General features: G+C 67.9%; 56 protein-coding genes and 1 tRNA gene (1 of these 57 running past the window's edge). 18 read left to right on the plus strand and 39 right to left on the minus strand.

Annotation, left to right across the window (positions count from 1 at the left end):
* Positions 1–351: the 5' portion of a GAF and ANTAR domain-containing protein gene (locus KEC57_RS04365; protein ID WP_229383294.1), read on the minus strand. It extends 399 nt beyond the left edge of the window; the window shows 351 of its 750 coding nt (coding positions 1–351); it begins with the start codon at positions 349–351; the stop codon falls past the left edge of the window.
* Complete coding sequence (locus KEC57_RS04370; protein WP_229383295.1) at positions 348–1,055, minus strand: GAF and ANTAR domain-containing protein; 708 nt, start codon at positions 1,053–1,055, stop codon at positions 348–350. The genes KEC57_RS04365 and KEC57_RS04370 overlap by 4 nt, the downstream gene beginning before the upstream one ends.
* A 337-nt stretch (positions 1,056–1,392) precedes the next feature.
* On the opposite strand from KEC57_RS04370, the gene KEC57_RS04375 reads away from it, so the two are divergent.
* Both KEC57_RS04375 and KEC57_RS04380 read left to right on the plus strand, forming a co-directional pair.
* Positions 1,393–1,728: a DUF7882 family protein gene (locus KEC57_RS04375; RefSeq protein ID WP_229383296.1), complete on the plus strand. Its 336-nt coding sequence runs from the start codon at positions 1,393–1,395 to the stop codon at positions 1,726–1,728.
* Positions 1,715–1,960: a hypothetical protein gene (locus tag KEC57_RS04380; protein WP_229383297.1), complete on the plus strand. Its 246-nt coding sequence runs from the start codon at positions 1,715–1,717 to the stop codon at positions 1,958–1,960. The genes KEC57_RS04375 and KEC57_RS04380 overlap by 14 nt, the downstream gene beginning before the upstream one ends.
* Here the strand turns inward: KEC57_RS04380 and KEC57_RS04385 are convergent.
* The 13 genes from KEC57_RS04385 to urtA form a co-directional block, all read right to left on the minus strand.
* Positions 1,930–2,292, minus strand: a complete 363-nt coding sequence (locus KEC57_RS04385; protein ID WP_229383298.1) for a DUF7882 family protein — start codon at positions 2,290–2,292, stop codon at positions 1,930–1,932. The two genes, KEC57_RS04380 and KEC57_RS04385, sit on opposite strands and share 31 nt — an antisense overlap.
* Before the next feature lie 40 nt (positions 2,293–2,332).
* Positions 2,333–2,617, minus strand: a complete 285-nt coding sequence (locus KEC57_RS04390; protein ID WP_229383299.1) for a hypothetical protein — start codon at positions 2,615–2,617, stop codon at positions 2,333–2,335.
* 148 nt (positions 2,618–2,765) lie between these two features.
* Positions 2,766–3,254 (minus strand): CinA family protein, encoded by a 489-nt coding sequence (locus KEC57_RS04395; RefSeq protein ID WP_229383300.1) that lies wholly within the window; start codon positions 3,252–3,254, stop codon positions 2,766–2,768.
* A gap of 53 nt (positions 3,255–3,307) precedes the next feature.
* Positions 3,308–5,695: a phosphoenolpyruvate synthase gene (gene ppsA / locus KEC57_RS04400; protein ID WP_229383301.1), complete on the minus strand. Its 2,388-nt coding sequence runs from the start codon at positions 5,693–5,695 to the stop codon at positions 3,308–3,310.
* A 64-nt stretch (positions 5,696–5,759) separates the two neighbouring features.
* A complete protein-coding gene (locus tag KEC57_RS04405; RefSeq protein WP_308187578.1) occupies positions 5,760–6,608 on the minus strand; it encodes a pyruvate, water dikinase regulatory protein in 849 nt (282 codons plus the stop codon).
* Between the two features lie 132 nt (positions 6,609–6,740).
* Positions 6,741–7,328 (minus strand): TetR/AcrR family transcriptional regulator, encoded by a 588-nt coding sequence (locus tag KEC57_RS04410; RefSeq protein ID WP_229383303.1) that lies wholly within the window; start codon positions 7,326–7,328, stop codon positions 6,741–6,743.
* Entirely contained in the window at positions 7,328–7,924 is a 597-nt protein-coding gene (locus KEC57_RS04415; RefSeq protein ID WP_229383304.1) for a TetR family transcriptional regulator, read from the minus strand. Before KEC57_RS04415 ends, KEC57_RS04410 begins: the two co-directional genes overlap by 1 nt.
* Positions 7,924–9,627 (minus strand): purine-cytosine permease family protein, encoded by a 1,704-nt coding sequence (locus KEC57_RS04420; RefSeq protein WP_229383305.1) that lies wholly within the window; start codon positions 9,625–9,627, stop codon positions 7,924–7,926. Before KEC57_RS04420 ends, KEC57_RS04415 begins: the two co-directional genes overlap by 1 nt.
* A 92-nt stretch (positions 9,628–9,719) precedes the next feature.
* Positions 9,720–10,406, minus strand: a complete 687-nt coding sequence (locus tag KEC57_RS04425; protein WP_229383306.1) for an ATP-binding cassette domain-containing protein — start codon at positions 10,404–10,406, stop codon at positions 9,720–9,722.
* A 1-nt stretch (position 10,407) separates the two neighbouring features.
* Positions 10,408–11,172, minus strand: coding sequence for an urea ABC transporter ATP-binding protein UrtD (gene urtD / locus KEC57_RS04430; RefSeq protein WP_229383307.1), 765 nt, complete (start codon positions 11,170–11,172; stop codon positions 10,408–10,410).
* Positions 11,169–12,272: an urea ABC transporter permease subunit UrtC gene (gene urtC / locus KEC57_RS04435; protein WP_229383308.1), complete on the minus strand. Its 1,104-nt coding sequence runs from the start codon at positions 12,270–12,272 to the stop codon at positions 11,169–11,171. Before urtC ends, urtD begins: the two co-directional genes overlap by 4 nt.
* Entirely contained in the window at positions 12,269–13,153 is an 885-nt protein-coding gene (gene urtB, locus KEC57_RS04440) for an urea ABC transporter permease subunit UrtB (RefSeq protein WP_229383309.1), read from the minus strand. Before urtB ends, urtC begins: the two co-directional genes overlap by 4 nt.
* A 97-nt stretch (positions 13,154–13,250) precedes the next feature.
* The gene (gene urtA / locus KEC57_RS04445; protein ID WP_229383310.1) at positions 13,251–14,558 is read right to left on the minus strand and encodes an urea ABC transporter substrate-binding protein; all 1,308 of its coding nucleotides are present in this window, start codon (positions 14,556–14,558) and stop codon (positions 13,251–13,253) included.
* A gap of 480 nt (positions 14,559–15,038) precedes the next feature.
* Between urtA and KEC57_RS04450 the strand changes: the two genes are divergently transcribed.
* From KEC57_RS04450 to KEC57_RS04480, 7 genes are read left to right on the plus strand one after another with little or no spacing between them, the layout of a single operon-like run.
* Positions 15,039–15,341, plus strand: a complete 303-nt coding sequence (locus KEC57_RS04450; RefSeq protein ID WP_229383311.1) for an urease subunit gamma — start codon at positions 15,039–15,041, stop codon at positions 15,339–15,341.
* 9 nt (positions 15,342–15,350) lie between these two features.
* Complete coding sequence (ureB, locus tag KEC57_RS04455) at positions 15,351–15,701, plus strand: urease subunit beta (protein ID WP_229383312.1); 351 nt, start codon at positions 15,351–15,353, stop codon at positions 15,699–15,701.
* Positions 15,688–17,385, plus strand: coding sequence for an urease subunit alpha (locus KEC57_RS04460; protein ID WP_229383313.1), 1,698 nt, complete (start codon positions 15,688–15,690; stop codon positions 17,383–17,385). Before ureB ends, KEC57_RS04460 begins: the two co-directional genes overlap by 14 nt.
* Positions 17,386–17,393: 8 nt before the next feature.
* The gene (locus tag KEC57_RS04465) at positions 17,394–18,068 is read left to right on the plus strand and encodes an urease accessory protein UreF (RefSeq protein ID WP_229383314.1); all 675 of its coding nucleotides are present in this window, start codon (positions 17,394–17,396) and stop codon (positions 18,066–18,068) included.
* On the plus strand, positions 18,061–18,867 hold the full coding sequence (gene ureG / locus KEC57_RS04470; RefSeq protein ID WP_229383315.1) for an urease accessory protein UreG: 807 nt from the start codon (positions 18,061–18,063) through the stop codon (positions 18,865–18,867). The genes KEC57_RS04465 and ureG overlap by 8 nt, the downstream gene beginning before the upstream one ends.
* Positions 18,864–19,616, plus strand: a complete 753-nt coding sequence (locus KEC57_RS04475) for an urease accessory protein UreD (protein WP_229383316.1) — start codon at positions 18,864–18,866, stop codon at positions 19,614–19,616. Before ureG ends, KEC57_RS04475 begins: the two co-directional genes overlap by 4 nt.
* A 22-nt stretch (positions 19,617–19,638) precedes the next feature.
* Complete coding sequence (locus KEC57_RS04480; protein ID WP_229383317.1) at positions 19,639–20,610, plus strand: HoxN/HupN/NixA family nickel/cobalt transporter; 972 nt, start codon at positions 19,639–19,641, stop codon at positions 20,608–20,610.
* 6 nt (positions 20,611–20,616) lie between these two features.
* On the opposite strand, the gene KEC57_RS18860 is transcribed toward KEC57_RS04480, so the two are convergent.
* A complete protein-coding gene (locus KEC57_RS18860; protein WP_267492042.1) occupies positions 20,617–20,745 on the minus strand; it encodes a hypothetical protein in 129 nt (42 codons plus the stop codon).
* 142 nt (positions 20,746–20,887) lie between these two features.
* On the opposite strand from KEC57_RS18860, the gene KEC57_RS04485 reads away from it, so the two are divergent.
* The 4 genes from KEC57_RS04485 (at position 20,888) to KEC57_RS04500 (ending at position 24,271) form a co-directional block, all read left to right on the plus strand.
* Entirely contained in the window at positions 20,888–21,682 is a 795-nt protein-coding gene (locus KEC57_RS04485; RefSeq protein WP_229383318.1) for a CPBP family intramembrane glutamic endopeptidase, read from the plus strand.
* A 17-nt stretch (positions 21,683–21,699) separates the two neighbouring features.
* Positions 21,700–22,176: a hypothetical protein gene (locus KEC57_RS04490; RefSeq protein WP_229383319.1), complete on the plus strand. Its 477-nt coding sequence runs from the start codon at positions 21,700–21,702 to the stop codon at positions 22,174–22,176.
* Between the two features lie 665 nt (positions 22,177–22,841).
* Positions 22,842–23,312 (plus strand): transglycosylase SLT domain-containing protein, encoded by a 471-nt coding sequence (locus tag KEC57_RS04495; protein WP_229383320.1) that lies wholly within the window; start codon positions 22,842–22,844, stop codon positions 23,310–23,312.
* On the plus strand, positions 23,309–24,271 hold the full coding sequence (locus KEC57_RS04500) for a cation diffusion facilitator family transporter (protein WP_229383321.1): 963 nt from the start codon (positions 23,309–23,311) through the stop codon (positions 24,269–24,271). The genes KEC57_RS04495 and KEC57_RS04500 overlap by 4 nt, the downstream gene beginning before the upstream one ends.
* A 26-nt stretch (positions 24,272–24,297) precedes the next feature.
* Here KEC57_RS04500 and KEC57_RS04505 read toward each other — a convergent pair whose 3' ends face one another.
* The 7 genes from KEC57_RS04505 to KEC57_RS04540 all read right to left on the minus strand — a co-directional run bounded on the left by KEC57_RS04505 (position 24,298) and on the right by KEC57_RS04540 (position 30,351).
* On the minus strand, positions 24,298–24,525 hold the full coding sequence (locus tag KEC57_RS04505) for an RNA-binding S4 domain-containing protein (RefSeq protein WP_229383322.1): 228 nt from the start codon (positions 24,523–24,525) through the stop codon (positions 24,298–24,300).
* A 216-nt stretch (positions 24,526–24,741) separates the two neighbouring features.
* Positions 24,742–25,110, minus strand: coding sequence for a hypothetical protein (locus tag KEC57_RS04510; protein ID WP_229383323.1), 369 nt, complete (start codon positions 25,108–25,110; stop codon positions 24,742–24,744).
* A 209-nt stretch (positions 25,111–25,319) separates the two neighbouring features.
* The gene (locus KEC57_RS04515) at positions 25,320–26,030 is read right to left on the minus strand and encodes a lysophospholipid acyltransferase family protein (RefSeq protein ID WP_229383324.1); all 711 of its coding nucleotides are present in this window, start codon (positions 26,028–26,030) and stop codon (positions 25,320–25,322) included.
* Positions 26,031–26,422: 392 nt separating this feature from the next.
* Positions 26,423–26,686 (minus strand): ribbon-helix-helix protein, CopG family, encoded by a 264-nt coding sequence (locus KEC57_RS04525; protein ID WP_229383325.1) that lies wholly within the window; start codon positions 26,684–26,686, stop codon positions 26,423–26,425.
* Positions 26,687–26,951: 265 nt separating this feature from the next.
* Positions 26,952–28,799 carry a hypothetical protein gene (locus KEC57_RS04530; protein ID WP_229383326.1) on the minus strand — a complete coding sequence of 616 codons (1,848 nt, stop codon included), beginning with the start codon at positions 28,797–28,799 and terminating at the stop codon, positions 26,952–26,954.
* A gap of 702 nt (positions 28,800–29,501) precedes the next feature.
* Positions 29,502–29,574: transfer RNA gene (locus KEC57_RS04535), tRNA-Arg, on the minus strand.
* Between the two features lie 132 nt (positions 29,575–29,706).
* A complete protein-coding gene (locus KEC57_RS04540) occupies positions 29,707–30,351 on the minus strand; it encodes an asparagine synthase (protein WP_229383327.1) in 645 nt (214 codons plus the stop codon).
* A gap of 105 nt (positions 30,352–30,456) precedes the next feature.
* On the opposite strand from KEC57_RS04540, the gene KEC57_RS04545 reads away from it, so the two are divergent.
* On the plus strand, positions 30,457–31,305 hold the full coding sequence (locus KEC57_RS04545) for an SDR family NAD(P)-dependent oxidoreductase (protein ID WP_229383328.1): 849 nt from the start codon (positions 30,457–30,459) through the stop codon (positions 31,303–31,305).
* 28 nt (positions 31,306–31,333) lie between these two features.
* On the opposite strand, the gene KEC57_RS04550 is transcribed toward KEC57_RS04545, so the two are convergent.
* Positions 31,334–31,717 carry a DUF5684 domain-containing protein gene (locus KEC57_RS04550; protein WP_229383329.1) on the minus strand — a complete coding sequence of 128 codons (384 nt, stop codon included), beginning with the start codon at positions 31,715–31,717 and terminating at the stop codon, positions 31,334–31,336.
* 132 nt (positions 31,718–31,849) lie between these two features.
* Here KEC57_RS04550 and KEC57_RS04555 point away from each other — a divergent pair, with 132 nt between their 5' ends.
* The 3 genes from KEC57_RS04555 to KEC57_RS04565 all read left to right on the plus strand — a co-directional run bounded on the left by KEC57_RS04555 (position 31,850) and on the right by KEC57_RS04565 (position 33,235).
* Positions 31,850–32,047, plus strand: a complete 198-nt coding sequence (locus KEC57_RS04555) for a hypothetical protein (protein ID WP_229383330.1) — start codon at positions 31,850–31,852, stop codon at positions 32,045–32,047.
* 175 nt (positions 32,048–32,222) lie between these two features.
* Complete coding sequence (locus KEC57_RS04560; RefSeq protein WP_229383331.1) at positions 32,223–32,642, plus strand: DUF4383 domain-containing protein; 420 nt, start codon at positions 32,223–32,225, stop codon at positions 32,640–32,642.
* A 65-nt stretch (positions 32,643–32,707) separates the two neighbouring features.
* Positions 32,708–33,235 (plus strand): hypothetical protein, encoded by a 528-nt coding sequence (locus KEC57_RS04565; protein ID WP_229383332.1) that lies wholly within the window; start codon positions 32,708–32,710, stop codon positions 33,233–33,235.
* A 22-nt stretch (positions 33,236–33,257) separates the two neighbouring features.
* Here the strand turns inward: KEC57_RS04565 and KEC57_RS04570 are convergent, their stop codons facing one another.
* From KEC57_RS04570 to KEC57_RS04640, 15 genes are all read right to left on the minus strand, one after another.
* Positions 33,258–34,202, minus strand: coding sequence for an aldose 1-epimerase family protein (locus KEC57_RS04570; RefSeq protein WP_229383333.1), 945 nt, complete (start codon positions 34,200–34,202; stop codon positions 33,258–33,260).
* 101 nt (positions 34,203–34,303) lie between these two features.
* A complete protein-coding gene (locus KEC57_RS04575) occupies positions 34,304–37,288 on the minus strand; it encodes an immunoglobulin-like domain-containing protein (protein ID WP_229383334.1) in 2,985 nt (994 codons plus the stop codon).
* A 35-nt stretch (positions 37,289–37,323) separates the two neighbouring features.
* Positions 37,324–38,835: an L-arabinose isomerase gene (gene araA, locus KEC57_RS04580; protein WP_229383335.1), complete on the minus strand. Its 1,512-nt coding sequence runs from the start codon at positions 38,833–38,835 to the stop codon at positions 37,324–37,326.
* 40 nt (positions 38,836–38,875) lie between these two features.
* Positions 38,876–40,483: a xylulokinase gene (locus tag KEC57_RS04585; RefSeq protein ID WP_229383336.1), complete on the minus strand. Its 1,608-nt coding sequence runs from the start codon at positions 40,481–40,483 to the stop codon at positions 38,876–38,878.
* On the minus strand, positions 40,480–41,190 hold the full coding sequence (locus tag KEC57_RS04590) for an L-ribulose-5-phosphate 4-epimerase (RefSeq protein ID WP_229383697.1): 711 nt from the start codon (positions 41,188–41,190) through the stop codon (positions 40,480–40,482). The genes KEC57_RS04585 and KEC57_RS04590 overlap by 4 nt, the downstream gene beginning before the upstream one ends.
* Positions 41,191–41,228: 38 nt before the next feature.
* The gene (locus tag KEC57_RS04595; RefSeq protein WP_229383337.1) at positions 41,229–42,275 is read right to left on the minus strand and encodes an ABC transporter permease; all 1,047 of its coding nucleotides are present in this window, start codon (positions 42,273–42,275) and stop codon (positions 41,229–41,231) included.
* Positions 42,272–43,312, minus strand: a complete 1,041-nt coding sequence (locus KEC57_RS04600) for an ABC transporter permease (RefSeq protein WP_229383338.1) — start codon at positions 43,310–43,312, stop codon at positions 42,272–42,274. Before KEC57_RS04600 ends, KEC57_RS04595 begins: the two co-directional genes overlap by 4 nt.
* The gene (locus tag KEC57_RS04605; protein ID WP_229383339.1) at positions 43,309–44,880 is read right to left on the minus strand and encodes a sugar ABC transporter ATP-binding protein; all 1,572 of its coding nucleotides are present in this window, start codon (positions 44,878–44,880) and stop codon (positions 43,309–43,311) included. The genes KEC57_RS04600 and KEC57_RS04605 overlap by 4 nt, the downstream gene beginning before the upstream one ends.
* 118 nt (positions 44,881–44,998) lie before the next feature.
* Positions 44,999–46,006 carry a substrate-binding domain-containing protein gene (locus KEC57_RS04610; RefSeq protein WP_229383340.1) on the minus strand — a complete coding sequence of 336 codons (1,008 nt, stop codon included), beginning with the start codon at positions 46,004–46,006 and terminating at the stop codon, positions 44,999–45,001.
* Between the two features lie 206 nt (positions 46,007–46,212).
* The gene (locus KEC57_RS04615; protein WP_229383341.1) at positions 46,213–47,232 is read right to left on the minus strand and encodes a LacI family DNA-binding transcriptional regulator; all 1,020 of its coding nucleotides are present in this window, start codon (positions 47,230–47,232) and stop codon (positions 46,213–46,215) included.
* A 6-nt stretch (positions 47,233–47,238) separates the two neighbouring features.
* A complete protein-coding gene (locus KEC57_RS04620) occupies positions 47,239–47,652 on the minus strand; it encodes an LPXTG cell wall anchor domain-containing protein (protein WP_229383342.1) in 414 nt (137 codons plus the stop codon).
* Entirely contained in the window at positions 47,649–48,731 is a 1,083-nt protein-coding gene (locus KEC57_RS04625; RefSeq protein ID WP_229383343.1) for a DUF916 domain-containing protein, read from the minus strand. The genes KEC57_RS04620 and KEC57_RS04625 overlap by 4 nt, the downstream gene beginning before the upstream one ends.
* 79 nt (positions 48,732–48,810) lie before the next feature.
* Entirely contained in the window at positions 48,811–49,458 is a 648-nt protein-coding gene (locus tag KEC57_RS04630) for a hypothetical protein (RefSeq protein ID WP_229383344.1), read from the minus strand.
* Positions 49,459–49,548: 90 nt separating this feature from the next.
* Positions 49,549–49,710, minus strand: coding sequence for a hypothetical protein (locus tag KEC57_RS04635; RefSeq protein ID WP_229383345.1), 162 nt, complete (start codon positions 49,708–49,710; stop codon positions 49,549–49,551).
* 150 nt (positions 49,711–49,860) lie between these two features.
* Positions 49,861–54,009, minus strand: a complete 4,149-nt coding sequence (locus KEC57_RS04640) for a beta-L-arabinofuranosidase domain-containing protein (protein ID WP_229383346.1) — start codon at positions 54,007–54,009, stop codon at positions 49,861–49,863.
* Positions 54,010–54,347: 338 nt separating this feature from the next.
* Here KEC57_RS04640 and KEC57_RS04645 point away from each other — a divergent pair, with 338 nt between their 5' ends.
* Positions 54,348–57,062: a LamG-like jellyroll fold domain-containing protein gene (locus KEC57_RS04645; RefSeq protein WP_229383347.1), complete on the plus strand. Its 2,715-nt coding sequence runs from the start codon at positions 54,348–54,350 to the stop codon at positions 57,060–57,062.
* The last annotated feature ends 131 nt before the right edge of the window (positions 57,063–57,193 follow it).

Here is a 57,193-nt window from a genome sequence, read left to right on the forward strand (position 1 = left end):
GCCGTTGGCGATCGCGCTGTCGCGGAATGCGGTCCACTCCCCCGAGACGGACGCGATCGAGGCCACCGATACCGCGGCTCCGGTGCGATAGCACTCGATGCAGGGACCGGCTTGCGCGCCGAGCTGCATGATCTCGACGAGGCGGCTGGCCTCGCTCGTGGACGCGACGACCTGCAGCTCTCCCTGATCGTCCGCGAGGAGGATGCCGGCGGCCGAGATATCGAGCACGTCGCGGCACGCGTCGACGAGCGATTGGAGCAGATCGACGACGTCGTAGTCATCGACCAGGGTGTCGGCCAGCATGGCGAAGGTCTGCAGGATCCGACTGTCGCGTGACGTCTTGCTCGTCATGATTCCACCTCGATCCTGTCGTCCTGCCGGGTGAACCGGAGACGGCCGGCGACGATGTCTTCGGCGACATCCGTCATCGCGCGTCCCATCGCGAAAGCCTGTCCCTGGATGACCAGACGCGCATCGTCGGCGGACATTTCGAGCTGCGCCAGGACGACCCCGGTGGCCTGGTGCACCACGCGTCGCGAGAGCGGCTGCTGAAGGGGCTCCTCTCGCGCGTGATCGTCGAGCGCCAGCCGCAGGACGTGCCGGCTGATCACGTAGGCCAGCGCCGCCGCTCGATGCTCGTGATCCGCGTTCAGCACCGTCGGTTCGCGGGAATAGAGGTCGACGGCGCCGAGTCGGAGCGGACCCACCAGCAGCGGGAACGCGAACAGCGAATTGACGTCTTCACCTTCGAGTGCGCCGACGAACGCCGGCCATCGCTTGCGACCATCGACACGGAGGGATGCCGCGGCCACCGGATGCGCCGAGCGCAGAGCATCCCAGCACGGCCCTTCGCCGAGATCGAATTGCAGCTCGTCGAGGCGAGCCGCTCGCTCGTCGCTCGCCGAGAGTGTCTCGCTGCCGAGAACATCACCGAGGGTCGACACGGCCGCACCGGTGATCGGAAGAAACTCGACGAACGGAACGCTGAAGTCCTCCGGCCGGCCGCCGGACTGCTCCAGGTGCGCCAGTGCTGCGGCGAAGTTGCTGCCCATCATTCTCCTTCCTCCACGTTACCGGCGCGACAGGAGTCTGCCCACCTGTCGGGCGGATGAGATCGGTCGTCGAGAAGGCCGTTCCAGCGTGACCGTCGATGACCGGAGCTACGAGCGGGTTGACCGCCATCACGCGCGGTGCTAGCACGCGCGATGCATCCGAACCCGGGTCGGGAGAGTGCTTCAGGCGGATCGCCCGGATAGTCGCACCCCCTCGGACTGTCAAGGGGGCGCGAAAGAGCGGCGGTCAGGTGCATTCTTGGGTCAGGCGCTCGTCGCCGAGACGGGGATCGGATTTCCGCGTGTCGGCCGTTCGTCCGACTCCCGAGACGGAGGCCTCATGGGGAAGTTCATCTACGAGGGTACGGTCAAGGTCGACTTCGACGACCGCGTCCTTTCACACCTCATGGTGGTGATCGGTTCGAAGCTGCGTCGTGGCGAGTCCTTCTACTTCAGCTGGAAGGACGACCCCAGCATCGGGAACGGCCGCACCACGATCTGGGTTCACTCCGGCGCATCGCTGGTCTACAAGTTCTATGGCAGCAGGCATCCGCAGATCAATCGCGCCTGGATAGAGGCGCTCATCTACACGGCCAATTCCACCACCGGTTTGTACATCGTGCCCGAACCTCCCGAGCACACCGAGGAACGGGCCAGCACCGATGAAGCGCATTGACATCGTCTACGGCGGACAGTCCTACAGCGTCGGAGGGCGCGAACTCGACGACGTCCTGGACGAGATCATGCGGGGGGTCACCAGCGGGCACCACTGGATGAAGGTCAACGACGGTGAGGGCATGCGCCGCGACGCCATGCTGCTGATCACCCCGGGCGTTCAGGTCGCCGTCATCCCGATTCCCGGATCAGCCGACGAACCTCAGGATTCTTCTGCGACCTCGACGACCTGAGGGGCGTTGTCCGCGGCCTCGACCGGCGCCGCGTCGAAGTGCTCGGCGACGAGCGTGATGCCGCCCGACGAGTTGGCCGAGTTCGCGAGGTCCTCGATCCATGCCCGGCTGAGTTCGGGCGGATCGGGTTCGTCGAAGACGAAGCGCAGCGGAATCGAGGGATGCAGCCATACGGTGCTGCGTCCGCGCGGCTGATCGTCGGGATGCTTCCACGACACCGTGAAGCTCTCCCCGCGACGCAGCTTTGTCGCGATCACCACCTTGAGGTGGGCGAGCGCCCGGTCCTCGATATGGATCGGTGTCGCCGACCCTCCGTAATAGATGGTCCCCACAGCCACACCATAGACCCGGAAGCGGCCCTCGCGCGGACTTTCAGCCCATCAGCGGCGCACGATGCGGAATCGGGAACGGACGCGCCCTCGGCTGCGAGGGGCGTGACACCCGATCGATCGCCTGGAGCAGCACCTCGCCGAGATCGGCTGCGCGTGAGGGAGCTCTCTGGCCGACCAGCCAGACCACCGTCAGTGCGCCGCGTCGCTCCTCGACGTATGCGACCACGCTCGCGGGATCGTTGGACGAGACGCTGCGATCGCAGAGGCGCCAGCCGCCCGGGCTGAGGGGAACGAACTCCAACTGGTGAACAACGCCAAGATCCACGGTGGTCCTCCTTGATCCGCGCGGCGCCCACCCGATGCGAATGCTCATCGTCGAGCATCCGCATCGAGCGCCGACTGCCCTGCTGGCAACGAGCATGCGGCCTCACCGATGACCCGCCGAGGGGCTTGACATCCGAGCGGCGTGTGTCCTAGTCGCCGCGGGGCTGAACCGGCTCGTCGCCGTGCGCCAAGGCGACGAGGATCCGCAGCGCCTCATCGACCGCACGCTCCAAGACCTCTTCCGGCCCGCCCTCGATCGCGAGCCGGCGCGCGCCGGCGCGATCCCCGAACGACCAGCCCACGAAGACGGTCCCGGGTGCGTGCCCGTCCTCGGGATCCGGTCCGCCGACGCCCGTCGTCGATACCGCGATGTCGGCGTCGAGCAGTTCGCGCGCCCCGCGTGCGAGCTGGGCGGCGCACTCCGCTGAGCAGGGGTCCGTCCCGCCGCTCACGCCCAGCAGCCGCTGCTTGACCTCGGTCTGGTAGGCCACGATGCCACCGGCGAACCACTCCGCGGCATCCGCGCCCTTCCCGACCGCCGCCGCCACGAGACCGCTGGTCAAGGACTCGGCCACCGCCACCTTGATCCCGCGCTCAGTCGCGAGCGTGCCGATACGGTCGGCGCTGGTCGATGTCACCGGACCATTCCAGCACGCTCGCGGCCTGCATGTCTCGCGATCGGTCGGCTGGCTCAGGCCGAGAGCACGGCGGGCCGCTTGGCGAGTCGCAACCAGGTCTCCACAACGGTGTCGGGATTGAGAGACATGGATTCGATGCCCTGGTCGACGAGCCATTCGGCGAGGTCGGGGTGGTCGCTGGGTCCTTGTCCGCAGATTCCGACGTATTTGCCCGCGCGGCGGCAGGCGGCGATCGCCATCCAGAGCATCTTGAGCACCGCCGGGTCGCGTTCGTCGAACGTCGCCGCGACGAGGCCGGAGTCACGGTCCAGGCCCAGCGTGAGCTGCGTCATGTCGTTGGAGCCGATGGAGAACCCGTCGAAATACTCGAGGAACTCGTCGGCGAGGACGGCGTTGGAAGGCAGCTCGCACATCATGATGACCCGCAGCCCGTTCTCGCCACGACGCAGGCCGTTCTCGCCGAGCAGCTCGATGACGGCATGGGCCTCACCGACGGTGCGCACGAACGGCACCATGATCTCGACGTTCGTGAGCCCCATCTCGTCCCGCACGAATCTCAGCGCCTCGCACTCCATGTCGAAGCACTCCCGGAAATCTGCCGAGATGTAGCGGGATGCACCCCGGTAGCCGAGCATCGGGTTCTCCTCGTGCGGCTCGTACAGTTCGCCGCCGATGAGGTTCGCGTACTCGTTGGACTTGAAGTCCGAGAGGCGCACGATCACCGGTTCGGGTGCGAACGCCGCGGCCAGCATCGCTACGCCTTCGGCGACGCGCTGCACGAAGTAGTCGCGCGGCGATGCGTAGGCGGCGATGCGCTCGGCGATCTCCGCCTTCAGCTCGGGCTCGAGGGTGTCGTGGTCGAGCAGCGCGCGCGGGTGGATGCCGATCTGCCGGTTGATCACGAACTCGAGTCGCGCGAGTCCGACGCCCTTGTTCGGCAGCTTCGAGAATGCGAACGCCTGGTCGGGGGTTCCCACGTTCAGCATGATCTTGGTCGGGCTCTCGGGCATCTCATCGAGGCGGGTGACCACTTCGTCGAAGCGCAGGATGCCCTCGTAGACGAACCCGTTGTCGCCTTCCGCGCAGGAGACGGTCACCTCGCGACCGTCCGACAGGATGCTGGTCGCGTCGCCGGTGCCGACGACAGCGGGAATGCCGAGTTCGCGGGCGATGATCGCCGCATGACAGGTGCGCCCGCCACGGTTGGTCACGATCGCGGAGGCGAGCTTCATGATCGGCTCCCAGTCCGGGTCGGTCATGTCGGCGACCAGCACGTCGCCCTTGCGGAAGGTGTCCATCTGCGCGAGCGACGTCATCACCCGCACGGGGCCCGCGCCGATCTTCTGCCCGATGGCCCGCCCGATGGTGATGGCGGTGCCGGGCTCTTCGAGAACGAATCGGCGCGTCACGTTCCCGTCGACGCGGGACACCACGGTCTCGGGCCGCGCCTGCAGGATGTAGAGCTTGCCGTCGAGACCGTCCTTGCCCCACTCGATGTCCATCGGACGCCCGTAGTGCTCCTCGATGGTCAGCGCCTGCCGCCCGAGCTCCTCCACATCGGCATCCGTGATGCTGAAGCGCGAGCGTTCCGCGTGCGCCACATCGGTGAAGACCGTGCTCGCACCCGCGTGCGTGCCGTCGGCGTAGACCATCTTCACGGCCTTCTCGCCCACCGACCGCTTCAGGATCGCCGGACGCCCTTCGCGCAGCGCCGGCTTGTACGCGTAGAACTCATCCGGGTTGACCGCGCCCTGCACGACGGCCTCGCCCAAGCCGTACGAGCTGGTGACGAACACCGCCCGGTCGAACCCGGACTCGGTGTCGACCGTGAACAGCACGCCCGAGGCCCCGACGTCCGAGCGGACCATCCGCTGGATTCCCGCCGACAGCGCGACGTCATGGTGATCGAATCCGTGGTGGACGCGGTACGCGATCGCCCGGTCGTTGTACAACGACGCGAACACGCTCCGGATGGCGGTGAGGATGTTCTCGACGCCGCTGATGTTCAGGAACGTCTCCTGCTGCCCGGCGAAGGACGCATCGGGCAGGTCCTCTGCCGTGGCGCTGGAGCGCACGGCCCAGGAGACGGACTCCGACTGCAGGTCGTCGTCGAGGAGCGCGGCATATGCGGAGCGGATGTCGGACTCGAACTGCGCCGGCAGCGGCTGCTGCTCGATCCACTCGCGGACGGTCGCGCCGACCCTGGCGAGCTCTGCCACATCGGTCACGTCCAACGCTTCCACGGCCTGTCGGATGCGCTCGTAGAGACCATCCGCCGCGAGGAACTCCCGGTACGCATCGGCCGTGGTCGCGAAGCCGCCCGGCACGCTGACACCGGCATCCGACAGATTCGAGACCATCTCACCCAATGAGGCGTTCTTGCCCCCCACCTGGGCGACGTCGGTCATGCCGATCTCGTGGAACCAGAGGATGTTCGTCATGCGGGTCTCCTGATCGTCGTGCGCCGTGCCGTGTGGGCCGTGCGCGGGTCGGGACAGGCGGTGATCAGCTGCGCAGTCGCATGGACTGCATGATCACCGCCGACATCTCCTCGACGGATTTCGTCGAGGAGTTGAGGAACGGCACCCTGTTGCGCCGGTACAGGTCCTCTGCCCGGCGGAGCTCGAGGGTGCACTGCGCCAGTGATGCGTAGGTCGAGCTCGGGCGCCGCTCGTGGCGCACCTGACTCAGCCGCAGCGGCGTCGTCGTCAAGCCGAAGCATTTGTCGACGAACCGCGACACGGGCGCCGGCAGCCCGTCTGAGGGGAAGTCGTCGTCCGTCAGCGGGTAATTGGCGACCAGAAGGCCGTACTGCAGCGCTAGGTACATCGTCGTCGGCGTCTTGCCGCAGCGAGACGGCGCCACGATGATGACATCCGCGATGTCCAGCGCGCGCATGCTCTGCCCGTCGTCGTGCTCGATCGCGTACTCCACCGCGCGCATCCGCGCGAAGTACCGCTCGATGTCGCCCACCCCGTGGAATTGCCCCAGCTGCTCCGACGCGGTGCTGCCCAGTGCCGCTTCCAGCTCTCGCAGGTGGCCGCCGAGGAGATCGATCACGACCGCGCCGGACGACTCGAACTCGCGCAGGATCTCGGGCGACTTCACGGTCGCGAAGACGATCGCCCCGGCACCGCCCGCCTGGGCGGCCTCGATGTCGCGAATCACGTTGCGAGCCCCCGCGACCGTGTCCACGAAGGGGACGGTGTGACGGCGGAACACCACGCCCGGAAAGTTCGCCAGCAGCGCGCTGCCCAGCGTCTCGGCCGTGATCCCCGTGCTGTCCGACACGAAGAAGGCCTTGCGCGTGACGACCCCGACCGAGCGCGAGGCGTCTGACGTCGAAAGCGAGATGAGCTGCCCCTTCCCGAGAGCGGTGTCTTGTCAGGCTAGGGAAGAAGCGGAATCAATAAGCAGCTCAATGGCGCGCAAGAACTGTGGAACTTGCGCGGCTGACAAGATCCCCGGGCGCACCCGAAGGGTGCTTCAGCCGACGCGTCCACGGATCGGGTCGAGCACGGCCTCGGCGGCCCAGACTGCGGCGTCGGCGATATCGCGCCGATCCATCCCGAGCTCGCGCCGGAGCGTGACCCAGGTCGCGGCCGAGTCGATGTGCGCCAGGGCCGCGACGATCGTGCGGCGCTCGGCCTCGTCGAGCGACGGCACCTCCGCGCTCAGCATCGCCTCCAGGTGCTCCCGCCGCGGCGTCGGGGCGGTGCCGCTCACTCCGCGCATCGCCGTCTCGGCGACGACATGGGCAAGTTCGGGCCGTCGGTCGTAGAGCTCCATCGCCTCGCGGATCACCAGAGGCATGTCGAAGATCGACGGCGAATCCTGGCGAGCGAAGACGCTTCGCTCGATCCACGCCGCGGTAGCCAGCAGCAGGTCCACGCGCGTCGGATAGTTGCGGAAGACGGTGCGCTCTCCGACGCCCGCGCGCCGCGCGATGAGCCGGAACGACACGTCGTCTGTGCCGAGTTCTTCGATGAGTTCCGTGTAGGCGGCGAGGATCGCCTCCTGCGTGCGATTCAGTTCGGCCGCGCTGGGGGGCGTGCCGTCCGCCTCGGCGGACATCAGTCCTGCCGCTGCGCCATCGACGGGCTCAGGCGGTCCGCAGGCGTCACCGCGGGAAGCGCGGCGAGCGCGCGTTCGACCGTGCGATCGAACACCTCGGCGGTCTCGCGGGCGCTCATGTCGAACCCCGTGCGCATCCGCGCCCAGAACTGCGCCGACGCGAAGTAGCGCAGCGTCGCGGCGGCGCGGTGCAGATCACGATCGTTCAGCCGGGGGTACGCCGTCTCGAGCATCGCCACGATCGTGCGGGTCAGGAACGTCGGCTCGGCATCGCCCGTCGGTGAGATGGATGCCGCCCGGGCGCAGACGAACGCGAAGGCCGGAGCCGCGTCGAAGGCGCGGAATCGGTCGGCGACCGCCGACTGGAACTGCGGGATCGTCACGAAGTCCGGCAGGCGGAACTCCGTGTCTTCGATCCAGCCGGCAAGGCTCTCGAGCAGATGCGGACGCGTAGGGTACTGCCGGTACACCGTGCGCTCCGACACGCCCACGGCATCGCCGAGAGCGCGATAAGAGATGTCGTCGAACGTGTGCTCACGCAGGGATGCTGCGGCACTGGCCAGAATGGCGGTCGGAGTGTCGACTGTCTCGGCCATCACCGTCCTCCCCTCCGATCCGGATGCTGGGCGACCTCTCGGCCGCGCACCTTCGGGCGAAGCTCCGCCGGTTCGGGCGTCAGCACGTACTCGTCGGAGCCATCCAGCGTCAGCGCGAGCGACGACACGTATTGAAGCTCTCCCTGCGGTCCGCGCTCGGCTGATGCCAGCATATCCGGGCGCTCGAAGATGTAGCCGGTGACGTGGCAGCGAAGTCGCTCGCCCGACGGGTTGCCGTCGGCGTCGATGATCGGCGAGGCGATGCCATCCGTCTGGCGCCGCAGGTAGAACCGGCCGCGCGTGGCCAGGGCCATGAGCGGGGTCGTGATCACGGCGACGCCGATGGCGATCAGCACCGAGAACGGCCGTACGGACTCACCGAAGAGCCCTCCGAACGCGGCGAGCGAGAGGACGGACGCCAGACTCACCGAGACCAGCCCGACGGGGTTCCAGTCGTGCAGCATCCCGCGACGGAATTCCGGGTAGATCGGCGAGATGTGCAGGAGGTGCTTGTTGATCACGATGTCGGCGGCGATCGTGACCAGCCACGCCATCACGACATTCGCGTAGAGGCTCAGAACGAAGCTGATGAGGCTGAAGACGTCCATCCACATCAGTCCCAGCGCGATGGCGAGATTGAAGAAGATGAACACCGACCGACCGGGGTACGTCTTGGTCAGGCGCGTGTAGACGTTCGACCACGCCAGCGACCCCGAATATGCGTTGGTCACGTTGATCTTGACTTGTGCGATGACCACCAGCACGAGCGCGAGCGATACCGCGAGCCACTCGGGCATGATCGCCTCGTACAACCCGATGAACTGACGGACCGGCTCGGCCGCCTGCTTGCCGAGATCCGGGTCGACGCGGGTGATCAGGTACACCGCGAGGAAGACGCCGATGACCTGCTTGATACCGCTGAAGAGCACCCAGCCGGGCCCGGCGAACAGCAGTGATGCCCACCAGGACCGCCGATTCGCGCGGGTGCGCGGCGGCATCGCCCGGATCACGTCGATCTGCTCCGCCAGCTGCGGTGTCAGTGCGAAGCAGACGGCGGCGCTGGCGACGACCGCCTCGAAGCTCACGGCACCATCGGACGCGCCCGTGAACGTCACGAAGGCGCTCACCGCGCCGGGGTCGGACACGATCACCCACAGGAGCGGCAGCAGCGCCAGCGCGAGCCACAGCGGAGTCGTCCAGAACTGCAGGCGCTCCAGGGCGCGCATCCCGTAGATCACGATCGGGATCACCACCACGGTGGAGATGAGGTAGCCGATGGGCAGCGGGATGGCGATCACGATGTGGAGCCCCTGCGCCATGATCGCCCCCTCGAGGGCGAAGAAGATGCACGTGAACACGGCGAAGATCACGGTCGTGATCGATGAGCCGTAATAGCCGAAACCCGACCCGCGCGCGATCAGATCCAGATCGAGGTTGTAGCGCGCGGCGTAGTACGCGATCGGCAGGCCCACGAGGAAGATCGTGACCGACGCGAACAGGATGCCGAGCACGGCGTTGTTCGTGCCGTGCTCGATCCCGATGCTGGCCCCGATCGAGAAGTCGGCGAGGAAGGCGATCGAGCCCAGGGCCGTGACCCCGATCGAGCCCGCGCTCCACCGCCGGAACGTCCGTGGGACATAGCGGAAGGCATAGTCTTCGAGGCTGTCCTCGGCGGCTGCCCGCGCGTTGTCTGCCCTCGCCACGTCGCACTCCCTGCGCCTCGCACGTAGCGCCCATTGTGGCGCCCCCGTGTTACAGACGCGTTGCGCGCAGTGAGCGCTTTCAGCGCACGCCGTCAGATCGCCATCGCAGCGCGCACGCCTTCCGCGGCGAACGCACCTCCCTCACCGGTGCTCGACGCGAAGCCACTCGCGAGCACGAGATATTTGTCGGCCGCCTCCAGTGCGAATCCGATGTGCTGCTCGACGAGCAGAACGGAGAGTCCTTCGCTCGCGAGCTGCATCACGGTGTGCTCGATCTCCGCGACGATCGTCGGCTGGATGCCCTCGGTCGGTTCGTCGAGGATGAGCAGCTTCGGCTCGGTGATGAGAGCACGGGCGATCGCCAGCTGCTGGCGCTGGCCGCCCGAGAGCAGGCCGGCCTTGCGGGTGGCGAACTTCTCCAGGGCGGGAAAGCGCGCCAGCTGCTGGGCGATGAGCGCCTTGCCGCCCTTGCGACCGTCGGCGACGAGTTGCAGGTTCTCCATCGTCGTCAACTGGGGAAAGGACTGCTGCCCCTGTGGCACATACGCCATCCCGCGCGCGACGCGCTTGTTGGGCGCCAGCGACGTGACGTCTTCGCCGTCGAAGATCACCTGGCCGCTGCGCGGCTTGATGAGCCCGATCGCGACACGCAGCAGCGTCGACTTGCCGGCCCCGTTATGGCCGAGGACGGCGACGACGTTGTCCGAGCGGGGCAACGTGACGCCGTGCAGAACCAGCGTGCGGCCGTAGCCGGCCTGGATCTCGTTCATCTCGAGCATCTCAGGATCCCTCTCCCTGCATGACTGCTCCGGTGGTACCGAGGTAGACCTCCTGCACCTTGGGGTCGGCCTGTACCTGCACGACGGTTCCTTCCGAGAGAAGCTTGCCCTGGTGCAGCACCGTGACGCGCGACGCGTAGCGACGCATGAAGTCCATGTCGTGCTCGACGACGAGAACGGTGCGGCGCTCGGCGATGCGCTGCAGCAGTTCACCCGTGGCGGTCCGTTCGTCCTGGCTCATGCCCGCGACTGGTTCGTCCAGCAGCAGCGCCCGCGGCTCCTGCACCAGCATCATCCCGATCTCCAGCCACTGCTTCTGGCCGTGGCTCAGGATTCCGGCGGGCGTCTCGCGCTCGTCGCTGAGTCCGGTCTCCTCCAGCGCGACCTCGATCGACGGGTCGACGCGACGGCGCGCTCGCAGCAGCGAGAGCGACGAACGGTGAAGCCCTGCGGCGATGTCGAGATTCTGCAGGACCGAGAGCTGCTCGAACACACTCGCGGTCTGGAAGGTGCGGCCGACTCCGAGCCGGACGATCTTCTGCGTGGACTTGCCGAGCAGCTCCTGACCGCCGAGCATGACTGATCCGGTGCCCTTGGAAAGACCGGTGATGGCGTCGATGCACGTCGTCTTACCGGCACCGTTCGGGCCGATGAGGAATCGGACCTCACCGGGATGAGCATCGAAGGAGACGCCGTCGACGGCGACGAACCCATCGAATGCGACACGGAGATCCTCCACGACGAGCGCACCATCTGTGCCGGTCATCTGTTCACCTCTTCGAGTTCGGGTGCGGCGACGGGAGCGGGTTCGACCGGTGCGGCGCGTGAGCGCCACACCAGGCCCTTCGCCTTTCCGAAGAGCGAGGAAAGCCCCATCGGGAGGAACAGCGTCACCAGGATGAACACGAGACCGAGGATGTAGACCCACCCGTCGGGCCAACTCGAGCCGAGGCTCGATTGCCCCCATCCGATCGCCATCGCTCCCAGAGCCGGGCCGAACAGCGAGGCGCGGCCGCCGAGCGCCACGCCTGCGATCATGAGGATCGAGGCAGACGCGCCGATCTCCGCCGGCGTGATGATGCCGACGATCGGCACGAACATCGCACCCGCGATGCTCGCCATGAGCGCGGCGACCACATAGGCGACCAGCTTGATGTTGGCGGGGTCGTAGCCCAGGAACCGCACGCGCTCCTCGGCATCCCGTGTCGCGATCAGAAGCTCGCCGAAGCGGCTGCGGTTGAGCTGCCATACGACCAGCAGGCACACGATGAGCAGGGCGGCGGCGATCATGAACACCATGACCTTGTTCGCATCGTCGTCCAAGACGAATCCGAAGAAGTACTTGAAGTCGCTGAGACCCGTGTCCCCTCCGGTTTCGCGGATCGTCGAGCTGATGAGCACGGCGAGTGCCACCGCGAGCGCCTGCGACAGGATGGCGAAGTACGCGCCCTTGATCCTGCGCTTGAAGAGGGCGTAGCCGAGAACTCCCGCGACGATCACCGGGAGCACCACGATCGCCGCGAGCGTGAACGCGTCACTGCGGAACGGCTCCCAGAACGGGGGAAGCGACCCCGACGGGTCATACAGGATCATGAAGACGGGAAGGCTGCCGGCCGGTGTGCCCTCCAGCGTGAGGTGCATCGCCATCGCGTACGCACCGAGCCCGAAGAAGACCCCCTGCCCCAGGACCAGCATTCCGCCTCGCCCCCAGGCCAGGCCGATCCCGACGGCCGCGATCGCCCAGCAGCAGTACTTGCCGAGGTTGTTGAGCCAGTGCATCGACAGCACGCTGGGTGCGACGACCAGCAGCAGCACGGCGAACACGCCGATGCCGATGAGTGGAAGCCAGGGCTTCAGTTTCGTCATGTCAACCCCCGGGTACGGACCGTGAACAGGCCCTGTGGACGGAACTGCAGGAACACCACCAGGAGCACGAAGGCCAGCACTTGCGCCATGCTTCCGGTCGTCCAGTCGGCGAAGTAGGACAGCGCGATGCCCAGGGCCCACGCCGCGATGACGGTGCCCTTGATCTGGCCGACGCCGCCGGCGACGACGACGAGGAAGGCCGGGATGATGTACTGCGTGCCCATCTGAGAATTCGTGCCGCCGATCAGGGATGCGGCGACGCCGGCCACGCCCGCGAGACCGGACCCCACGAAGAAGGTGATGCGGTCGATATTGCGGGTGCGGATTCCGCTGGTCTCGGCGAGGTCCCGGTTCTGGACCGTCGCTCTGATGCGGCGCCCGAAGGACGAGTACTTGAGCCATGCGGCGAGGGCCGCCAGGCACAGCGCTGCGAGAACGATGGTGAACACCTGGCGAAGGGGCCACGCGTAACCGAAGACATTGATCTGCCCCGCCAGCCAGTCGGGGGCTTCGACGGGGACGCCCTGCGCCGGAAAGATCTGAAGGGCGATCTGCTGCAGGATCAGCGCCACGCCGACCGTCACCAGCAGTGTGTCGAGGGGTCGTCGGTACATCCATTGGATGATGCCGATCTCCAGCAGAAGTCCGAGCAGGCCCGCGCCGACGAAGGCGAGCGGCAGTGCCAGCAGGATCGAGACGTTGCTGGAGGTGACCACCAGCTGGGTCATATAGGCGATGAAGGCGCCGGCCATGATGAACTCGCCGTGCGCCATGTTGATCACCCCCATCTGACCGAAGGTGAGGGTGAGTCCGAGCGCGGCGAGCAGCAGCAGCGCACCCAGCGCGGTGCCGTTCAGTAGCGGCGGTATGAGTGCATCCACGTGCTGTCGCTCTCTGTGAGTAAGGAGATCTGGAGGCGGGGGTGGAGCGTGGGGTCCTGTGCCCGACCGGGCACAGGACCCCACGCGGGGTGGACGATCAGCCCGCGGCGGCTACGAGAGCATCGCGCACGTCGGCGGGGAACCAGTCGTAGCCCTCGAGGTACGGGTCCGGCTCGATGAATTCATCGGAGGACCAGACGATGTCGAACTGGTTGTCGGCGTTGATCCGGCCGATGTTGCCCGGCTTGGAGATGTGGTGGTTCTCGCCGTCCAGCGTGACGACACCCTCCGGCGCGTCGACGGTGATTCCGCCTTCGGCGGCGGCGGCGTTGACGTCGTCGACCTCGAAGGACCCGGCCGCCTCGACCAGTGCCTTATAGAGGTAGAGCGAGATGTACGCGGCCTCCATCGGGTCGGAGGTCACCCCGCTGCTGTCGGGGTAGGCCTGCCAGCGCTCGATGAAGGCGGGATTGTTGGGGGTGTCCATCGACTGGAAGTAGTTCCACGACGCGTAGTTGCCGGTGACCTCGTGCCCCATGGCCGGCGCCTCCTCCTCGGCGATCGAGACCGAGATGATCGGGGTCGTCTCGGGGGTGAGGCCTGCGTCGTAGTAGGCCTTGACGAAGCCGACGTTCGACGAGCCGTTGATCGTGTTGAAGACGAAGTCCGGGTCCGCCGCGACGATCTTCGACACCTGAGTGGTCCAGTCGTCCTTGTCGAGCGGCACGTACTCCTCGCCGACGATCTCGATGCCGAGCTCCTCCGCGTACAGCTTGATGATCGCGTTCGCGGTGCGGGGGAACACGTAGTCCGAGCCTGCCAGGAACAGCGTCTTCACGCCCTGAGCGGCGAGGTAGTCCATCGCCGGGATGATCTGCTGGTTGGTCGTGGCACCGGTGTAGTAGATGTTCGGCGACGACTCGAGACCCTCGTACTGCACCGGGTAGAAGAAGAGGCCGTTGTGCTCCTCGACGACCGGCTTGACGGCCTTGCGGGACGACGAGGTCCAGCCGCCGAAGATCGCGGCCACGCAGTCCTGGGTGAGCAGCTTCTCGGTCTTCTCCGCGAAGGTCGGCCAGTCGGTGGCGCCGTCCTCCTGGATGTACTCGATCTGCTTGCCGAGGATGCCGCCGTCGGCGTTGATCTCGTCCGCCGCCATGTGCAGGACGTTGGAGACGGTCTGCTCCGAGATCGCCATGCCGCCGGTCAGCGAGTTGAGGAATCCGAGCTTGATCGTGTCGCCCGACGTGTCGATGCAGCTCGCCGACACCGCAGCATCGGTTTCCGTCGGCGCCGCGGCGTCGCCGGCGCGGGAACCACAGCCGGCGAGCACGAGGGCCGCCGCCAGCGTCAGGGCGGGGACGGCCAGCAGGCTGCGCGCCCTTCGAGTCCGTGTCGTTTCCATGGGGATCTCCGTTTCTGTGTGGTGCAGGTGGTGCGATCTCGGGTGGGGTGGTGCGTCCTGCGGGCACGCCGAATGACGCCGCCGCGCCGCCACTGATCCGGGGCACGCCGAAGAGGGCGGTGCCGGACGTGGCGGAACGGGCTGATCGGTGAATCAGGGCGTGGTGCAGGGGTGGGCCGGTAGTGCGTGCGTCTCAATGCCGTGTGGTGCGGGGCATCGCGTGCCGGTTGGATCGGCGGAAGGTGATCGCCGACTGCTGCGGTAGTTGCCAGCATGGGGCCGTGACATTGCTCTGACATTTCTCGATTGTTCCGGTTTTGTTAACCGTGCGCCGGGCGCGGGGCCATGAGGCCCGTAATTCCGGGACTGTCCGGGCGGAGGCCGCAATTCAGGCTTTCGCGACCCGTCGTCGGACTCGCTCGATATGGCACACTTCTGACATCCACCGCCGAGTCAGGCGGAGCCGAGCCGGAGGCCCGAATGCGCTTCACCCCCGCCGAGACAGAAAAGCTGCTCCTCTCGGTCGCCGCGATGGTCGCGCGCGACCGCCTCGAGCGCGGCATCCTGCTCAACCACCCCGAGACGGTCGCCCTGCTCTCGTGCTGGGTCATCGAGCGCGCACGCGAAGGACGCGCCGTGGCCGACCTCATGCAGGAAGGACGCCGTGTGCTCACCCGAGAGCAGGTCATGCCGGGCGTTCCCGAGATGCTCGCCGATGTGCAGGTCGAGGCGACCTTCCCCGATGGTCGCAAGCTCGTCACCGTCCACCACCCGATCGACTGAGGAGTCGCCGTGGCATCCGCATCGTCTCAAGGCCCGGGCGCGTATCGCATCCAGCCGGGCCGCATCGAGCTGAACGCCGACCGGGTCGGCAGCGAGCGCATCCGCCTCGTATTCGTCAACACCGGCGACCGGCCGATCCAGATCGGATCGCACATCCATCTGCCCGACGTGAACCCGGCACTGGAGTTCGACCGTGCCCTCGCTCACGGATTCCGCCTGGACATCGCCTCCGGCACGTCTCAGCGCTTCGAGCCGGGCGCATCGCGCGAACTCGACGCCGTGGCCCTGCGTGGGGCGCGCCGTGTTCCCGGCATCCAGATGAAGACCGACGGACAGGAGCTGCTCGATGGTGTGGCTTGACCGGTCGCGCTACGCGGCGATCTACGGCCCCACGGCAGGAGACGAGGTGCGCCTGGGCGACACCGATCTGTGGATCCAGATCGAGCGCGATCTCACCGTCGGCGGCGAGGAGGCCGTCTTCGGCGGCGGCAAGTCGATCCGCGAGTCCATGGCGCAGGCGACGACCACCCGCGCGGACGGGGCCCTCGACACCGTCATCACGAACGCGATCATCCTGGACTGGTGGGGGATCGTCCGCGCCGATATCGGCATCCGTGACGGTCGTATCGTCGGAATCGGCCACGCGGGCAATCCCGACATCAGCGACGGCATCGACATGATCATCGGCCCTTCCACGGATGTCATCTCCGGCGAAGGACGCATCGTCACGGCGGGCGCGATCGACTCGCACGTCCACCTGCTCTCGCCCTCGCAGATCCACGAGGCTCTCGCCTCCGGCATCACGACCATCGTGGGCGGCGGCACCGGACCCTCGGAGGGATCCAAGGCGACGACGGTCACGCCCGGGGCGTGGCATCTGTCAGCGATGCACCGTGCGCTCGATCCGCTGCCGATCAACGTCCTGCTGCTCGGCAAGGGCAACACGGTATCGATGGCGGCACTCGAGGAGCAGGCGCTGGCCGGCGCCGCCGGCTACAAGGTGCACGAGGACTGGGGGTCCTCCCCCGCCGCCATCGACGCGTCATTGCGCGCGGCCGAGGACTGGGGCCTGCAGGTCGCGCTGCACTCGGACTCGCTCAACGAGGCGGGGTTCGTCGAGTCCACGATCGCGGCGATGGGCGGAAGGTCCATCCACGCATTCCATGTGGAGGGCGCCGGCGGCGGCCACGCCCCCGACATCCTCTCGATCGCGGCGCTGCCCAACGTGATCCCGGGGTCCACGAACCCGACGCTCCCCCACACGGTCAACACCGTCGCGGAGCACCTCGACATGCTGATGGTCTGCCATCACCTCAACCCCGCCGTGCCCGAGGACCTCGCGTTCGCGGAGTCGCGCATCCGTGCCACCACGATCGCCGCGGAAGACATCCTCCACGACATCGGGGCACTGTCGGTGACGTCGTCCGACGCGCAGGCGATGGGCAGGATCGGCGAAGTCGTCACGCGCACGTGGCAGGTCGCTCACGTCATGAAGCACCGTCGCGGGCCGTTGGGGGGCGGGATGCCGGCCGACAACGAGCGCGCCCGTCGCTATGTCGCGAAGTACACGATCAACCCCGCCGTCGCTCACGGGATCGCGTACGACGTGGGCTCGATCGAGGTCGGCAGGCTGGCGGACCTCGCAGTGTGGGACCCGAAGTTCTTCGGCGTCCGGCCCGCCGTCGTCATCAAGGGCGGTGCGATCGCGTGGGCCGCGCTCGGCGACCCGAACGCCTCGATCCCCACGCCCCAGCCCGTGATGATGCGACCGTCCTTCGGTGACACGATCGGGGCGGACCTCTCGGTGACGTACGTCTCGCCCGCGGCGCTCGAGGCCGGTCTCGCCGAGACGCTCGGTCTTCGGCGCCGACTGGCAGCGGTGGAGCCCACGCGTCATATCGGCAAGGCCGACATGAAGAACAACGACGTTCTGCCGTCGATCCGCATCCGTCCCGACACGTTCGAGATCTCGATCGACGGCGAGGATGTCCAGCCGTCGCCCGCGGCATCGCTCCCGTTGGCTCAGCTGTACAACCTCTTCTGAGCCTCGCCGTGGACTCCCTCGCGCATACCGTCACCCTGCTGCTCGCCGACGCACGACTCCCCTCGGGCGGGCACGCGTTCTCGGCGGGTGTCGAGCCCGCTCTCCAGGGCGGGCTCGCGCGAGCGGACGTCGGCGCATTCCTGCGAGCCCGGGCGCGGACGACGACGCTCGTGGATGCCGCGACGGCGGTCGTGGCGCGGCGGGCCGGCCTGAGCGGCGAGTCGTATGCACCCGTGGAACGGGCGTGGGCGGCGCGCACCCCGAGTCGGGCGGCCCGCACCGCCTCGACGGACCTCGGCCGCGGGCTTCTCCGGCTCGCGCAGCGCCTCTGGCCGCAGTCTCCGGCGATCGTCGCGCTGACCGCGGGTGGCGCGACAACGCCTCCTCGGCCGATCGTGCTCGGCGCGGTCGCCGCTCACACAGGTCTCGACCCCGAGGCCCTGATTCGCGTCGCGGTCTACGACGACATCGCGGGCGGCGTCGCGGCTCTGCTCAAGCTCGAGCCCGGCGATCCGGTCGACGGCGTGCGCCTCGTGCTCGACGCGTGCGCCGCGGTCGATCCGCTCATCTCGCAGCTCGCGGCACTCGACTCGCCCGAGGCGATCCCTGCCTCCAGCGCCCCCCAAGCCGAGGCGTGGACCGAAGCTCACGCCACAACGAACAGGAGACTCTTCCGTGCCTGACTCCCCGCTCGCCCCCCGCGCCCTCCGACTCGGTGTCGCCGGCCCCGTCGGCACCGGCAAATCGTCGCTCATCGCCACGGTGTGCCGGGCGCTGGCCACCGAGCTGCGCCTCGGTGTCATCACGAACGACATCTACACCGATGAAGATGCCCGGTTCCTGCGCTCCGCGGGCGTGCTCGACCCCGAGCGCATCCGCGCCGTGGAGACGGGCGCCTGTCCGCACACCGCGATTCGCGATGACATCACCACCAACCTGCTCGCCGCCGAAGACCTCGAGCGAGACTTCGCGCCCCTCGATGTGGTTCTCATCGAGTCGGGCGGCGACAACTTGACGGCGACCTTCTCGCCCGCTCTGGTCGACGCGCAGATCTTCGTGCTGGATGTCGCGGGCGGCGGCGATGTCGCCCGGAAGGGGGGCCCCGGAATCGGCCGGGCCGACCTGCTCGTCGTCAACAAGACCGACCTCGCCCCCTATGTCGGCGTCGACGTGGCGCAGATGGTGGCGGATGCCGAAGCGGCGCGCGAAGGCCGCGCCGTGCTGGCCCTGTCGCGGCATGACGCCGCCTCGATCGCGGCGCTGCGCGCGTGGGTGCTCGGCATTCTCACGAGTCATCGGGCGGGCACGCACGTCGCCCAGGACCCCGGCCCGATGGCCCCGCACTTCCACGCCGACGACGAGCATCCCGAGGGCGGATTCATCCACTCGCACGCCGAGGATGCCCCGCACGCCGAGGAGCACGACCACGACCACGAGCATCTGCACGCACATGCCGGTGCGGGGATGACCGCGGGCGAGTGACCGCGACACGCATCGCGGTCATCGCGGGCGAGCCACGCGCGCACGTGGAACTCGCGGTCGGCGCGCTCGCACCGCGCCTGATCTCGCGGAATGCCACGCGAGCGCATGTCGCCGTCACCGCGGCCGGCATGGTGCTCCTCGGCGGCGACCACGTGGACATCCGGATCGATGTCGGCCCGGCGTGCACTCTTGAGATCGAGGATGTCGGTGGCACCGTCGCCTACCCGGGTGCGCTCTCGTCGTGGAACCTGGACGTGCGGATCGGCGCCGGGGGAACGCTGCTCTGGCACGGCCTGCCGTTCGTCGTCACCGGCGGGGCTGACGTCGAGCGCCGGAGCTCCCTCACGCTGGGATCCGATGCGCGCGCGGTGATCCGCGAGACGTTGGTGCTCGGCAGGCACGGCGAGCGGGGTGGCCGGTTGAGTTCGGAGCTTTCCGTCGTCGACGGAGACGGACCCATCCTGTTCGAGCGGCTGGAGGCAGACGGCCGCGCACCCGAACCGGGAGTGCTCGGGGGCAACCGGACGCTCGATGCCGTGATCGCCGTCGGATTCCGCCCGCGTGCACGCCCGCACGACCTCGAGTTCGATCTCCCCGGAGCGATGGCGCGCCACCTCTCAGACCACACGCACGGCTCGCCGCTCGACCCGGTGTGGGATGCGTGGGCGGCGCTGGCGGAGGAGCGCGGTCTCGGCGCCGCTCCCGCGAGCCTTGAAACGGAAAGGAATCGCGTTGAAGTCACTGCATGAAGGCCGGGCCCGAACACGCATCATGCCGAGCACGATCGGCGTCGTCGCGTTCATCGCGCTCCTGCACGTGCTCGGCTGGGGAGTCCTGGCTTTCGTCGTGATCCCGGCGGGCATCCCGCTCGGCGGCGGGGGTGGCGCGCTCGTGACGCTCGGCATCGGACTCACCGCGTACGCCCTGGGAGTCCGGCATGCGTTCGACGCCGACCACATCGCCGCGATCGACAACACCACGCGGCGCCTCTCCGAACGCGGCAAGCCCGCCAATACCGTCGGCTTCTGGTTCTCCCTCGGTCACTCGACCGTCGTGGTCGTGCTCTGCATCCTGCTGACGTTCGGGGTGGCCGCCGTCGGGTCGGCGCTCGCCGATGACTCCTCCGCACTTCGCACCTGGACGGGCGTCATCGGCCCGAGCGTCTCCGGCGTCTTCCTGCTCGTCATCGCCGCGGTCAACATCGCCTCGCTGCGACGCCGCCACGGGCATGCGGGCGGTCCGGTGCTCCGACTGCTCGGACCCTTCGAGAAGGCAGTCGATCGCCCGTCCCGGATGTACATGGTCGGACTGCTGTTCGGACTCGGTTTCGACACTGCGACCGAGATCGGGCTGCTCGCACTCGCGGGTGCCGCCACGCTCGTCGCGGTGCCCTGGTGGGCGGTGCTCACCCTGCCCATTCTCTTCGCAGCCGGGATGAGCGCGTTCGACACCGGCCAGGGCGCAGTGATGCGTCGTGCGTACACGTGGCAGCCCGGCCGCCGGCGCCTCGGCGAGGTGTACGCCGTCACGATGACCGGTCTCTCGGTCATCGCTGCGATCCTGATCGCGATCGTCCAACTCGCCGATGTGCTGGTCGTGAACCTCGGCCTCGGCGGCCCCCTCCCCTGGTTGGCATCGGTCGGGATCGACGATCTCGGGCTCGTGCTGACGGCTCTGCTCCTGGTGACCTGGCTGGCCGTGCTGCTCATCACCCGGCGGCCGCGGAACGTGGCGCACGACTGAGCGTCGCTACACCGGTTCGGTGGTGCGAATCAGACCGCAGTGCACGCATGACCACGCCACGAGAAATCGCTCGTCGTCGAGGATCTCGAACTTCAGAACGTCGCCGCAGGTCGGGCAGAGCGGGATGGACGCCACACCTTGATGCTAGATCGGGCCAGCTATGCGCTGTCAAGAGCCGACGACGCCGAGAGTGTGACGCTGCATCGGCGGCTCAATGCTCCAGACTTGTCGCGTGCGGTGTGCATTTGCGCGCGTGACCCCGACGAGAGCGACCTGAATGACGAGTCCGACCGAGCAGCATTTCCGCGTTCGCCCACGCCTGTGGATCGGCATCGCCATCTGGGTCGGCTACCTCGCTCTCGTCTTCGCCGTCCAGGCGATCGGCGGCATCCCCTACGACGAGTGGGGTGACAGCGCCGCGAACCTGTTCTTCGGCGCCGGCCTCTCACTCATCGTCGCCACAGCGCTGCTGGCGGCCACGACGAGCCTGCTCGGCTGGTGGCGTCCAGCGCTCTACGACCGCAGCCGCAGCAAACACCGGTGGCCGATCTTCATCCCCATCCTGATGTTCATCGCCGCGATCATGAACCTCGCCGGAACGGACTGGTCCGCCTACAGCGGAGCGTTTCTCGCGGCGTCTCTGACGCTCGCGCTCGTCGGCTTCACCGAAGAGATCGTGAACCGAGGGCTGCTGCTCGTGGGTTTCCGGACGCGCCTCAACGAGGGATGGGTATGGTTCCTCACCTCCGCGATGTTCGGCCTCAGCCATCTGGTGAACATCGCCCTCGGCGCCGACGACGCCGGCACGGTGCAGCAGGTCTTCTTCGCCTTCCTGGCGGGAACCGTCTTCTACATCCTCCGGCGCGTGACCGGGTCGCTCTGGTGGGCGATGCTCCTCCATGGTCTCTGGGACTTCTCTGTCTTCGCTGCGGGAGTCGGCACCGCGAGCGACATCGCCGCCATTGCAAACGTCATCGAACCGCTCGCCGGACTCCTCGGTCTCTTGTGCGTGGTCTTCGTCATCAGGGGTGCGAACGAGCGCCTGACGGTCGTGCACGCACCGAAGAGTTGAGAGAAGGAGGAACGCGCATGTCGGGAAAGACGGTGTTCACACCCGACGAATGGCGGATCGTCGGGGGGCTTCCCTACTACGCCGCGGCGTTCGTGGTCGCCTCGGGGCCACATCATTCGGCTAATACGATTCGCAACATGCTCACGGGCGCAAACGAATTCGCGCACGGCGCAGCCACCGGCAATCGACTCATCACGGATGCTCGTGCAGACTCGACCGGGCCGAACGGCGACCCGGGATCCACCAAGAACACCGATGAGAACATCCAGCGGCTTCGTGGACTGATCGAGCAGGCGGCTCGCCTCATCGATGAAAAGTCCGCGACCGACGGGTCGGGGTTCAAGGCCGAGGTCTTGAGGGTCGCGACGGCCGCCGCGGCCGCTTCCAAGGACGGCATCCTGGGGACGGCCGGCACCGCCGTCAACGAGCACGAATCGGCTGCCCTCGCAGAGCTGGCCGGGATGCTGGGGCGAAGCCCGTCAGCCTCGGGGTGAATACCTGATCGCCATCGCCATCCTTCTTCGCGAGCGCGAGTCGACGGCCACGCGCAGGAGGTCGAGCACCTATTGACGCCGCCCCGGGGACCCGAGATCGTTGCCGGCCGATACGATTCTCGTCTCCGCCTCGGACAGCGCCTCATCGATAGCGTCGACGGCCGTCTGCAGGCTCTCGAACAGCGAGGGTCCCGCGACTGATCCGCGCAGCCACACCACCTCAACGCTTTCCTCATGCGACTCGAGGAACGCCACCACGTGTGACGCGTCTTCCGCGGGCACACGCATGTCGCTCACACGCCACGCCCCTTCGGTGGTCACGGTCAACTCGAGGTGGCCACGATCATTCGGCAACATTCGCTCCGCTCCCTACGCATCGCCGCGGCGCGCATCGCTCGGGTCGCTTCGCGCGCTCGCCATCGACTTCCGCCAAATTCATCCCTCCACGCACGTCATCATCAACCAGCTTCGAACGGATGCCGAAGGGATTGACAATCGCAGAGATCACGTCCTCCCACCGCGACGAGCACGCGACCTCGCGCACGCACATCCGCGAACTCCTCGTCAAGCCGGTGACGGGCGCCCTCCGCATCGGGCATGTTGGGTGAGTGATGAAGGGAATGCCGCTGGACTCGCCGCCGCCCCGTGCCCGGAGCACGGGCTCGATGCTCCGACGCGCATCAACCGCAGCCGCGGCGATCGTCATGGCGGCCGCGCTGGCGGGGTGCGGGGTGCAGGTGCCCACCGATCCGAACGGGACGTTGAATCGCATCCAGGGCGGCGTCCTGCGCGCTGGGGCATCCGTCGATGCCGGCCTCGTCGACGTCGACGATTCCGCTGTCTCGGGACCTCTCCCCGATCTGGTGAACGCATTCGCGGACCGCTTCGACGCCGACGTGGAATGGACCGTCGGCAGCGAGGAATCTCTGGTGACGGCTCTCGAGAACGGCAGCCTCGACATCGTGGTCGGCGGCATCACCGCCGAGACGCCGTGGGCCGACCGCGCCGGAGTCACACGGGGTTACCGCAACATCCCGGGTGCAGGCGGTCGCGAGATCGTCCTCCTGGTGCCGCTCGGCGAGAACCGGCTGCTATCCGAGCTGGAATTGGTCCTCGACGAGGAACTTTCGCCATGAAGTCGGTCGGCCGCACGGACCTGCCCGCCGAGCAGAAGGACGCGCTGAAGAAGGCGATCCGATGGGAGTGGGCGACCATCGCCTACTCGATCGGCACCATCGCGCTGGTGGCGCTGGTCGTGGGCAACTCGCAGGCGATGAAGACCGCGTGGATCGAAGACATGCTCTCGCTGATCCCGCAGGTCAGCTTCCTCATCGCGCTCCTCTTCATCCGACGCCCGCCGACGCGCGGATTCCCGTTCGGATTGCACCGCGTGATGGGTGTCGGGCATCTGGTTGCCGGAGTCGCGCTGCTCGCCGTCGGCGGCAACCTCGCCGTGGAGGCCGTGATCGGACTGCTTGCGGCCGAGCATCCGACGATCGGCACCATCCAGCTCTGGGGCTACACCTTCTGGCAGGGCTGGCTGATGATCGCCGTCATGGCTCTCATCGTCATCGGGCCCCTCATCTACGGCCCGGCGAAACTCCGATTGGCGCCGAAGCTTCACAACAAGCTGCTCTACGCCGACGCCGACATGGCCAAGGCCGACTGGCATACGAACGCCGCATCGATCATCGGCGTCCTCGGAATCGGCCTCGGGCTCTGGTGGCTCGACGGAGTGGCGGCCTTGTTCATCTCCGTGGGCATCGTCTGGGATGGATTCAGGAATGCGCGAGCCGCCGTCCGCGACCTCATCGACGAGCGAGCTCGCACCTACGACGACAGCGAGCCCCACCCCCTCATCCAGGAGATCCTCACCCAGATCCGCAGGCAGAGCTGGGTCCGTGACGCCGCCGTCCGGATGCGCGACGAGGGGCAGGTGTTCCATGTCGAGGTCTTCGTCGTTCCCACCAGATCTCGGCCACCCAAGGTGGAGACACTGCGCGCCGCGACCGAGGCTCTCGCCGCGATCGACTGGAAACTCCAGGACATCGTCCTGATACCGGTGTCGGAACTGCCTGACGAAGCACAGCCTTGAGCGGTGGCCGGCCGTCTATCGCATCGTCATGGAGAGACGCGGACCCTGCGTCCCTCGAAGGCGACGACGTCGCCCAGCTGCAGCTGCCGTCCGCGGCGGCGATCGACCTCACCGTTCACGGTGACGTAGCCGTCGATGATGGCTTCTTTCACGTCTCCACCCGAGTCGAGAAGCCCCGCGAACTTGAGGAACTGCCCGAGGCGAATGCCCTCACCGCCGATCGGGACATCTTCGATGGGAGCCGGTTTCGTCATCCCCGAATGCTAACCGACCAGCACCGGCCCCGGAGCTATGGGGAGCTGACGGAGCACGGGTGGTAGAGACGACCGAACAGCTCATCGATGGCGGCACCCGCGGCCGGACAAGACTCGCTTGCCTGCCAAGACTTCGCCGCGGACTTCGGTGATCCTCATGTGGCGGACCATGGAGCGATAATCCGCTTCGGCAGAGACGAGGTCGGGTTGCTCGAGTTAGTTCGTCACCACGTAGACGTTCTCCGTCAGTTGACTCGAGCCCTCGGGTGCCGGCGCGCCGTCAGGGCCCACAGCGTATTCTCCTGACGGGCCTCCGACGATGAACGGGCCCCCTTCGGCTCCGCAGCCGGTCACCCAATCCTGATCACCGGGGTAGACGATAAGGCAGACAGTGTCGGGCTCTTCTGTCCGGGCAAGCCACAGCCCGGCCCCGCCATGCTCGCCCACGTAGCGCGCCGTCTCCACGGCGATCTCGTCATTGCCGTCTATCACCACCGCGGGCAGCTCATCCGCCGGTTCCGCCTCTCTATCGAGGGCGGAGTACGTGACTCCGGTGGATGAACACCCGACCATCAGCACAGCCATGCCAACGAGCGAAACAGAAACCGCCGCGAGCCGCGCTGTCCTCATCTGATCCCAATCCGTCTGAGGCGAACTAGGGACATAGTTCCACACAGACTGAAGATAGGAGAGCTCGCGGATGCAGTTCGCGACGCGGACATCGCAATCGGTGCAGGGGTCGCGCTCGTTCTACGCCATCCGAGTCTCATCGGGGTCGTTTCTCCCGGAGCAGCTCAGTCGCGCGAAGTCGCGTTCACGCTGCCTGAGCGTTCCTGTCCGCTCAGGCGTGCAATGGCGACCATCATGCGCTCGGTGATCTCGCGACGTGCCTTGCCGTCCGGTACGCCCTCAAGGTCGGCGAGGTCGAGCGGCTCGCCGAAGTGGACCTCGAGACGTGGTCTCCCCGGCGGCAGATGGCTCAGCGGCTTGGCGGTGCCGGTCCCGATCAGCCCGACGGGCACGACCGCGGCGCCCGTGTCGCGCGCCATCCACGCCGCGCCTCCGTGCCCCTCGTGCAGCTTCCCGTCGCGTGAGCGGGTTCCCTCGGGGAACACCGCGAACACGCTGCCGGCCCGCAGGATGCTGCTGCCCGCGTCGAGCGCGGCGCGTGCATCGCGACCGGTCGCACGGTACACCGGCACACCGCCGATCGAGCTGAAGAACCAGCGCTTGACACGGCCGAGCATCCCGGACCCCGTGAAGTACGACGACTTGATGAGGAACTGCACAGGGCGGGCCGCGGATGTCGGGATGATGAGCGTGTCGAGCGTCGCAAGGTGGTTGCTCACCAGCAGCACCGGTCCACGCTCGGGCACGTTCCCTCGACCGACGATGCGCGGGCGGTACATCAGCCAGAACAACGGCCGCAGGACCACCCGCCCGAGGGAGTAGATGGCGCCCGGCCGCGGAGCAGGAGTGGGGCTCGGCGGAACGGGCGCGATCACCTCGCCACCCTATCCGTCATCGTGGGGTGCGCCCTCGCCGCGCGTGGTGTCAAGGCGATGGGCCCGCCGGCAATGTTCCGGGGCCGGCTCTGCCGCGTGATTCCGCGGTCTGCTCGGCCGAGTTCACACATGCGTGCACACATGCCGAATTCGCCTCTACGGCAGCAGGTCGAGCATCTGCGGTCGTGCTTGCATGGCGTGGATGACGAGCTCATTGCCGCTGTCGAAGACGAGCACGACTGTCTCGAGCAGCTTCCCCTAGCTGTCAAAGCCGAGCCGCAGTTGACGGGCGGGCGGATCGTCGTCGAGGTCCTCGACCCATAGCGGCCACGATGCGGCCTGGGCGACATCCTCGGCCGAGATCCCGTGCTTGCGCGCTCAGTCGTGGATGTTCACGCGGCGTACGCGGCGAGCGCCTCGCGGATCAACTCGGACCGCGTCTTGTGCGTGCTCGCCGCTAGCGCGTCCAGCTCGGCGAGTTCCTCGCTAGTCAGCCGCAGAGCGACGACCTGCGACGGCTCCGCCCCGCGGCCCGGTCGCCCCCGGCCGCGCTTCTTGAGCGCAGCGACGTCGTAGCCCGCTTCAGCCTCGGCCGCCCCCGTCGCGATCTGCTCCTCGGTGACCGGTACGCCGTTGATCGTCTCGCGATCGCTCATGGCGTCATCGTAATACGAAAATGTCGTCCAGCCCAGCGTGCACGCAAGGGACCCCTCAGCGGGCACCCCGCGAGGACGAGCGGACTCGCTTGGATCAAGAGACCAGACGGTTGTCGTTTCAGCATCGATCTGGTTGCGGGCATTCTGCAGCCAGGTTCTGCCACAGATTCGCCGGATGGGGTTGCCAACTCCCCTTGCGACGCACTCTAAGTTGGACCGCGTGAAAGGCGCGGTCGCAGATGCTGCGTCGTTGGGACCCAGACCGTCAGTCGCACGGTCTCCGCGGCGAAAGTGCGCCGCCATCGAGGCGGACCTCCGCGGCCGACGCTGTGGGCGGTTCGGGTGCCGCGAACGTTTTCGTCCGTGCTGCGAGCTCGAGCTTCAAATCAAAGTCGTCGCCGTTACGGATCGTGGCCAAGGCCCGGGTAGCCAAGCCCGCGACCTGACTGTGGCCATGACTAATCGCAAGCTGCCGGACGCTCCGCAGGTGGGCCACTTGGTCGAATTCGCCATTCAGGACCGCGAATCCCAGTGCGACAGCGGCAAACTCAGTGTCCATTTCTTGGAGGAGGCACTCTCCTTGGCTGGTGCAACGGTGACGCAGCATGAGCAGACCCAGCGTGCTCGTTCCGCGGGATCCACCTGCGGTCGTGGCAAACGCTTGGTAGTCCTTCAAGGAGACAGTGAGCGGTGCTCCCGCGGTGTCAGACGCGCGAACCTCCACTACATGGCATCGGTTGTCAGCTAGCTGCGCCATCGCCAGGGCCAGCGTGAGGACTTCGCCTTCAGGGACCTCGCCGGCGATCGTCCAGCGCCCATCTCGCAATGTGGATTCGGTAATCTCTAGGCCTCTAACCTCCCTGAGCCAAAACGCAGCAAGCTGCTGTTGTGTGAGCCCCATGGCCTCGGCTGCCCCGGAGGGCATCGGCACTGTCACCGCTGCTTGCTCGAGCCAGTTAGAGACCGTCCAATGCACTACGAGGAGCGACTCCAGTAGCGCGTAAGCGCGATCAACGTATCGGGCGATTGTCATCGACTCGGTGTGGGAGCGAAGCCGGATAGTGACGGTCCCAGTGGAGTCGTCTACCTGGAACGCACGACCGTGGTGCCCCGCGTTGCGAAGGAAGGTCGGGAAGTCTCCGAAAGTCCGGGGCAGCTTGTTCCCGAGCCGCGTAGTCAACTCGGTGGAGTCCTTCGTGACGAGACGCTGGTATGCGTCAGCGCTCTCTGTGGTGCCGAGGAGCAACTGGCACCAGGCGAATAGCGGCAAGGCTGCTTCGTACAGTTCACCGACGGTCTTCGAAAACCGCCTTGCGATGACAGTCGGGTCGTCCTCGTAAGCGGCGATCTGCTCGAATTGCGTGAGCGCCTCAAATAGGTCCCGACGGGCGATGCCGAAGTCATCGATCGCGTCAGTCATGTCGGCGACTCTCGGAATGCGTTCACGATCGAACGTCGCGGTAGCGAGTTCACGGAGCTTTGCTTCGAGCGCAGTTGGATCCAGATAGGCGTTCGAAACGAGCCGGACCGTAAGAAAGTCCACCGCTGAGCCGCGGGCGGCTTCCCCGCCTGAGGCGACGCGGCATACCGCCTGCCCATGATGGGTTAGCTCGTCGAGATCCATGCCGGGATGCTTCAGCCGCAACGCACTGAACACACGCGTCGCAAGATCGGGCTCGCTCCGGACATCGGCGAGGATTTCAGCAGCTTTGAGATCGGTGGCAAGTTCGCCCAGATGGCGTGTAGATCCGTCCAGAATGCTCTGTGCTTCCGAAGCGAGTCGTTCGGCCATCGCGATGTCCGACGTCGTTGTCGCAAGCAGGTACATAGGCCAGAGTTGCTCGAGTTCACGCGAAACCGTCAGGTACGCACGCGGCCGGGCTGACGGGCGAATCGCCGCGGAGGCTTCAAGGGCCGCGGTTAAGGACCGAAGCTGGACGACAGCGTCGGCAAGACGCGATGAAGCCTCCGATCCGGCACCAGCCCCGAGGACCCCTGAAAGGGCGCCGACGAAAGACTGAACGAGCCGAACGAGCTCCGCGTCGGCGTTGTGGAGGTCGAAATCAAAGTGACCGCCAGAGCGGCTAGAAATTGTCGCTTCTACCGAGCGCATCTTCTCTCGGCGACGGACGACGGGGGCGTTGACTTCACCTGTGCGTGGTGCGCGTCCACATTCTCCGCACGCGTTCTCAAGTACCCGTTTGCCACCGCACCGATCGCAAACGATCGTAGTGAACTGTAGCCAGTCGTCCGTCCGTGCCATTTTGCCTCCAACCGCAGACCTGATTATCACGGGTGAGTGCGACGTACGCGCGCACGCACAGCCAAACTGCCGACAGTTTTCTCCTAGACGAGGAGCAGCCAGCGTCCGTCCGACGGCTCGGCGCGTAAGCCACATACTCCGCTCCACGTAGCGGGGTCTGCCAGCGGGCGACTGCCGTCGCTCTTGCGCGCCGCGGCCGACCGGCGTCCCACAGGACATTGGAGCGACTCAACGCCCGAATAGCCGGCGCGATGGAATGCCCGTATGCGGCGCGGCCTACGGGCGCGCAGACCGGGCGGGATCGACAGGCTCGGCTGATGGCCGCGAGCTTCCCACCCAGAACCTACGCATCGAGGTCAAACCGGGTGCACACATCCAACCGTGACCCGTGAGATCTGGCGCCGCGATGTCGGCTCAACACCCCCGCAATTGCGGGGTTCCACAGCGGAACCCGCTGATTCGCGGTCAGACAGTGACATCAGGATCGAAGAGACATCCCAGATACAAGAAAAGGGCCTTATCGGCCCTTTTCCCTACTGTCTCAACACAGTGTGCGCCCGAAGAGACTCGAACTCCCAACCTTCTGATCCGTAGTCAGATGCTCTATCCATTGAGCTACGGGCGCATATTGACGCTCTCGCGCACAACGTCCTCAAGAATACCGTACGGGTGCGATCGGCGCGAATCGAGCCCGGGATGCCGATTCCCGGGCGTGTCCGCCCGGTCAGACCTGCGCCACGAGCGCTCCCCCGTGACGTCAGGAGTCGAGTTCGCTGAGGTCGACGCCGCCTGCGCGGGACACCGCGGACTTGCCGTCCCGCCCGTCGGGGGCACCGGCATCCGCCCCACCCGCATCGGGCACGTCGACACGCCGCCGATGCGCAGCCAGCCGCGGCAGATCGACCAGGCGCAGCGACTGCATGCGGGCCGCGCGCATCCGGTCGTAGTCGGGGTCGAGGTCGGGACGCATGCCCTCGACGCGCAGGCGCCGTTGCAGGTTCGCCTCGACATCGCCCCAGGCCGCATCGCGGGACTGCTCCACGAGCGTGCGGATCACGTGCGGATCGTCCGCCATGCGTCGCAGCTCTTTCGCCACCCCGAGGTACTGGCGGTGCCGCCGGCGGAGGTTGCGCATGTCGCGGTCGCGGTAGTCGTGCGTGCCGTCGGGGTCGGTGAACTTTCCCCAGGCCTTCTTGCGCTGGCGCTTGGCGAGAGCGGCTGCCTGCTCCTGCTCCTCGGCGAGGGCGATCAGGGTGTCGTGCGCGAACGACGAGATACGGCTCTGCTCGAACTGCTCGTCGTGCGCGATCGTCTCGACCAGGATGTGGTTGCGGATCGACAGGCGGGCGGCGGCGGACGCGATGGAGACGCCCTCGGCGATCGCATCCGCGGTCTTGCCCATCGACACCTCCCTCCAAGAGGCTAGCGTCCGCGACACCCCTCCGAGTCGGCGAGAATCGAAGACGCCGCCCGTCACGGTCGATGGGCGCTGCGGAGAGGCGAGAGCATGGCGAGAACGCGACCACTGGACGTGCGAGGCAGGACCGCCGTGATCACGGGCGCCGCGAGCGGGATGGGCGCGGAGGTCGCCCGCGAACTCGGCCGTCGCGGTGCACGGCTCGCGCTCGTCGATCGCAATGCCGACGGGCTCGCGCTCCTCGCCGCCGGGCTTTCGGGCACGGGCCACACGACGCACGTCGTCGACCTCACGGAAGATGCCGCGGTCTCCGCTCTGGCGGCCGAGATCGAGGCATCCCACCCGCACGTGCAGACTCTCGTGACGTGCGCCGGATCATCCATGCTCGGCAATATCGACCAGCTCACGATGGACGAGATGCGCTGGCTCATGGACGTCAACCTGTGGGGAACCGTCAACATCACCCAGGCACTGCTGCCGGCACTGCGCCGCGAGCCCGCCGCGCACATCACGCACCTGGTGTCGATCTACGGGCTCGCCGCCCCGGCCGGGCGCATCCCCTACGCGATGAGCAAGTTCGCGGTGCGCGGCTTCACCGAGTCGCTGCGACACGAACTGGAGCGATCGACCGTGACGGTCGGTGCGATCTATCCCGCAGGCGTCAAGACCGGGATCATCGGACGCGGACGGTTCGCCGCCGCGATCGACCCGGCCGTGGCCGACCGCGCGGCGGCAGCCCAGGCCGCGATGTACCACACCGAGCCCGCCGACGCCGCGGTCCGCATCGTCGATGCGACCGTGCACCGCAGGCCTCGCACCATGATCGGGCGCGAGGCGCGGCTGGTCGACATGCTCGCGCGCGTGACTCCGACCCGCTACTGGGCGCCGATGCGCAAGCCGCTGCGCAACGCGATCGACACCACGACGCCGATCCGCTGAGCGGCGACGCGAAGCCGGATGCCGCGGCTCAGGCCGGCTTCGTATAGACCGACTTGCCGAACCCGATGATGAAGTACCCGACGAAGGCGATCAGCCACAGCAGGAAGAACGACCACGCGCCGCCCTTGCCGAAGCCCTTGCCGACCCGCACCGCGACGACGATGCTGAAAACCCAGCCGACGATCGGGATCAGGTAGAGCAGGCCGAGCCATGCGGAATAGCCCGCGATCTTCACCAGGATGAAGATGTTGACGATCGGGATGATCGCGAGGATCCCCGGGTAGCCGGCCTTGTCGAACACCCGCCACAGGGCGACGGCGACGAGCACGTACCAGATGAGGGCGAAGAACCCCGAGGTCGTGTAGAGAGACGTCAGGTCTGCACCGGACGTGATGGTCTGAGCTTCAAGCATGCGCTCAGCATAGGGGTCGGCAACCACCCGGCTTCGCCACTAGCAACCGCCGCGGGGCGATGCAACCCCCCTGACCTTCGACCCGCCCGAACGTAGCGTCGATGACGTACCACCTTCACGAGAGGAGCAGTCATGGGATTCATGGACGACGCGAAGGAGACGGCCAAGGCCGTCGGCGACAAGATCCAGGACACGTGGGAGGACACCACCGACCGCATCGGCGACAAGGTCGACGAGATGAAGGCCGACGCCGACGTGAAGAAGGCGGAGGCGGAACGCGATTCGGTGAAGGCGCGCAACGACTTCAAGGAAGACCTGCGCGACGACTGATCACGTCGCAGGGGCGGAAATCGCCCACGCATGCCAGAGGGCCTCGGAGATCGCTCCGAGGCCCTCTGCGATGCCCCGTCGAGACGGCGGGAGAAATTCGCGCAAACCGATCGACAGGGCACGACGAACAACTCTCGGACGCGGCATCCGCCGCCTGAGAACAGGAGGAACGCACATGCGCTCGTCACCCAACCGCCTCGTCGCCACGATCTTCGGGGCCGTCTATCTCCTCGTCGGCGCCCTCGGCTTCGCCGTCACCGGCGGCGTCGGCTTCATCGCGACCGAGGGCGGACTGCTGCTGGGCATCTTCGAGGTGAACCCGCTGCACAACATCGCGCACCTGCTGATCGGTGCAGCACTGCTGATCGCCGGACTCTCGTCGGTGGTCGCTGCAAAGTCCGTCAACGTCGTCGTCGGAGGGGCGTACCTGCTGCTCGGCATCGTCGGTTTCTTCCTCGTGGGAACCTCGCTCAACGTCCTCGCGCTCAACACGTTCGACCACTTCCTGCACCTCGCGAGCGCTCTGGTGCTGCTCGGTGTCGGACTCGCGGCCGAGCGCGGAGCCCGCACCGCCGCGACGGCGCGCACGGTCTGACGACGCCGATGCTTCCCACACCGCCTCTCCAGAGCGCAGACGCGCTGCCTGGAGCCCCCGGGCGTGTGGGCACAGCCGCAACCCGGGAACCGGCGAAGGGGTCGGCCGCGCCAGCGGTCGGCGCCGTCGCCGCCTGGGGAGCGGGACTGATCGCGATCGCGCTCGGCGCCGGCGTGACGACGGGGGACGGGACCGCCTGGGGGGCAGGTCTCGTGATCGTCACACTCGGTGCCGGGGCGCTCGTGTGGGGGGCCGCCTCGCTCGCCCGCGGACACCTCGTGTGTGCGCGGGCGGGCGTCGCCGGCGCGCTGGGAGGCATGCTGGCCACGGTCGCTGCGCTCTGGCTCGATCCGGGTCGTGTCAGCGCTCTCGCGGTGGCATCGGCATCCGCCCTCTTCATCGTGATGGCGATGGCGTGCGGCGCATGCCTGCGGCGAGAGGCGGGAACGACGCACCCCACGCGGGTCGCCGCGCTCATCGTCGCCGCGGTCGTCGTCGCGGCAGTCGTGACACCCGCGCTCGCCTCCACCGAGGCCGGACGCCTGGCGCCCGATCACGGCGGGCACGGCGTGATCGACCCCGGGCATCACTGACGCCCGGGGTTCCCCGCAGGAATCAGGCGATGGCGCCGATGCGCCACGACGCGGTGGTCGACTCCTCGGGCTCGATCACGATCAGCCCGGCGTCGTACGAGTAGGCGTCGGCGTTGAACGCGTCGGGGGCGCACGTCATGGGCTCGACCGCCAGACCCAGGCGGCTCTCTGCCGCGTCGGGCTTGTCGGCGGTGTGGATCTGCACCCACGGGCACGCGGCGTCCCACACCATCTCGACACCCGAACCCGACGCACCGGTGACGCGCACCGTGGCGGAGCCGTCGGCGTCGCGGACGAGGCCCGTGTACGCGTGATCGATCTCGACGGCGCCGATCGTGCGCGCATCGCGGAAGTCGAAGCGCTCCGGCTCGTCGGCGTCGACAGCCACGAGGTCGGTGGGGATCAGCCGCTCGGCGGTCACGGCGAGCACCTGCTCTGCGGGGAGCTCGAGCGTCCACCCGTCGACCCGGCCCTCGCCGGCGACGAGATACGGGTGCGGGCCGGTGCCCCACGGCGCCGGCGTCTCGCTGTCGTTGCGGGCCGTGACCGACTGCGTGAGCCCGTCGGGGCCGAGCGAGAACCTGGTCGTCACGACGATGCGCCACGGGTACGCCGTCTGCGGCGCGATCTCCGCGGCCAGCGTGACATGGTCGGGGCCCTTGTCGATCGCCTCGAAGTCGAGCCACGACGCGAGACCGTGCAGCGCGTGCGAGCGCGACGGCTCGGTCAGCGCGAGCTGACGCTCCACTCCCCCGAAGGTGTAAAGGCCGTCGACGACGCGGTTGGGCCAGGGGGCCAGCGTCGCTCCGCGGTGCGCCGGACGCACCTCATCGGCCTCAAACGGGACCACGAGGTCACGGCCCTGGTACGTCAGCGAGCGCAGCGTTGCTCCGACACTGGAGATGACGGCCTCGTAGTCGCCCGCGCGGAGCGCGTGCTGAATACCGGAAGCGGGGGTTCGTGCCATGGGTGTGGATCCTCTGGGAGTGGGGGAGATTCGATTCCAGTATTCCGTGACGACCGAAGGACCCGCGACAGAGCAGTCGCGGGTCCTTCGATTCGCTGGAGCTACGGGCAGATGGTCGCGGTGACCGTCACGGTGGACGAATGGCTTCGTCCGTCCGCCGACTGTCCGGTGATCGACACCGCATCGGCCGCGATCGTGACTGCGCGCGTGGTGAAGCTCGCCGAGGCGGACTTGCCCGCGGCGATCGACACGGTCTTGCTGCCGTACGCGCCCGCGATCGTGACCGTGGCGGCGACATCATCGCCGTTGGTGACGGTGACCACCTCGACGACCTTGCCTGCGACGCAGCGGGTCGTGGCCGTCGCGGTCAGCTCGAGACCGAACGAGACCGCCTCCGAGGCCGAAGGGCTCACGAGAGCGTCGACGTAGCCGTCGTAGTGCGCGGTGACCGATGCGATACCCGCGGGCACGTCGACCGAGGCCGACGCATCCTCGAGATCGACGGTCTCGCTCCAGTCGCCACCCGAGAAGGTCACGGTGCCCACGACGTCGCCCTCGTCGGCTGCGACGACCTCGGCGGTCGCCGTACGGCCATCCGCGGTGAGCGTCGTCGTCGAGGCGACGGCCTCGACATCCGTCCAGCCGTGCATCGCGTCGAGCACCGACTGGGTCACGCTCACGAACGCGCCGTGACGCGGGCTCGCCGGAAGTCCGCCGACGGGACGCACGTTCCAATCCGGGCGCTGCGACAGCCGGTTCGACTGCTGGCTCGACGCGATCGCCTCCCCCGATGTCACGAAGGCGCGGTAGCCGCCCGCACTGTAGTTGTCGACGAGGAACACATACCCGTCGCCGGCGGCGTTGTTGTTCGGGTCGCCCTCGTTGAGCTTGATGATCTCGGGCCCCTCGCCGGACTGTCCGGTCTCGAGGCTCGTCATCCGCGTATCGGTGAGCTGCCAGGTGCTCTCGGGATCAGCCGTCCAGCTGGACTGCGTCGTGGGCGCGGTGAGCACCTTCGAACGCTCCATGAAGATGTCCTTGCCCGCCTCGAGAGTGCCTGCCGCGCCGCTCTCCTCGTTCTTGGTGAAGCGGTAGTAGTAGTCGCCGATCTTGGTGACGGTCGAGTCGATGCGCGCGTATCCGGTGTCCTGCCAGGAGGCGGGCGGGTACGTGAACGTCTGGAAGTCCCGCGTGAGCACGGCGAACATGCGGGCGTAGAGCTTGTCGCTGTTCGTGTGCGTGGCATCCGAGTACAGCCGCGACGCGAAGAACACGACGTACGACTGCAGGTCGTCGTCCCAGTACGCCTCGGGCGCCCACGTCATTCCCGCTTCGGGCTGGTTGATCGTGATGCCGGTGTTCTCGCCGTTGGTGCGCGTCCACTCGACCAGGTCGGTCGACTCCCACACCTCGATCTTCAGGCTGCCCGCGGACTGCGCCGGACCCCAGCCCGTACCGCAGCTGATGCAGAGATCCGTGGCGACCATGTAGTACTTGTCGCCGTCCTTGGAACGCAGGATGTACGGGTCGCGCAGACCCTTCGTGTCGGCCGTCGACGTGATGACCGCGTTGCCGCCGTTGACCGGCGAGAACGTGAAGAAGTCGTTGCCCGACGTCGCCGCCTGGTAGATCTTCTCGTCGCCGTCGGACTTGAAGTACGCCGCGGCATAGCCTGCGTCGGGCGCCCAGCGACCCTTCTCGGCCACCGCCACCTCGAACGTGCGCTCTTCGGTCACGCCGTTGAGCGTGGCGTGCGCGGTCAGGGTGACCTCGCGGTCGCCCTCACCGTATGCCGGACGGTCGACGAGTCCGCCGCCCTGGAACGGGTCGGCCGAGCCGACGGCAGGCGCCGTGTAGGCCTGATCGGTCTCGGTGACCAGCGCCGGGTCTGACGAGGTCCACGTGATCGCCGCGCCATTCACTGCACCCGTGGTCGCCAGCGGCAGGTTCTCGGTGGTGCGCGCGGCCAGCGTGATCGCGTCGAGGTCGGACGAGACGCTGGGCGCGAGCACGGTGACGTCGAACGTGAAGGTGCCGAGCGAGGCGGTCGTCGCGGTCAGCGTCACCGGGGTGTTCGCCGTGATCGAGCGCGAGACCACGCCGGTCGTCGAGACCACGGCGGCATCGGAGGTCGCCCACGTCAGCGCGACGCCGTTGACGGTCGCCGGCAGGGTCAGATTGCTCGACACGGCGTCGAGCGACGGGTTGGCGCCGAGCATCGTGCCCAGGATGTCGCCGCGCAGCAGCGCCTGGGTCGCGGCGGACTTCGCCTCGGCGGTCGGCATGCTCGCCGACACCTCGGCGGCAGTGAGCGAGACGTCCCAGAACTTCACGTCCGCGACGTCGGCGCGCAGGAGCGGGTCGCCCTGGTACAGCGAGCGGCCGAGGTAGCCGAGCACGCTGCCGGTCGGGATGATGGAGCTGAGCGCACGCGTGTGGGTCAGCGTCGAGATCTGGACGCCGTCGCGGTACAGCGTCAGCGTGCTGCCGGAGCCGACCATCGTCAGCGTCGTGAACCCGGGGTTCAGTCCGCCGCCCGCGGGCATGCGGGACTCGCCGTTGTCGGTCGAGGACTTCACGCGGATCGCGGCCAGCACCTGGTTCGTGTACCCGCTCTGCGAGGAGCGAGGGCTGAGGAAGATGTGGTTGCCGAGCGTGGTCGTGTTCCACGGGCCGACGCCGTCGCCGATGACCCAGCCGAAGTGGTTCGCGGACGTCTGGGTCGAGACGGTGTATTCGACGGTGAAGCTGTTGTCGGCCCCCGTGATGAGTCCCTGCGGGAGCGCCGCATAGCCGTCGGCCTGGAAGCGCAGGATGTCGTCATCGCCGGCCTCCGCGAAGGAGGCATCCGTCAGACCGGTCAGCGCCGCGTTGCGGCCGTTGCCCGACACATCGAGCAGCGTCGATCCGGAGTGCGACATGTCGTAGTGCGCGGTCGGCGCGGGAAGGTCCGCCGCATTCGCGGCGAGCGGGGCGGTGACGCCCATCGCCGACACCGCGAGGGCGGCGGCGATGGACGACGCGATCGCACGACGCGCAGAGCGCCGGCGCGGAACGCGCGTGGACGGGTTCGATTGTGGTCTCATCGGCGAGAACCCTCTCGGTTCGGGTGGGTGCCCGCTCAGATGCCCTGAGCGAGTCGGTAGTACGCCTGGTTCCAGCGGAGCTCCCGCTGGAAGCCGCGCACGGTGGTGTCCTCGTCGATGACGACGAGCTCGGTCTTCGCGATCTCGGCGAAGTCGCGGAACACGTCGATGCCGACCGCCGTGGTCATCACGGTGTGGTGGGCGGCGCCGGCGGCGAGCCAGCACGCGGTCGAGGTGGCGAAGTCGGGCGCGGGCTCCCAGACGGCACGGCCCACCGGGAGGTTGGGCAGATCGGGGGCGTCGACGTTCTGCACGACGTTCGCGACGAGACGGAACCGATCGCGCATATCGCTCATCGCCACCACCAGCGCGGGGCCGGGATCTGCGGTGAAGACGAGACGCACCGGGTCGTCCTTGCCGCCGATACCCAGAGCGTGGACCTCCAGACGCGGCTTGGTCGAGCTCAGCGACGGCGAGACCTCGAGCATGTGCGCACCGAGGATGCGCTCGGCACCGGGAACGAGGTCGTAGGTGTAGTCCTCCATGAGACTCGCCCCGCCGGGAAGGCCGGAACCCATCACGTTGGCGACGCGCACCAGGATCGCGGTCTTCCAGTCACCCTCCGCGCCGAAGCCGTAGCCGTCGGCCATCAGGCGCTGCACGGCGAGGCCCGGCAGCTGCTTCAGGGTGCCGAGGTCTTCGAACGAGGTCGTGAAGGCGCCGAAACCGCCCTCCTCGAGGAACGAGCGCAGGCCCAGTTCGATCGCGGCGCCGTCGCGGAGCGACTGGTGCCGTTCGGCGCCCGGGAGCAGCTCGGCCGCGACGTCGTAGGACTCGAGGTACTCGGCGACCAGAGCGTCGACATCCGCCTCGCTCTGCGCGTCGACGGCCGCGACGAGCTCGTTCACGCCCCACGTGTTGACCTGCACGCCGAAGCGGATCTCGGCCTCTGTCTTGTCACCCTCGGTGACCGCGACGAAGCGCATGTTGTCGCCGAAGCGGGCGAGCTTCAGGGTGCGCGAGGCCGCCCAGCCGGCGGCGGCGCGCTGCCAGTCCTCGACCTGCTGCACCACGACCGGGTTGGAGACGTGCCCGACGACGGTCTTGCGTGCGACGCCGAGACGCGTCTGGATGTATCCGAACTCGCGGTCGCCGTGCGCGGCCTGGTTGAGGTTCATGAAGTCGAAGTCGATGTCGGCCCACGGCAGCTCGACGTTGGCCTGCGTGTGCAGGTGCAGCAGCGGCTTCTGCAGGGCGTCCAGGCCCGCGATCCACATCTTGGCCGGGCTGAAGGTGTGCATCCACGCGATCACGCCGATGACGTCGTCACGCGTGTTCACCTCGAGGGCGAGGCGGCGGATCGAGTCGGAGTCCTTCAGGACCGGCTTCCACACCACCTTCACCGGCAGACCCGCGAGACCCGCGACGACCGCCTGCGACTGCTCCGCGACCTGACGGAGCGTCTCTTCGCCGTACAGGTTCTGGCTGCCGGTGACGAACCACACCTCGTACGAGTCGAGGGAGGTGGAGAGGGGCGTGCGAGTCATGAATTGGTTCCTTCTGGTCTTTCGAGATCGGGTGTCGGGGTCAGAGCGCCTGTATGGCGGCTCTCTCGACCGCGAGGCCGGCGTGGTAGCGGGAGAGGTAGGCGGCGAAGCCGGGGACGTCCTCGGGATCGGGCGCGACGGTGCGGAAGTCGGCGCTCTGGAAGACGCGCTCCCGCAGGTAGGTGTCGAGGTCGGCGTCCGCGGCGGAGGTCAGGTACGACGCCAGCACGGCGATGCCCCACGCGCCGCCCTCGGATGCCGTCCCTCCGACCGCGACGGGCGCGTCGAGGGCGCCGGCGAGGAAGCGCTGGGCGACTCCGGCCGTGCGGAACATGCCGCCATGGGCGAACATCCGGTCCAGCGCCACCCCTTCGCGGGCGAGCACGCGCATGCCCAGGGCGAGGGTGCCGAAGACGCCGTACAGCTGCGCGCGCATGACGTTGGCGAGCGTGAAGCGGCTGTCGGGCGTGCGGACGAACAGCGGCCGCCCCTCGGCCAGTCCCGCGATCGGCTCGCCGGCGAGGTGGTTGTACGCGAGCAGGCCACCGGCATCCGGATCGCCGTCGAGAGCCTCGCGGAACAGCGCCTCGAACACGTCGTCCGAGGTCAGGTCGCCGCCGGTCACCGTGGCGAACCGCGAGAACATCCCCACCCACGCCGCGAGCTCGCTCGCCCCGTTGTTGCAGTGCACCATCGCGACGGGGTCGCCCGCGGGCGTGGTCACGAGGTCCAGTTCATGGTGGACGCTCGCCAGCGGCCGCTCGAGCACGACCATCGCGAAGATGCTGGTGCCCGCGCTCACGTTGCCGGTGCGCGGTGCGACCGAGCAGGTCGCCACCATGCCGGTGCCGGCGTCGCCTTCGGGCGGGCAGAACGGGATGCCGGCGGGCAGTGCCCCCGACGGATCGAGCAGCGCCGCACCTTCGGCCGTCAGCGATCCCGCGGGCTGCCCCGCGACGAGCACCTCGGGCAGGAGGCCGGAGACCTTGAGCCCGAACGCGCGCTCGGCGACGAGCTGATCGAACTTCGCCAGCATCGGCGCGTTGTAGTCGTGGGTCGCGGAATCGATGGGGAACATGCCCGAGGCATCCCCGACGCCGAGCACCTTGCGACCGGTGAGACGCCAGTGCACGTAGCCGGCGAGGGTCGTCAGGAAGCGCACGTCGGCGACATGCGGCTCCTCGTCGAGCACGGACTGGTAGAGGTGCGCGATCGACCAGCGCAGCGGGATGTTCACGCCGAACAGGGCCGAGAGCACCTCGGAAGCGCGTCCCGTGGTCGTGTTGCGCCAGGTGCGGAAGGGCACCAGCAACGCGCCCGCCTCATCGAAGCCGAGGTAGCCGTGCATCATCGCCGAGACGCCGATCGCGCCCACCGTCGGCAGCGGCACCCCGTGGCGACGCTGCGCGTCGGCCACGAGATCCGCGTAGGCCGCCTGCACGCCGGCCCACACGTCATCCAGCGCATAGGTCCAGACGCGGTCCTGGAACCGGTTCTCCCACTCGTGGCTGCCCACGGCGAGCACGGTGGCCGGGTCGTCGGCGAGCACGAGGCACGCCTTGATGCGGGTGGAGCCCAGCTCGATGCCGAGCGACGTGCGGCCCTCGAGGATGGCCTGGGCGAGGGCGGCCGGATCGATGCCGCTCATCGGCGCTCGTCCCCGCTCTGCCCGTACACGTTCTGGTACCGGTCGTAGAGACGGTCGATGGCCTCCTGCGGGATCGGGATGAGCGGTCCCGCCTCACGCGCGAAGTGCACCGTGCGGGCGACATCCTCGACCATGACCGCGGCCTTGACCGCGTCCTTGGCCGACGTGCCGATCGTGAACGGACCGTGGTTCTGCATCAGCACCGCGCGGGAGCGATGGCCCGACAGCGTCTCGACGATGCCGCGGCCGATCGAGTCGTCACCGATGATCGCGAACGGTCCGATCGGGATCGGGCCGCCGAACTCGTCGGCCATCGCCGTGATCACGCACGGGATCTCTTCGCCCCGCGCCGCCCATGCCACCGCGTACGTGGAGTGGGTGTGCACCACTCCCCCGACGTCGGGCATGTTGCGGTACACGTAGGCGTGCGCCGCGGTGTCGCTCGACGGGCTGCGGTCGCTTCCGGGAGTGCCCGGGATCACCGTGCCGTCGAGGTCGCAGAGGATCATGTTCCCGGCCGCGAGGTCGTCGTACGACACCCCGGACGGCTTGATCACGAACAGATCCGCGCCGGGCACGCGGCCCGAGACGTTGCCCCCGGTCCACACCACCAGGCCGTAACGGACCAGCTCGGCGTGCAGCGCCGCGACATCCTGTCGGACGGCGTCGATCGACGCCTGGATCTCGGGGGTGAAGTGCGGGGCCATCGTCGCCTCCTCGGGTTCGGTGTGGGCGGGCATGCCGGTCATGTGCGTCGCCGCGCGGTGAGGACGCGCTGCAGCAGGACGAACACGAGCAGGATGCCGCCGGTGATGATCGTGAGGTACTCGGGACGGATGGTGCCGTCCTTGGTGATGATCATCCAGAGCGTGGCGAGCACGAGCGATCCGACGACCGAGCCGAGGACGTAGCCGGCCCCGCCGGTGAGGAGCGTTCCGCCGATGACGACCGCGGCGATCGCGTCGAGCTCCCACCCGATGGCGGTGACGTTCTGCGCCTTCCCGCCGACCTCTGCCGTGTAGACCACGGCGGCCAGGCCCGCGAGCGCACCGCTGATCACGTAGATCCACACGCGGGTGCGAGCGACTGGAAGACCCATGAGCTGCGCCGAGGACTCGGCGCCTCCGATGCCGTACACGGTGCGTCCCATCCGCGTGCGGTGCAGGAAGATGAACGCCGCGATCACGACGATGACGGCGATGAAGAACCCGGGCGTGAGCACGAGGTCGTTCACCTTCGGGCCGTCGAAGAGCTTGAAGTCCGTGGCGAACAGGTGGATGGGAGAGTCCTCGGGCGCCTGGACGGGCACCGTCGAGAGGATCGATGCCAGACCGCGCGCGAGGAACATCATCGCGAGGGTCGCGATGAACGGCTGCACGTTGAAGTACTGGATCATCACGCCCGACACGAGTCCGAACAGCGCGCCGAACACGATCATCAGCAGGATCGAGAGCCACCCGTTGACGCCGACGTTCATCAGCATGACGCCGGCGACCGAGGTGAAGGCGACGACGGCGCCGACCGACAGGTCGATTCCGCCCGACAGGATGACGATGGTCATGCCGACGGCGAGGATGATCGTGGGCGCGAAGCTGACGAGCAGGCTCGACATCGTTCCGGCGTGGAAGACCCTGCCGTAGGCGATCTCGGCGTAGACCAGCATGACGATGAGCAGCGCGACGGCGGCCAGCGACGGGATGATCGACTGGTTCCGCTCCCAGAGGCGGGAGAGGAGCCCGGCGCGCTCGGGGCTGTCAGCACCGAGGGGCGGGGATGAGACGGACGCGCTCACGCGACGGCCTCCTTTCGGGAACGGCGGCGTCCGGCCTGGAGGATGTAGTTCCTCACGCGCTCGGACTGCAGCAGACACAGCAGGACGATGACGATCGCCTTGAAGGCGGGGGTCGCCGCGGCGGACACCCCGAGGAACAGCACCGTCTTGTTGAGCGTCGCGATCAGGAGCGCGCCGACGGTGGAGCCGAGGATCGAGAACTTCCCGCCGGCCAGCGATGTTCCGCCGATCACGACCGCGAGGATCGCATCGAGCTCCATCTGGTAGCCGGTACCCGACACGTCGACGGTCATCACCTCGGACACCGTGAACAGACCGCCCATCGCGGCGAGCACCGCGGAGAGCACGTAGACGGTGATCAGGATCGGGCGGGGACGGATGCCGGCGAGCCGACTCGCCTCGGGGTTGATGCCGATCGATTCGATCATCAGGCCGAGCGCCGTGCGCCGCATGATCAACGAGATGATCACCACGATGGCGATCGCGATCACGAAGCTGGTCGGCAGGCCGAAGATCTGCCCGTTGGAGATCTGCTGGAACGGCTGGTTGGTGGCGTTGGTGTTCTGACCGCCCGTGATGACACGGGCGATGCCGCGCGCGGCGAGCATCATCACGAGCGTGCTGATGAACGGCTGGAGTCCCACGACGGCCACGAGCAGACCGTTGACGAGGCCCAGCACAGCGCCGAGGAGAAGGGCGACGCCGATCGCGGTGAACATGGCGCCGTACGAGTTCGGGTCGTTGATCGCGCGGAGCGTCTCCATCGCGGCTGCGCCACCCACCGCCATGACGGATCCGACCGAGAGGTCGATGCCCTTGGTGGCGATGACGAAGGTCATGCCGAGCGCGATCATGATGATCGGCGCCGACACCCGCAGGATGTCGAGCACGTTGCCGGTGAGCAGACCCGTGGTCGGGTTGACGCCGATCGCGAGGTACGTGGGGTCCTTGATCACGTTGAGCATGAGCAGCAGTGCGATGCCCACCAGACCCCAGAACCAGGGCGTGCGTACGAGCGTCTTCAGGAAAGACGTCATGAGATTTCTCCTTCGGCGAGCGCCTCGGCCTGCGCTTCTGCCTTCTCTTCCGTCTCGGCCGCGATGATCGACACGATGCGCTCAGCCGTGACGTCGGGGCCGTTCACGACTTCGCCGACCTTCTCGTGGTCCTTGAGGATCACGATCCGCTCCGACAGTCGAACGACCTCTTCGAGCTCGGACGAGATGAACACGACGCTCATGCCCCCCTCGGCGAGTTCGGCGACGGCCTCCTGGATATCGGCCTTGGCGCCCACGTCGATGCCGCGGGTCGGCTCGTCCAGCAGCAGCAGATCCGGCTCGGTCGCGAGCCAGCGCCCCAGCAGGACCTTCTGCTGGTTGCCGCCCGACAGGAGCCGGATGGGACGGTCGGGATCGTTGGGGCGCACGCTGAAGCGCTCCATGTAGGTCTTGACGAGCCGGTCGACCTCGCGCGCGGGCACGCGGCGGAGCCAGCCGCGCTTGGCCTGGACGGCGAGCATGATGTTCTCACGCACGCTGAGGTCGCCGATGATGCCGTCGTCTCGGCGGTTCTCCGTCGAGTAGGCGACGTGATGCCCGAGGCCCGCGACAGGCGAGGCGATGTTCGCCTTCTTGCCCTTGACGTGCACGACGCCCGAATCGGCACGGTCCGCGCCGAAGATGAGGCGCGCGAGCTCGGTACGCCCGGCCCCGAGCAGGCCGGCGAATCCGACGACCTCGCCCTTGTGGATCTCGATGTCGGTAGGAGCGAGCGCACCCTTGCGGCCGATGCCTTCCGCGGCGTAGACGGGGGTCTGGGTGCGGTCGCGCACATCGACCTGCCGGTTCGAACCGAGCGCGCGGAGCGCATCGAGGTCCTTGCCGATCATCTTCGAGATGAGCTGGGTGCGATCGAGTTCCCGTTTGAGGTACTCGCCCACGAATCGTCCGTTGCGCAGCACCGTGATCCGGTCGCTGATCGCGTAGACCTGGTCGAGGAAATGCGAGACGAAGAGGATGGCGACGCCCTGGTCGCGCAGACGTCGCATGACGGTGAACAGCACCTCGACCTCGGCGGCGTCCAGGCTCGAGGTCGGCTCATCGAGGATGAGCACCTTCGAGTCGGTGACCATCGCACGGCTGATGGCGACGAGCTGCTGGAGGGCGAGGGAGATCGACGACAGCGGAGCGCGGGTGTCGAGGTGGCCCAGCCCCATGGCGGCGAGCGCTTCCTTGGCACGGGCGTGGGTCTTGCGCCAGTTGATGCCGACCAGGCCGTGCACCTCGTGGCCGAGCATCACGTTCTCGCCGATCGTGAGGTTCGTGCAGAGGTTGACTTCTTGATACACCGTCGAGATGCCGGCGGCCTGCGCGGAAGCGGTGCCGGTGAGGTGCCGCTTCTCGCCGAAGACGAGGATGTCGCCGGAGTCGATCTGGTAGACGCCGGTGAGCGCCTTGATGAGCGTCGACTTGCCGGCGCCGTTCTCACCCATCAGGGTGTGGACCTCACCCGGCAGGAGTCGGAAATTGACTTCGTCGAGTGCTTTGACGCCGGGGAACGTGATCGATGCGCCACGGACTTCGACGATCGGGGGTGATTCGGTCATCACTGACGGACTTCCTCGTATGGGGCGGGTGTCTGTTGTTGCCTGGGAGTGGACGGGGATCGCCGATCTCGGCGATCCCCGTCCTGTCAGATTTCGAGCTGACTCCGGCTGGTCGGGCTCAGAAGCCCTGGCCCTCGGCCAGTGCCGTCTCGCCGGCCTCGGCCGAGTCGAACGTGGCGCTGTCGACGATGATGGTCGATTCGACCGTCTCGCCCGCGAGCGTCTTCTCGACCACGTCGACGGCGATGTCGCCGAAGAACGGGTTGTACTGAGCGACGAAGCTCAGGTCGCCGGCCGCCAGCGCCTCGAGTGCACCGGTGGTGCCGTCGATCGTGGCGATCTTCACGTCGGTGCCGGGAACCAGGCCCGCAGCGGTCACGGCCTGGGCCGCGCCGATACCCATCTCATCGTTCTGAGCGAAGATGAACTGGATGTCGTTGTTGTTGGCCTTCAGCACCGTCTCGATGACGGACTTGCCCTCGTCGGTCTTCCAGTTGGCGGTCTGCGCGCCGACCTTGTTCAGGCTCGCGACGTCGGCGACCTCGGAGTCGAAGCCCTCGTTGCGCTCGTTGACGACCGACAGACCCGGAACACCCTCGAGCACGAAGTAATTCGCGCCCTCGGCGAAGGTCTCGACGGCCCATGCGCCCACCGAAGCCGCGACCTGGAAGTTGTCGGGTGCGATGCGGGTGACGTAGAGGTCCTCGCTCGCGTCGACACCACGGTCGAGCAGGATGACCGGGATCTCGGCCTCCTGCGCGAGCTCCAGCGAGTCCTCCCAGCCCGATGCCTCGGTCGCGGTGAGCAGGATCACGTCGACCTCGTCGTTGACGAAGGTCGCGAAGGCGTCCAGCTGCGACTTCTGGTCGCTCGGGCTCGCGGCCGGAGCGTACTTGAGCTCGTAGCCGGCCTCTTCGGTGAAGGCGTCCTTGACCGCCTGCTCGTTGGCGTTGCGCCATCCGCCCTCGGGGCCGACCGCGACGAAGCCGACCGTGGTCAGGTCGCTGTCGCTGCCGGTGTCCGAGCCGGTGTCGTCGCTGCCGCCGGCGCAGCCGGTGAGGCCGAGGGCCAGGGCCCCTGCGCCGACGAAGCCGATCAGACCCAGCATCCGCTTCTTGTTTGCCATCTCTTCTCCTCCTTGAGACTCCCCGACGCTCTCCGGTCGGGGAGAAGTACTTGTGCCCCCTTGCGGGACACTCTCGGGTGTGTGCGTCACCCATTGTGCGCGCTAACATCGCCGCGCGCAAGCTCATTTCAAAGATTCGTTACTCGTCCGTTACCGCGAACAATCCTGCGCCCCGGGCCGACCCGGATTCCGGCGTCCGCCGGGCGTCAGGAGCGCGGGCGTGCGGTCGAGCCGCGCACGATGAGAAGCGGCTCGATGATGTCGTGCTCGGCGGCTTCCTCGCCCTCGATGGCGGCGATGATGATCTGCAGCGCAAGCGCCCCGAGCGCCGAGAAGTCCTGCCTCACGGTCGTCAGCGGAGGAAGGAAATGGCGCGCATCGGGAAGGTCGTCGAAGCCGACGACGCTGATGTCGTCGGGTACGCGCAGGCCGCGCTCCGACAATCCGTGAACGACGCCCAGCGCCATCTGGTCATTCGCGGCGAATACTGCCGTGACACCGGTGAAGTCGTACGTCGTTCCGTACGAGTAGCCGTAGTCCGACGTCCAGTCGCCGACGACCGGAGTGCCGATCGGGAGACCGGCGTCCACGAGCGCATCTCGCCAGCCCTGCTCGCGTGCGCGGGCGTCGAACCAGTCGAGCGGGCCGGACAGATGCGCGATGGAGCGGTGCCCGAGCTCGATCAGGTGCATGACGGCCGCCATCGCTCCGGCGCGCTGATCCACCGCGGCGGTGTGCATCTCGGCATCGGACTCGGCCTTGATGACCAGGGTCGGAAGGCCCGTGCTCTGCTGACGCAGCATGTCGAGAGAGGATGCCCTCGGAGCGATGACGCAGAGCGCGTCCACCCCCTGGGTGACGAGTTCGACGACGCCGACGTCGATCTGCGACTGCTCGTCATCCGAGATCGAGAAGGCGCTGATCGCGTAGCCGGCGTCGCGGGCCGCCTCTTCGATCGCGCGCAGCGTGCTGTTCGGGCCCCACTGCACCGGGCTGTCCACGAGCACGCCGATGCGCATCGCACGACGGGTGGCGAGAGCCCGGGCGATCGAGCTGCGCGTGTAGTTCATCTCGTCGATCGCCTGGAGCACGCGCTCCCGGGTCGACTCGCGGATGTTGGGATGACCGTTCAGGACACGCGACACGGTCATGTGCGACACGCCGGCCTGCTTCGCCACGTCGTAGATGCTCGGCCGCTGCCAGCCTCGCGTCGCCTGTTCAGACATTGCCGATCACCTCGTCCGTTCGCCGCGGCCGTCGGCATCCCCCTCACGGGGTGCCGGCTTCGAGGATCCGAGTCCTTCGCGCGCGACTTCGGCACGGCGACCGCTGACCACATAGTAAGGGGACGGCGCGGCGAGGGCGCGCATGCGGCCGGGCGATGCCCGGATGCGGCGCACGAGTAAGAGCACGAGACCCGCCGCCAGCAGCGTGAGCGCCATCCACATCAGCAGCGACGGCGCATCCCCGCCGGTGGCCGGCAGCTCCCCTCCGCACGGGCTCACGCATTCGAGCGGTGTGATCTCGACCGTGACGAGCACCCCGGACGAGCCGTGGTCGATCTCGTCCGCGACGGCCGCGGTGGGAACCAGCGCCGATGCCACGACGAACGCCGTCATCGCGGAGAGAAGTCGCGTGCCCCTCACCGCGCGTTCACCGATTCCTCGGCGGAGCGACGCTCCTCTTCGCGGGCCTGAGCGCGCGCCTCTTCGAGCAGCCCGGCGATCCGCGCCTTGGACCGGCGCCGACCCCACACGAAGGCGGCGATGACCAGGGCGAGCCCGGCCAGCACGATGAACTGCGGCCACGGGATCGCCCAGGCGAGCGTGTCGGCGCTCACCGGATCGAGCGACGAGGTGGTGCCGTCCATGGTCACGACGACGGCATCGAGAGTGACGCTCACGGGCACGACGAACAGCGGCCAGACGTCGTCGACCACAACCGCCAGCGGGCGGGAGTCTCCGGGAAGGAGTTCCTGGGTGATCTCGCCCTCGGCGGGGAACGCCACCGTCTTGCCACCGGCTTCGACCACGCCCTCGGCGACGAGGCGGGTATTGCCGGTGTTGACGACCTCGAAGGTCACCGTCACCTCGCCCGGACGCAGCGGGTTCCACGAGAGCGCGTACGTGGCGGCGGCCTGCCCGATTTCGGCGGCCGGGGTGATCTCACCGGTGACGCGGGTGAGCACGCGGAAGCCGACACGGCTCTCCACCCCGACGTTCGCGCCTTCGTCGCTGGACTGCACCTGGAGCACGGATGCCGTGATGCCCGCCGCGTGATCGCCCGGCTCGGCGGTGTCGGGGACCACGATCTCGAAGGGGACGACGACCGTCTCACCCGCCGCGACAGTGACCTCTTCGGGGATCTGGATCCACGTTCCGGAGTCGACGGACTCCTGGTCGGCGGGAAGCATGTCGAAGCGGCCCGTGCGGGTGTAGAACCCGTCGGCCGCGGCGAGTCGGAAGGTGACGGTGTCTTCGCTCACGTTGCGCACGGCGAAGTGGTCGGCGACCGTGTCGCCGGGGTCGATGTCGTGCTCCACCGCGTTGCGCCCGTCGGGCCCGGTCTCATCGGCCGGTGTGACCGACCATCGGATCGTGGGCTGTTCGTCGGTGTCATCCGCGGCGGACGCGGCGCCGGTGGTCAGGCCGACGAGGATCAGGGCGAGGGCCGCGGCCAGCAGTGCGCGGACGGGCGCTTCGCGACGCGAGAGGGGATGGGGCACGATCAGAGGTCCAGACGTCAGGGTCGGGACCGCGTGGTGCGGTCCCGACCCGATTCAACACGAGTTCTGCGGGGCTGCGTCAGATGGCGTCTTCCCACAGGGTGAGGGTGATGGTCGCCGAGTAGTTGCCCGGAGCGACGGTGACGGGCGTCTTGAGGAACAGCTGCGCGTTCGCGGTCCACTCTCCCGGTGCGAGCTCGCCGGTCAGGTTGGGAGCGAAGGCGAGGAGCTCCTCGCCCACCAGACCCACGTTGTTCGCGCTGGGCGTTCCCGGGGTGCCGAAGGTCGGGTCGTCCAGGACCGTGACGATCTCGTCACCCGGGAGCACCTGCTCGTCGTCGCCCGACAGGAGTGCCGGGACCCAGCCGATGTTGCCGGCACCGATGTCGGGCACGCCGGCCGCGGTGAAGGACGACGACTGACCGGTGACGTACCAGTACTGGTCGGCGGGCGTCTCTTCACGGTCGTCGGTGATCGTGACCGTCGGCAGCGTTCCATCGAACTGACGAAGCGTCGGGTCGGTCGATGCGACCTCGGTCAGCGACGTCGAACCCTGCGCGACGCTCATGGTGAGCGCACCCACCGGCTCGAGCGCCTCGATGTTCACGTTGACGTCGACCTCGTCGCTGCCGAGTTCGTCGGCGATGGCCGCGCCCGCAACGCCGATGAGCAGCATTCCGCCCAGTGCGCCGGCCGCGGTGCGTGCGATCAGTCCTCGCTTGTTCATTCGTTTTCTCCAATTTCCCGGTCGACAATCGCTGCCGATCCGAACCTGCGAGCGACCGGACCATCCGGCCGTCGGGTCTCGCCGAGGGCGTCAGCCGAGGCCGAGCGCCCTCATCTCATTGAGGTCATGGCCGGCACGCGAGGTGCCGCATCCGGTGTCGCAGTCTCGGTGCGCCGTCCCCATGGCGCGGAGCGCGCCGGTGCCGACGAGGGACGCAGGCTGCGCCTCGGGGCGAGGGATGGTGGTGAGCATGTGGCACCTTTGCTTTCGTATCCGACGGTGGATCGACTGGCTCTTCTCGAATGTTACCGGGAACTGTTAGCGAGAACAACACTTTTTCTCGCGCATTCTCCCGATGCGGGACGGATGCCGCGGGCCGCGGCATCCGTCCCGTCCGACGGGTCAGCCGCAGCTGATCGCCGGGTACACGATCGGGACGGTCACCGTCACCGGTGCGCCGCCGACCGTGGCAGAGGCGACGATCGACGCCTGTCCGCCCGCGACAAGCGCCGAGCGCGACGTGAACACGCTCGCGGTCGACGTGCCCGGAGCGAGCGCCGCCACCTGCTTCGATCCGAGCGGCGTCGTGATCGTGAGCGCCACCGGCACCTCCGACCGGTTGGTCGCCTGGATCGTCAGCGCCGCCTTGCCGGCGATGCACCTTCCGGCAGCCACCGCCGTCACCTCGAGCGCCGGCGCAGGGGCCTGACGGACGATCTCGATCCGATAGGTCGCCGTCGTGGTGTGATCCTGCGCGGTGGCCTTCAGGGTGAGGACCGTCGGCCCGTCCCCCTCGGCCAGCGCGACCGTCCGCGGCAGCGTGTCGTCGATGAGGATGTCGTCCGCGAACACCAGTCCGCTCGCCACCGCGGGATCGACGTCGAAGGTCGCCGTGGTCGCGTCTTCGGGGACGGCCGCGGTGTAGGCGTAGACGCCGCCCGCGAGCGCCGGCGCGAGAGCGCCGTCCTCGAACGAGAGTGCCGTGAGATCGGCATCCGTCGCGTATGTGGTCTTCGAGGTCGTGTAGACCCCGTACACCCCGCCGACATAGCTCGAGCCGTTCGACTGGAAGCGCACCGTGACCACGGGGATCTTCTGCCCGTCCTCGTCGAGGACGTACTCTCCCGCCTGGTTGCGCTTGTAGCTGTCCTTCGCCTCGATGCCGGCCAGCACCGCCGCCGGGATCTCCTCATAGTCCACGTACCAGCTCGTCGCACCCCCGGCATTCGTGATGCGCTCGTGCGTGAGGAGCACGTCGTTGAGGTAGACGTCGAACGTGCGGCCGTTGTCTCCTCCGAAGTAGCGCACCCCGAGGTAGTTCTTCGGCAGCGTCGGGTCGACGATCATGTCGTACTGGAAGTACGCGTCCGCCGCGGTCTGCCCGTCGCGGTACCCCTCCCCCAGGTGCACCCCCACGCCCGACTTGTTGAACTCGTAGCTCTTGTCCGCCTCGCTGTTGTTGTTGTCGAACGACGTCAGCGAGTCGATCGTCGTCTCGTCGATGCGCCGCTGCTCCTTGCCCTTGCGGATGAGCGCCTGCGCCTCGGCGGAGTCGGGCTCGGCCAGGTTCATATAGGTGGCATAGCGCGCGTCGTACAGGCTGTAATACGGCTCGAACGTGAGAGCCGCGGATGCCGCATCCACGTTCTGCAGCGCGAAGCGCATCGTCTCGATGCCATTGGCGTTCACGCCGTCGGCGAGCCGCACGAGGTTCTCGGCGATGTCCGCCTTGAACGCATCGGCGTCGGCGGTCACGATGTTGTTGTTCACCGACTTGTCGGCCTGACTCATGCGCACGAGCACGCCGGCGACGTACGAGGCATCGACGTTGGTGCGGTTCAGCTCGGTCGCCAGCAGCACCGGGCCGTACTTGAAGGCGACCCAGTTGGGGTTCTCGGTGCCGTCGTCGACGGTGACCTCGGCCGGGAGCACGTAGGTGATCTCGTCGCCGGACGACACCTCGACGGTGAGATACCCGTCCGCGAGAAGGGCCGCGACATCCTGCCCCTCACCGTTGACGGTGAGGGTCGGCGTGCCCGCCACCCAGTCCGGGACGCGCAGCCGCAGCGTCGTCCCCTCGGCGAGCGCGCCGCCGTCGAGCGAGTCCACCGCGAATGTCACGGTGTCGTCGGCCGGCACGTCCGCGGTCTGGCTGAGCCTGAGGTTGTGCTCGGCCGAGGTCAGCTCCGACGAGCGGAACATGTTGACATAGACCGATGCACCCTTGCGGAAGTAGATCGAGTCGCCGAGCTTCGTGAAGCTCTCGGTCGCGGTGCCGTGGTCGCACCAGAACTCGTCGAACGGGCGCCCGAAGATCTTCGCGTATCCGGCCGCCTGCGGCTGGAAGTACGTCATCATGCCGGTCTCGGGGTTCTGCGAGGCGAGGATCGTGTTGATGTACGTGGACTCGTAGAAGTCGGCATACTTCACGTCGGGGTCCACCTGGAACAGCGACCGCGAGAGCTTGAGCATGTTGTACTCGTTGCAGCCCTCGGACGTGGAGTTCTCGCCGTACCCCGAGGTGGTGCCGCTCGTCGCGTACTCGTACAGCGTGTCGGGCGCGTGGAAGTGCTCCGAGTAGCTGTTGCCGCCGTTGGCGTAGGTGTGGTCGTCGACCACCATCTGCCAGAAGTTCTCGGCCGCCGTCCGGTACATCCCGAGGCTGCTCTTCTCCGCTGCGGTCAGAGTCTCGTAGAGGTGCGGGTTGTCGGTGAACACCGTGTAGCGCTTGAGCGCCCCGATGAGCTTCGGGATCGTCGTGTTCGCGTGCTTGCCGTTCAGCACGTCCTGCCCGGCGGCGAGCTGCTGGAACAGCGTCACCTCGTCGAAGTACTCCGCGGCGCGCTTGTGCGCCGGGTCCTCGGTGATGCTGAACAGCTCGTACAGCGCCTCGTTCATGCCGCCGTACTCGGTGTTGAGGATGCTCGCGGGGTTGGCCTGGCGTCCCGCCCAGTCGCGCACCCAGGTGCCGAAGCCGCTCGCGACCGACAGCGCCGTGGCCGAGACCTCGTCGGGAGCCTGCTGATAGGCCTCGAGGAGTCCCGCGAGCACCTTGTGCAGGTTGTAGAACGGCACCAGCAGACCCGATCCGCCGCTGGGAAGCACGCTGGTCGAGAACGGGGCGACGTAGCCCGCGTTCGCGGGGTCGATCGCGGCGTACGCCTTCTGCGCACGATCGAGCCCGTCGACGGCCGTCGTCAGCTTGGCGAGCAGCTGCGCCTTCGTGGTCGGGTCGGTCGTGGTCGCGTACGCCTGCGAGAGCGCGGAGATGTAGTGGCCGAAGAAGTGGCCCTGGAAGCGCGTGCCGGTCGGCCGCTCCCATCCGCCGTACGGCTGCACGGTCGTCGGAAGACCGGCCTGCGTATAGAAGGAGTACAGGAAGCGCTCGGGGTCCAGGCTCAGCAGGTACTCGATCATCTTCTGGTTGCCGTTGACGAGGTAGGGGTCCTCGAGCAGCACCTCGTCGAGTTCGGTCTCTTCGAGGTAGATCGAGGTGGCCGCGCCGTCCTGCGGTACGGCGACGTCGAACGTCCGGGTCACCGGCGCGCTCCCTCCGTAGGTCGCCGTCGCGGTGAGGGTCACCGTCGCGGGTGCCGATGCGGGGCGGGTGACGGATGCCGCGCCCCCCTCGATCGAGATCACGTCGGTGTCGGAGGACGCCCAGGTCAGGACGGCGCCGTTCACGGCATCCGTCGGCAGCCCGAAGTCGGCTGCGACACTGGACGGAACCGAGAGGGCGTCCAGCGCGCTCTGGGCGACGCCGGCCGGATCGAACGACGGATCGCCCTGCTGCGTGAGCGCGACGACATCCTGCACCGTCGCCACGCCGTTGTAGAGCGTGTAGTCGTCGAGGAGGCCGGTGGCGTGCGCCCCGTTGTACTGCGGGCCGTTGTAGCCGAGAGTCTTGACCGTCGTGCTCTCGCCGACGATGACGCCGGTCGCCGTGCCGGTGGCCTCGTACTTCACGGTCGAGATCTGGCGCACGCCGTTGCGGTAGAAGGCCACGCCCTTCGTCGCCTTGTCGTAGCTCACCACGACATGAGTCCACTGCCCCGCGGGGAAGAATCCCGCCCGGGCCGTGTCGACCGCGACCTTGTACGGCTGACCGGATGCCGGACCCACCGACAGCACGAGCGGTGAGGTGTCGCTCTCCGAGGTCAGATACCATCCGGGCGAGTTGTACGCCGACTTGCTCCACGCGAACACCTGCTCGCCGGCCATGGTCGTGCTGGGCTTGTACCAGAACGAGACCGTGAGGTCGGCGGGCTGCAGGTAGTCCGCGGTGCCCAGACGGATCGCGTTGGACCCGTTGAGCGCGAACGCCTGGTCGCGCACGCCTGTGCCGTAGGCGGCGGCGCCCTTCTGCATCGTGACGGCGGCCGCGTTCGGTCCGGCGTCGGCGAGGCTGCCGTCGAAGCGCAGATCGAGCACTTTGGCCGACTCGATGGACAGAGGTGCGGCCAGGGCCGCGGTCGGTGCGACGACGGCGATGCCGCCGGCGGCGAGGATGGTCGCGGTCGAGAGCGCCAGCGCTCTGACGAGCTTCTTCATGGGATGCCGATCCTTGGGTGCGGTGACGGTGCGGTGACTGTGTGGGTGGCGGGGCGGCGGCTCCGCCGCAGGCGTGCGCGGGCACCGCGTGACAAGGCCGATCCAACGCTTCTTCGCCAAGGTCTCAGGGCCCCTTCGTCCTGTCGGCACCGACGCGCAGCTGTTAGCGCTATCAGATGATCCGATCAATTGTTAGCGCGAACGAGCAGCGATTGTCAAGGATTCGCCGCACATCTGATCGACCCTTGCTCGACGATGGAAGTGAGCGCTAACATTCACTCGCGCGCCTCATGCGTCCCGCATGCCCATGCCCGGCCGCGCACAGCAAAGGAGCTGGAGTGATCCTCACCCCTCGACCCGTCCCCCACGCCGAGAGCGGTAAACCGCGCAGCGATTCCCGCTCGCGCACCCGCAGCCTGCTCGCCGCTGCAGTGGGCGCAGCCCTCATCGTCACCGCCTTCTCCCCCACCGTCGCCGCCCCCGCCGCGGAGTCCGGGGTGGCACCGACCGCCGGTCTCGTCGTCGACTACCGCTTCGACCAGACGACGGGCGCCAGCATCCCGAACCGCGTGAGCGGCGGCGCGGCGGCCACCGTCGTGAACGGCACCGACAGCCTCTGGACGGGTTCCTCGCTCGTGTTCACCGGCGGCGCCAAGACGAGCGCGACCGCCAACTGGGTGCGCCTGCCAGACAACGTGCTGAGCGGCAAGGCTTCGGCCACCGTCACGATCGAGACCAAGATCGACGCCACGATGAAGAACAACTGGAACTTCCTCTGGAACATCGGCAGCGACTCGACCACCCAGTACTACTTCGCGTCCGTGCGCGACAACCCGCGCACCTCGATCACGACCGCCGGTGGCGGTGGCGAGGTCAACGCCCGCTCGGGCACCGCTCTGGACGCCGACCGCTGGTACAGCCTCACCTCGGTCATCGACGGCGCCGCCGGGCGCATCACGTTCTACGTCGATGGGATCGAGGTCGCCTCCACCGCGACGACGCTGACCCCGGCATCCATCACCAACCAGACGCTCAGCGCGATCGGGCGCGCCCCTTACCCCGACCCGATGTACAAGGGCGAGGTCTCGGCGTTCCGCGTGTACGACCGCGCGCTCACGGCTACCGAGGTCGACGACGTGTCGGTGGCGGATGCCGCCCTCCACGCCTCATCGCACGAGCAGGCGGCCGAGGCCCTGCTCGACGGGGTCGCCGACGTCACCATCGACGAGCCGATCGCTACGCTGCCGAACTACGGCGGACGCGTGTCGTGGGAGTCGTCCGATCCCGACATCGCGATCGGCGATGACGGTCTGACCGTCACGGCCCTGCAGCCCGCGGCCGGCGATGCCCCGCTCGAGACGACGCTCACCGCGACGGCGAGCGTCCGCGGTGCGACCGCGACGCGTGAGGTGCCGGTCACGGTGCTCCCCGCCGTCGGTGCCGATGACGCGTTCGGCTACGCGATGGTCCATTTCATCGAGGACTCCGCCGGGTACGCCGAGAAGATCTACCTCGACGTCTCCCGCGGCGACAACCCCGAGCAGTGGGATCCGCTCAACGGCGGCAAGCCGATCCTGGCATCCGACCTCGGCACGACCGGCATCCGCGACCCGTACCTGACCTACAACCCCGAGACCGAGACGTACTACATCATCGCGACCGACCTGCGCGTCTTCGGCGGGAACAACGGCGTGAGCGGCTGCACGAGCTGGTGCTACTGGAGCTCGCAGGGCAGCACGAAGCTCAACGTGTGGGAGTCCAAGGACCTCGTCTCGTGGAGCGATCTGCGCCAGTTCGACGTCGCGCTCTCCGGCGGCGCCGAAGTCGCAGAGCTCGGCATGGCATGGGCGCCCGAGGCGACATGGGTCGATGACTACTACCCCGATGGCAGCGGTGCGTTCGTCGTCTACTGGTCGTCGAACGTCTACGCGAACTCCGCGCACACCGGCTCGAGCTACTCGCGCATCCTGTGGGGCGCGACGCCCGACTTCACGCAGGACAGCTACGAGTACGGCGGCACCTTCATCGACGCGGGCGGCAACACGATCGACACCTCGATCATCCAGAACGAGGGGACGACCTACCGCATCACGAAGGACAACTCCACCGGCAAGGGCATCTACATGGAGTCCACCACGTCGGCCCAGTGGTGGGAGCCCGCCGCGACCTGGACGCAGCTGCAGTCCCAGATCGGCGCGGTGTGGGCCGGTGGCAACGCCGGCGGCGTCGAGGGCCCCGCGGTGTTCCAGCGCCATGGCGAACAGAAGTGGTACCTCTACGTCGACGTCATCCCCTCCACCGGCTACCGGCCGATGCAGACGACCGACCTCGATGCGGGCTGGTCGCAGCTCGTGAGCAACGGCTTCTCGATGGCGCCCAGCACCAAGCACGGCGGTGTCGTGTCGCTCACCAAGGGCGGCTACGACACGATTCGCCAGGCGGATGCCGCGACCGCCGTCGAGAGCGATCTCGGCTCCGTCGAGGTGGCGGCCGATGCGAGCGAGGCCGACGTCCGCGGGGCGCTGCCGGAATCGGCGGGCGTCGTGATGGCGTACGGGCGCGGCACCGCGTCGCAGCCCGTCGAATGGGATCTGACGGACGTCGACACCGGCGAGGCCGGCACGTACGAGGTCACCGGCACCGTCCGCACCATCGGCGCCAGCCTCAACCAATGGGTGGGCGCGGGCGGCTCGACGGCCTGGAACGCGACGGGCAAGCAGCTCTACAGCTCCACCGCCGTCACCGTGACCGCCGACGTGGTCGTCGCCGCACCGCTCCTGCCGGTCACGATCACCGCCGACACCCGCTGCGTCGCCGGGAAGGTGGTCCTCACGACCCGCACGACCAATGACGGGGATGCTCCGGTCGGCCTCGTGCTGAGCACGTCGTACGGCTCGAAGACGACCGCCGGCGTCCAGCCGGGCAAGACCGCGAGCGCGACGTTCACGACGCGTGCGGTGTCGATCGCGGCGGGGACGATCACCGCGACCGTCAGCGCCGGCGGCGACAGCGCCGAGGCATCCGCCGCGTACGAGGCGGTGAGCTGCGGCTAGGTCGAGCGTCCAGACGGAGCGCCCCGCCGGCTTTCGAGCCGGCGGGGCGCTTCGTCGTGGTCGTCGAGTGACGCTCACCCCCACCGCGAGCACGGTCGGAGTTCGCGGTGCCAGGCGGGCTCGAGGGGTCT

The organism is Microbacterium allomyrinae (genome assembly GCF_020682705.1).
GTDB lineage: Bacteria > Actinomycetota > Actinomycetes > Actinomycetales > Microbacteriaceae > Microbacterium > Microbacterium allomyrinae.

Coding starts and splice junctions, on each gene's coding strand:
- KEC57_RS04560 (WP_229383331.1), top strand. CDS start 32,223: ATGCGCTCGTCACCCAACCGCCTCGTCGCCACGATCTTCGGGGCCGTC.
- KEC57_RS04555 (WP_229383330.1), top strand. CDS start 31,850: ATGGGATTCATGGACGACGCGAAGGAGACGGCCAAGGCCGTCGGCGAC.
- KEC57_RS04425 (WP_229383306.1), bottom strand. CDS start 10,406: ATGCTCGAGATGAACGAGATCCAGGCCGGCTACGGCCGCACGCTGGTT.
- araA (WP_229383335.1), bottom strand. CDS start 38,835: ATGACTCGCACGCCCCTCTCCACCTCCCTCGACTCGTACGAGGTGTGG.
- KEC57_RS04500 (WP_229383321.1), top strand. CDS start 23,309: ATGAAGTCGGTCGGCCGCACGGACCTGCCCGCCGAGCAGAAGGACGCG.
- urtD (WP_229383307.1), bottom strand. CDS start 11,172: ATGACCGGCACAGATGGTGCGCTCGTCGTGGAGGATCTCCGTGTCGCA.
- KEC57_RS04570 (WP_229383333.1), bottom strand. CDS start 34,202: ATGGCACGAACCCCCGCTTCCGGTATTCAGCACGCGCTCCGCGCGGGC.
- KEC57_RS04600 (WP_229383338.1), bottom strand. CDS start 43,312: ATGACGTCTTTCCTGAAGACGCTCGTACGCACGCCCTGGTTCTGGGGT.
- KEC57_RS04610 (WP_229383340.1), bottom strand. CDS start 46,006: ATGGCAAACAAGAAGCGGATGCTGGGTCTGATCGGCTTCGTCGGCGCA.
- KEC57_RS04605 (WP_229383339.1), bottom strand. CDS start 44,880: ATGACCGAATCACCCCCGATCGTCGAAGTCCGTGGCGCATCGATCACG.
- KEC57_RS04585 (WP_229383336.1), bottom strand. CDS start 40,483: ATGAGCGGCATCGATCCGGCCGCCCTCGCCCAGGCCATCCTCGAGGGC.
- KEC57_RS04635 (WP_229383345.1), bottom strand. CDS start 49,710: ATGCTCACCACCATCCCTCGCCCCGAGGCGCAGCCTGCGTCCCTCGTC.
- KEC57_RS04415 (WP_229383304.1), bottom strand. CDS start 7,924: ATGGCCGAGACAGTCGACACTCCGACCGCCATTCTGGCCAGTGCCGCA.
- urtC (WP_229383308.1), bottom strand. CDS start 12,272: ATGACGAAACTGAAGCCCTGGCTTCCACTCATCGGCATCGGCGTGTTC.
- KEC57_RS04640 (WP_229383346.1), bottom strand. CDS start 54,009: ATGAAGAAGCTCGTCAGAGCGCTGGCGCTCTCGACCGCGACCATCCTC.
- KEC57_RS04525 (WP_229383325.1), bottom strand. CDS start 26,686: ATGAGCGATCGCGAGACGATCAACGGCGTACCGGTCACCGAGGAGCAG.
- KEC57_RS04490 (WP_229383319.1), top strand. CDS start 21,700: ATGTCGGGAAAGACGGTGTTCACACCCGACGAATGGCGGATCGTCGGG.
- KEC57_RS04530 (WP_229383326.1), bottom strand. CDS start 28,799: ATGCGCTCGGTAGAAGCGACAATTTCTAGCCGCTCTGGCGGTCACTTT.
- KEC57_RS04575 (WP_229383334.1), bottom strand. CDS start 37,288: ATGAGACCACAATCGAACCCGTCCACGCGCGTTCCGCGCCGGCGCTCT.
- KEC57_RS04590 (WP_229383697.1), bottom strand. CDS start 41,190: ATGGCCCCGCACTTCACCCCCGAGATCCAGGCGTCGATCGACGCCGTC.
- KEC57_RS04485 (WP_229383318.1), top strand. CDS start 20,888: ATGACGAGTCCGACCGAGCAGCATTTCCGCGTTCGCCCACGCCTGTGG.
- KEC57_RS04550 (WP_229383329.1), bottom strand. CDS start 31,717: ATGCTTGAAGCTCAGACCATCACGTCCGGTGCAGACCTGACGTCTCTC.
- KEC57_RS04505 (WP_229383322.1), bottom strand. CDS start 24,525: ATGACGAAACCGGCTCCCATCGAAGATGTCCCGATCGGCGGTGAGGGC.
- KEC57_RS04615 (WP_229383341.1), bottom strand. CDS start 47,232: ATGTCTGAACAGGCGACGCGAGGCTGGCAGCGGCCGAGCATCTACGAC.
- KEC57_RS04375 (WP_229383296.1), top strand. CDS start 1,393: ATGGGGAAGTTCATCTACGAGGGTACGGTCAAGGTCGACTTCGACGAC.
- KEC57_RS04495 (WP_229383320.1), top strand. CDS start 22,842: ATGCTCCGACGCGCATCAACCGCAGCCGCGGCGATCGTCATGGCGGCC.
- KEC57_RS04510 (WP_229383323.1), bottom strand. CDS start 25,110: ATGGCTGTGCTGATGGTCGGGTGTTCATCCACCGGAGTCACGTACTCC.
- KEC57_RS04545 (WP_229383328.1), top strand. CDS start 30,457: ATGGCGAGAACGCGACCACTGGACGTGCGAGGCAGGACCGCCGTGATC.
- KEC57_RS04380 (WP_229383297.1), top strand. CDS start 1,715: ATGAAGCGCATTGACATCGTCTACGGCGGACAGTCCTACAGCGTCGGA.
- KEC57_RS04450 (WP_229383311.1), top strand. CDS start 15,039: ATGCGCTTCACCCCCGCCGAGACAGAAAAGCTGCTCCTCTCGGTCGCC.
- KEC57_RS04480 (WP_229383317.1), top strand. CDS start 19,639: ATGCCGAGCACGATCGGCGTCGTCGCGTTCATCGCGCTCCTGCACGTG.
- urtA (WP_229383310.1), bottom strand. CDS start 14,558: ATGGAAACGACACGGACTCGAAGGGCGCGCAGCCTGCTGGCCGTCCCC.
- KEC57_RS04460 (WP_229383313.1), top strand. CDS start 15,688: ATGGTGTGGCTTGACCGGTCGCGCTACGCGGCGATCTACGGCCCCACG.
- KEC57_RS04630 (WP_229383344.1), bottom strand. CDS start 49,458: ATGAACAAGCGAGGACTGATCGCACGCACCGCGGCCGGCGCACTGGGC.
- KEC57_RS04540 (WP_229383327.1), bottom strand. CDS start 30,351: ATGGGCAAGACCGCGGATGCGATCGCCGAGGGCGTCTCCATCGCGTCC.
- KEC57_RS04410 (WP_229383303.1), bottom strand. CDS start 7,328: ATGTCCGCCGAGGCGGACGGCACGCCCCCCAGCGCGGCCGAACTGAAT.
- ppsA (WP_229383301.1), bottom strand. CDS start 5,695: ATGACGAACATCCTCTGGTTCCACGAGATCGGCATGACCGACGTCGCC.
- KEC57_RS04370 (WP_229383295.1), bottom strand. CDS start 1,055: ATGATGGGCAGCAACTTCGCCGCAGCACTGGCGCACCTGGAGCAGTCC.